The 55320-nt window shown below is 72.8% G+C and carries 57 protein-coding genes (1 of these 57 only partly in view); 29 read left to right on the top strand and 28 right to left on the bottom strand.

What is annotated here, in order from left to right; genetic code table 11:
- Positions 1-952, bottom strand: the 5' portion of a protein-coding gene (locus D0D15_RS13515; protein ID WP_115944472.1) for an AMP-binding protein. It extends 575 nt beyond the left edge of the window; the window shows 952 of its 1527 coding nt (coding positions 1-952); it begins with the start codon at positions 950-952; the stop codon falls past the left edge of the window.
- 9 nt (positions 953-961) lie between these two features.
- Positions 962-1825: an amidohydrolase family protein gene (locus D0D15_RS13510; protein ID WP_094007982.1), complete on the bottom strand. Its 864-nt coding sequence runs from the start codon at positions 1823-1825 to the stop codon at positions 962-964.
- A gap of 186 nt (positions 1826-2011) precedes the next feature.
- Between D0D15_RS13510 and D0D15_RS13505 the strand changes: the two genes are divergently transcribed.
- From D0D15_RS13505 to D0D15_RS13475, 7 genes are all read left to right on the top strand, one after another.
- Positions 2012-4546 (top strand): MFS transporter, encoded by a 2535-nt coding sequence (locus D0D15_RS13505; protein WP_094007981.1) that lies wholly within the window; start codon positions 2012-2014, stop codon positions 4544-4546.
- Positions 4543-5289, top strand: coding sequence for an MSCRAMM family protein (locus D0D15_RS13500; protein ID WP_094007980.1), 747 nt, complete (start codon positions 4543-4545; stop codon positions 5287-5289). The genes D0D15_RS13505 and D0D15_RS13500 overlap by 4 nt, the downstream gene beginning before the upstream one ends.
- A gap of 202 nt (positions 5290-5491) precedes the next feature.
- Positions 5492-6691, top strand: coding sequence for a sensor histidine kinase (locus D0D15_RS13495; protein WP_094007979.1), 1200 nt, complete (start codon positions 5492-5494; stop codon positions 6689-6691).
- Positions 6688-7119 (top strand): roadblock/LC7 domain-containing protein, encoded by a 432-nt coding sequence (locus D0D15_RS13490; protein WP_094007978.1) that lies wholly within the window; start codon positions 6688-6690, stop codon positions 7117-7119. The genes D0D15_RS13495 and D0D15_RS13490 overlap by 4 nt, the downstream gene beginning before the upstream one ends.
- Positions 7120-7145: 26 nt before the next feature.
- On the top strand, positions 7146-7526 hold the full coding sequence (locus D0D15_RS13485; RefSeq protein ID WP_020422162.1) for a DUF742 domain-containing protein: 381 nt from the start codon (positions 7146-7148) through the stop codon (positions 7524-7526).
- The gene (locus D0D15_RS13480) at positions 7501-8115 is read left to right on the top strand and encodes a GTP-binding protein (RefSeq protein ID WP_094007977.1); all 615 of its coding nucleotides are present in this window, start codon (positions 7501-7503) and stop codon (positions 8113-8115) included. The genes D0D15_RS13485 and D0D15_RS13480 overlap by 26 nt, the downstream gene beginning before the upstream one ends.
- A complete protein-coding gene (locus D0D15_RS13475; protein ID WP_094007976.1) occupies positions 8108-9337 on the top strand; it encodes a styrene monooxygenase/indole monooxygenase family protein in 1230 nt (409 codons plus the stop codon). Before D0D15_RS13480 ends, D0D15_RS13475 begins: the two co-directional genes overlap by 8 nt.
- A gap of 38 nt (positions 9338-9375) precedes the next feature.
- Here D0D15_RS13475 and D0D15_RS13470 read toward each other — a convergent pair whose 3' ends face one another.
- The 5 genes from D0D15_RS13470 to D0D15_RS13450 all read right to left on the bottom strand — a co-directional run bounded on the left by D0D15_RS13470 (position 9376) and on the right by D0D15_RS13450 (position 12277).
- Positions 9376-9864, bottom strand: coding sequence for an AMIN-like domain-containing (lipo)protein (locus D0D15_RS13470; protein WP_094007975.1), 489 nt, complete (start codon positions 9862-9864; stop codon positions 9376-9378).
- A 95-nt stretch (positions 9865-9959) separates the two neighbouring features.
- Positions 9960-10238: a PRC-barrel domain-containing protein gene (locus D0D15_RS13465; RefSeq protein WP_094007974.1), complete on the bottom strand. Its 279-nt coding sequence runs from the start codon at positions 10236-10238 to the stop codon at positions 9960-9962.
- Entirely contained in the window at positions 10228-10620 is a 393-nt protein-coding gene (locus D0D15_RS13460) for a PRC-barrel domain-containing protein (protein WP_094007973.1), read from the bottom strand. The genes D0D15_RS13465 and D0D15_RS13460 overlap by 11 nt, the downstream gene beginning before the upstream one ends.
- Positions 10617-11849: an NRAMP family divalent metal transporter gene (locus D0D15_RS13455; RefSeq protein WP_094007972.1), complete on the bottom strand. Its 1233-nt coding sequence runs from the start codon at positions 11847-11849 to the stop codon at positions 10617-10619. The genes D0D15_RS13460 and D0D15_RS13455 overlap by 4 nt, the downstream gene beginning before the upstream one ends.
- Positions 11846-12277: a hypothetical protein gene (locus D0D15_RS13450; RefSeq protein ID WP_094007971.1), complete on the bottom strand. Its 432-nt coding sequence runs from the start codon at positions 12275-12277 to the stop codon at positions 11846-11848. Before D0D15_RS13450 ends, D0D15_RS13455 begins: the two co-directional genes overlap by 4 nt.
- Positions 12278-12398: 121 nt before the next feature.
- Here D0D15_RS13450 and D0D15_RS13445 point away from each other — a divergent pair, with 121 nt between their 5' ends.
- Both D0D15_RS13445 and D0D15_RS13440 read left to right on the top strand, forming a co-directional pair.
- The gene (locus D0D15_RS13445) at positions 12399-13559 is read left to right on the top strand and encodes a S1C family serine protease (RefSeq protein ID WP_233157457.1); all 1161 of its coding nucleotides are present in this window, start codon (positions 12399-12401) and stop codon (positions 13557-13559) included.
- Between the two features lie 29 nt (positions 13560-13588).
- The gene (locus D0D15_RS13440) at positions 13589-14416 is read left to right on the top strand and encodes an SDR family oxidoreductase (protein WP_115944471.1); all 828 of its coding nucleotides are present in this window, start codon (positions 13589-13591) and stop codon (positions 14414-14416) included.
- A gap of 205 nt (positions 14417-14621) precedes the next feature.
- On the opposite strand, the gene D0D15_RS13435 is transcribed toward D0D15_RS13440, so the two are convergent.
- Positions 14622-14912 (bottom strand): 4a-hydroxytetrahydrobiopterin dehydratase, encoded by a 291-nt coding sequence (locus tag D0D15_RS13435; protein WP_094007968.1) that lies wholly within the window; start codon positions 14910-14912, stop codon positions 14622-14624.
- Positions 14913-15039: 127 nt separating this feature from the next.
- Between D0D15_RS13435 and D0D15_RS13430 the strand changes: the two genes are divergently transcribed.
- From D0D15_RS13430 to D0D15_RS13415, 4 genes are all read left to right on the top strand, one after another.
- A complete protein-coding gene (locus D0D15_RS13430) occupies positions 15040-16155 on the top strand; it encodes a WD40/YVTN/BNR-like repeat-containing protein (RefSeq protein ID WP_094007967.1) in 1116 nt (371 codons plus the stop codon).
- Positions 16152-16448: a MoaD/ThiS family protein gene (locus D0D15_RS13425; RefSeq protein WP_094007966.1), complete on the top strand. Its 297-nt coding sequence runs from the start codon at positions 16152-16154 to the stop codon at positions 16446-16448. Before D0D15_RS13430 ends, D0D15_RS13425 begins: the two co-directional genes overlap by 4 nt.
- Positions 16449-16558: 110 nt before the next feature.
- Positions 16559-17740, top strand: a complete 1182-nt coding sequence (locus D0D15_RS13420) for a sensor histidine kinase (RefSeq protein ID WP_208646172.1) — start codon at positions 16559-16561, stop codon at positions 17738-17740.
- A complete protein-coding gene (locus D0D15_RS13415; protein WP_094007965.1) occupies positions 17737-18384 on the top strand; it encodes a response regulator transcription factor in 648 nt (215 codons plus the stop codon). Before D0D15_RS13420 ends, D0D15_RS13415 begins: the two co-directional genes overlap by 4 nt.
- Before the next feature lie 157 nt (positions 18385-18541).
- Here the strand turns inward: D0D15_RS13415 and D0D15_RS13410 are convergent, their stop codons facing one another.
- The gene (locus D0D15_RS13410) at positions 18542-18976 is read right to left on the bottom strand and encodes a hypothetical protein (protein WP_094007964.1); all 435 of its coding nucleotides are present in this window, start codon (positions 18974-18976) and stop codon (positions 18542-18544) included.
- Positions 18977-19323: 347 nt separating this feature from the next.
- On the opposite strand from D0D15_RS13410, the gene D0D15_RS13405 reads away from it, so the two are divergent.
- Positions 19324-20547: an alpha/beta fold hydrolase gene (locus tag D0D15_RS13405; protein ID WP_233157455.1), complete on the top strand. Its 1224-nt coding sequence runs from the start codon at positions 19324-19326 to the stop codon at positions 20545-20547.
- Between the two features lie 117 nt (positions 20548-20664).
- Here the strand turns inward: D0D15_RS13405 and D0D15_RS13400 are convergent, their stop codons facing one another.
- The 6 genes from D0D15_RS13400 to D0D15_RS13375 all read right to left on the bottom strand — a co-directional run bounded on the left by D0D15_RS13400 (position 20665) and on the right by D0D15_RS13375 (position 31611).
- Positions 20665-26148, bottom strand: a complete 5484-nt coding sequence (locus D0D15_RS13400; RefSeq protein ID WP_115944475.1) for an ATP-binding protein — start codon at positions 26146-26148, stop codon at positions 20665-20667.
- A gap of 533 nt (positions 26149-26681) precedes the next feature.
- Positions 26682-27854, bottom strand: coding sequence for an FAD-dependent monooxygenase (locus D0D15_RS13395; protein ID WP_094007962.1), 1173 nt, complete (start codon positions 27852-27854; stop codon positions 26682-26684).
- A gap of 11 nt (positions 27855-27865) precedes the next feature.
- Positions 27866-28453, bottom strand: coding sequence for a maleylpyruvate isomerase family mycothiol-dependent enzyme (locus tag D0D15_RS13390; RefSeq protein ID WP_233157454.1), 588 nt, complete (start codon positions 28451-28453; stop codon positions 27866-27868).
- Entirely contained in the window at positions 28440-29273 is an 834-nt protein-coding gene (locus tag D0D15_RS13385) for a fumarylacetoacetate hydrolase family protein (RefSeq protein ID WP_094007961.1), read from the bottom strand. The genes D0D15_RS13390 and D0D15_RS13385 overlap by 14 nt, the downstream gene beginning before the upstream one ends.
- Positions 29270-30343: a cupin domain-containing protein gene (locus D0D15_RS13380; protein ID WP_094007960.1), complete on the bottom strand. Its 1074-nt coding sequence runs from the start codon at positions 30341-30343 to the stop codon at positions 29270-29272. Before D0D15_RS13380 ends, D0D15_RS13385 begins: the two co-directional genes overlap by 4 nt.
- A complete protein-coding gene (locus tag D0D15_RS13375; RefSeq protein WP_094007959.1) occupies positions 30340-31611 on the bottom strand; it encodes an MFS transporter in 1272 nt (423 codons plus the stop codon). Before D0D15_RS13375 ends, D0D15_RS13380 begins: the two co-directional genes overlap by 4 nt.
- Positions 31612-31659: 48 nt before the next feature.
- Between D0D15_RS13375 and D0D15_RS13370 the strand changes: the two genes are divergently transcribed.
- Positions 31660-32397, top strand: a complete 738-nt coding sequence (locus D0D15_RS13370) for an IclR family transcriptional regulator (RefSeq protein WP_094007958.1) — start codon at positions 31660-31662, stop codon at positions 32395-32397.
- A 45-nt stretch (positions 32398-32442) separates the two neighbouring features.
- On the opposite strand, the gene D0D15_RS13365 is transcribed toward D0D15_RS13370, so the two are convergent.
- The 5 genes from D0D15_RS13365 to D0D15_RS13345 all read right to left on the bottom strand — a co-directional run bounded on the left by D0D15_RS13365 (position 32443) and on the right by D0D15_RS13345 (position 36226).
- On the bottom strand, positions 32443-32958 hold the full coding sequence (locus tag D0D15_RS13365; RefSeq protein WP_094007957.1) for a lytic polysaccharide monooxygenase auxiliary activity family 9 protein: 516 nt from the start codon (positions 32956-32958) through the stop codon (positions 32443-32445).
- A 78-nt stretch (positions 32959-33036) separates the two neighbouring features.
- Positions 33037-33249: a hypothetical protein gene (locus D0D15_RS13360; RefSeq protein WP_198958348.1), complete on the bottom strand. Its 213-nt coding sequence runs from the start codon at positions 33247-33249 to the stop codon at positions 33037-33039.
- A 186-nt stretch (positions 33250-33435) separates the two neighbouring features.
- Positions 33436-33894: a MaoC family dehydratase gene (locus D0D15_RS13355; protein WP_094007956.1), complete on the bottom strand. Its 459-nt coding sequence runs from the start codon at positions 33892-33894 to the stop codon at positions 33436-33438.
- 14 nt (positions 33895-33908) lie between these two features.
- Positions 33909-35219, bottom strand: a complete 1311-nt coding sequence (locus D0D15_RS13350) for an MFS transporter (protein ID WP_094007955.1) — start codon at positions 35217-35219, stop codon at positions 33909-33911.
- Positions 35220-35326: 107 nt separating this feature from the next.
- The gene (locus D0D15_RS13345; RefSeq protein ID WP_115944470.1) at positions 35327-36226 is read right to left on the bottom strand and encodes a LysR family transcriptional regulator; all 900 of its coding nucleotides are present in this window, start codon (positions 36224-36226) and stop codon (positions 35327-35329) included.
- A 108-nt stretch (positions 36227-36334) separates the two neighbouring features.
- Here D0D15_RS13345 and D0D15_RS13340 point away from each other — a divergent pair, with 108 nt between their 5' ends.
- Genes D0D15_RS13340 through D0D15_RS13325 form a run of 4 tightly spaced genes read left to right on the top strand, consistent with a single transcriptional unit; the run spans position 36335 to position 40696 of the window.
- Positions 36335-37270, top strand: a complete 936-nt coding sequence (locus tag D0D15_RS13340) for a CoA transferase subunit A (RefSeq protein WP_115944469.1) — start codon at positions 36335-36337, stop codon at positions 37268-37270.
- Positions 37267-38022 carry a CoA-transferase subunit beta gene (locus D0D15_RS13335; RefSeq protein ID WP_094007952.1) on the top strand — a complete coding sequence of 252 codons (756 nt, stop codon included), beginning with the start codon at positions 37267-37269 and terminating at the stop codon, positions 38020-38022. The genes D0D15_RS13340 and D0D15_RS13335 overlap by 4 nt, the downstream gene beginning before the upstream one ends.
- Positions 38019-39521, top strand: a complete 1503-nt coding sequence (locus D0D15_RS13330) for a 3-hydroxyacyl-CoA dehydrogenase (protein WP_094007951.1) — start codon at positions 38019-38021, stop codon at positions 39519-39521. Before D0D15_RS13335 ends, D0D15_RS13330 begins: the two co-directional genes overlap by 4 nt.
- Before the next feature lie 14 nt (positions 39522-39535).
- A complete protein-coding gene (locus tag D0D15_RS13325) occupies positions 39536-40696 on the top strand; it encodes an acyl-CoA dehydrogenase family protein (RefSeq protein ID WP_115944468.1) in 1161 nt (386 codons plus the stop codon).
- Here D0D15_RS13325 and D0D15_RS13320 read toward each other — a convergent pair.
- The 3 genes from D0D15_RS13320 to D0D15_RS13310 form a co-directional block, all read right to left on the bottom strand.
- Positions 40680-41294 carry an FMN reductase gene (locus D0D15_RS13320; RefSeq protein WP_094007949.1) on the bottom strand — a complete coding sequence of 205 codons (615 nt, stop codon included), beginning with the start codon at positions 41292-41294 and terminating at the stop codon, positions 40680-40682. The two genes, D0D15_RS13325 and D0D15_RS13320, sit on opposite strands and share 17 nt — an antisense overlap.
- A 101-nt stretch (positions 41295-41395) precedes the next feature.
- A complete protein-coding gene (locus D0D15_RS13315) occupies positions 41396-41638 on the bottom strand; it encodes a DUF2630 family protein (protein ID WP_094007948.1) in 243 nt (80 codons plus the stop codon).
- 44 nt (positions 41639-41682) lie between these two features.
- The gene (locus tag D0D15_RS13310; protein ID WP_115944467.1) at positions 41683-42777 is read right to left on the bottom strand and encodes a glycosyltransferase; all 1095 of its coding nucleotides are present in this window, start codon (positions 42775-42777) and stop codon (positions 41683-41685) included.
- Between the two features lie 218 nt (positions 42778-42995).
- Between D0D15_RS13310 and D0D15_RS13305 the strand changes: the two genes are divergently transcribed.
- The 3 genes from D0D15_RS13305 to D0D15_RS13295 are packed head-to-tail and all read left to right on the top strand — an operon-like array spanning position 42996 to position 44322.
- Positions 42996-43892 (top strand): acyl-CoA desaturase, encoded by an 897-nt coding sequence (locus D0D15_RS13305; RefSeq protein ID WP_162830566.1) that lies wholly within the window; start codon positions 42996-42998, stop codon positions 43890-43892.
- Entirely contained in the window at positions 43889-44092 is a 204-nt protein-coding gene (locus D0D15_RS13300; protein ID WP_094007945.1) for a hypothetical protein, read from the top strand. The genes D0D15_RS13305 and D0D15_RS13300 overlap by 4 nt, the downstream gene beginning before the upstream one ends.
- A gap of 29 nt (positions 44093-44121) precedes the next feature.
- A complete protein-coding gene (locus D0D15_RS13295; RefSeq protein ID WP_094007944.1) occupies positions 44122-44322 on the top strand; it encodes a cold-shock protein in 201 nt (66 codons plus the stop codon).
- Positions 44323-44472: 150 nt separating this feature from the next.
- Here D0D15_RS13295 and D0D15_RS13290 read toward each other — a convergent pair whose 3' ends face one another.
- Positions 44473-45729: an ROK family protein gene (locus tag D0D15_RS13290; RefSeq protein WP_094007943.1), complete on the bottom strand. Its 1257-nt coding sequence runs from the start codon at positions 45727-45729 to the stop codon at positions 44473-44475.
- 50 nt (positions 45730-45779) lie between these two features.
- Positions 45780-46856 (bottom strand): Gfo/Idh/MocA family protein, encoded by a 1077-nt coding sequence (locus D0D15_RS13285; protein ID WP_094007942.1) that lies wholly within the window; start codon positions 46854-46856, stop codon positions 45780-45782.
- Between the two features lie 348 nt (positions 46857-47204).
- Here D0D15_RS13285 and D0D15_RS13280 point away from each other — a divergent pair, with 348 nt between their 5' ends.
- Genes D0D15_RS13280 through D0D15_RS13270 form a run of 3 tightly spaced genes read left to right on the top strand, consistent with a single transcriptional unit; the run spans position 47205 to position 49362 of the window.
- Positions 47205-47651, top strand: coding sequence for a hypothetical protein (locus D0D15_RS13280; protein ID WP_094007941.1), 447 nt, complete (start codon positions 47205-47207; stop codon positions 47649-47651).
- A gap of 57 nt (positions 47652-47708) precedes the next feature.
- On the top strand, positions 47709-48212 hold the full coding sequence (locus D0D15_RS13275) for a hypothetical protein (RefSeq protein ID WP_094007940.1): 504 nt from the start codon (positions 47709-47711) through the stop codon (positions 48210-48212).
- Between the two features lie 25 nt (positions 48213-48237).
- The gene (locus D0D15_RS13270; protein WP_094007939.1) at positions 48238-49362 is read left to right on the top strand and encodes an MAB_1171c family putative transporter; all 1125 of its coding nucleotides are present in this window, start codon (positions 48238-48240) and stop codon (positions 49360-49362) included.
- Here the strand turns inward: D0D15_RS13270 and D0D15_RS13265 are convergent.
- Complete coding sequence (locus tag D0D15_RS13265; protein WP_094007938.1) at positions 49353-49781, bottom strand: nucleoside deaminase; 429 nt, start codon at positions 49779-49781, stop codon at positions 49353-49355. The genes D0D15_RS13270 and D0D15_RS13265 overlap by 10 nt on opposite strands.
- On the bottom strand, positions 49781-50614 hold the full coding sequence (locus tag D0D15_RS13260) for an LLM class flavin-dependent oxidoreductase (RefSeq protein WP_094007937.1): 834 nt from the start codon (positions 50612-50614) through the stop codon (positions 49781-49783). The genes D0D15_RS13265 and D0D15_RS13260 overlap by 1 nt, the downstream gene beginning before the upstream one ends.
- A gap of 93 nt (positions 50615-50707) precedes the next feature.
- Here D0D15_RS13260 and D0D15_RS13255 point away from each other — a divergent pair, with 93 nt between their 5' ends.
- Complete coding sequence (locus tag D0D15_RS13255) at positions 50708-51166, top strand: Lrp/AsnC family transcriptional regulator (protein ID WP_094007936.1); 459 nt, start codon at positions 50708-50710, stop codon at positions 51164-51166.
- 46 nt (positions 51167-51212) lie between these two features.
- Here D0D15_RS13255 and D0D15_RS13250 read toward each other — a convergent pair whose 3' ends face one another.
- Positions 51213-52034, bottom strand: coding sequence for an oxygenase MpaB family protein (locus D0D15_RS13250; RefSeq protein WP_094007935.1), 822 nt, complete (start codon positions 52032-52034; stop codon positions 51213-51215).
- Positions 52035-52109: 75 nt separating this feature from the next.
- On the opposite strand from D0D15_RS13250, the gene D0D15_RS13245 reads away from it, so the two are divergent.
- The 3 genes from D0D15_RS13245 (at position 52110) to D0D15_RS13235 (ending at position 55306) form a co-directional block, all read left to right on the top strand.
- On the top strand, positions 52110-52730 hold the full coding sequence (locus D0D15_RS13245; RefSeq protein WP_094007934.1) for a TetR/AcrR family transcriptional regulator: 621 nt from the start codon (positions 52110-52112) through the stop codon (positions 52728-52730).
- A gap of 61 nt (positions 52731-52791) precedes the next feature.
- Positions 52792-54561 (top strand): acyclic terpene utilization AtuA family protein, encoded by a 1770-nt coding sequence (locus D0D15_RS13240; protein ID WP_094007933.1) that lies wholly within the window; start codon positions 52792-52794, stop codon positions 54559-54561.
- A complete protein-coding gene (locus D0D15_RS13235) occupies positions 54548-55306 on the top strand; it encodes a hypothetical protein (protein ID WP_244214952.1) in 759 nt (252 codons plus the stop codon). Before D0D15_RS13240 ends, D0D15_RS13235 begins: the two co-directional genes overlap by 14 nt.
- The last annotated feature ends 14 nt before the right edge of the window (positions 55307-55320 follow it).

Genomic DNA, 55320 nt, shown 5'->3' with positions numbered 1-55320 from the left:
TGGCCTCGGTCATGCCGTAGCCCTGCCGGATCAGGCAGCCCAGCCGCCGCTGCGCGCGCTCGGTCACCGCCACGTCCGGCGGCGCCGCCCCGCACAGCGCGAACCGCAGGCTGGACAGGTCGTGGTCCTCGACGTGCGGCGCGGTCGCCAGCGCCAGCACCATCGGCGGCGCGAAGTAGGCGCGCGTGACCCGGTGCCGCGCCAGCGTCCGCAGGTACTCGTCCAGCTCGAACCGCGGCAGCGTCACCACCTTCGCCCCGCCGAGCAGGCCCGAGTTGAGGATGATCGTGAAGCCGTAGATGTGGAAGAACGGCAGCACCGCGGCCTGCACGTCGTCCGGCCCGATCCGCCACCCGGCGCGCGTCTGCGCCAGGTTCGCGACCAGGTTGCGGTGCGTCAGCCGCACCCCCTTGGGGATCCCGGTGGTGCCGCTGGAGAACGGCAGCACCGCGACCGTCGTGGCCGGGTCCAGGCCGAGCCGCGGCGCGGGCCCGTCGGTGAACAGCGACGTGAACGACCGGGCACGCGGGCGCTCGCCCAGCACGAACACCTCGCCGGCCACCTCGAGTGCCTTGTCCGCCACCGGTTCCGCCGCGATCACCACCCGCGCCCCGGACAGCCGCAGCTGCTTGGCGATCTCCCCGGGGGTCAGCGCCGGGTTGACCGGGGTGACCGCCGCCCCGGCCGCGATCGCCGCGTGCAGGGCGACCACGAACGACGGCTGGTTGTGGCTCATCAGCGCGACGACGTCACCGGGCCCGACGCCGTGCGCGGCGAGGCCCGCCGCCCCGGCCGTCACCGCCGCACGCAATCCGGCGTACGTCAGGGTTTCGCCGGTGCGGCCGTCGACGAGCGCGGTCGCGTCGCCGAAGGCGGCCGCGCCGCCGATCACGTACTCGGTGAGCGTGACGTCCGGGATCTCGACGTCCGGGAGCGGGCTGCGGTGGATCATCTCCGGCTCCTAACCCAGGCCGAGCACGCGGACGGCGTTGTCCTTGAGGATCTTCGGGCGCACGTGGTCCTTGATGTCCAGGCGCGCGAAGTCGGCCATCCACCGGTCCGGCGTGATGAGCGGGTAGTCCGAGCCGAACAGCACCTTGTCCTGCAGCAGGCTGTTGGCGTAGCGGACCAGCTGCGGCGGGAAGTACTTGGGCGACCAGCCGGACAGGTCGATGTGGACGTTCGGTTTGTGCGTGGCCACCGCGAGCGCCTCGTCCTGCCACGGGAACGACGGGTGGGCCATGATGATCGTCAGGTCCGGGAAGTCGATCGCCACGTCGTCGAGCAGCATCGGGTCGGACAGGCCCAGGCGCACTCCCCCGCCGCCGCGCATGTTCGCGCCGATGCCGGTCTGCCCGGTGTGGAACAGCGCGGGCAGGCCGTGCTCCTGCGCGATCTCCAGCAGCGGGTAGGCGCTGCGGTCGTTGGGCGCGAAGTTCTGCAGGCTCGGGTGGAACTTCAGGCCGCGCACCCGGTGATCGGCGATCAGCCGCTCCAGCTGCCGCGCACCGGCCCGGCCCTTGGCGGGATCGATGCTGGCGAACGGGATGAGCACGTCCGGGTGCCTGGCCGCCGCCTCGGCGATCTCCTCGTTGGACAGCGCGGGGTGCCCGGTGAACGCCTCGATGTCGACGGTGAACAGCACCGCGCCGATGCGGCGTTCGCGGTAGTAGGCGGCGATCTCGTCGATGGTCGGCCGCCGGGCGCCGGCGCCGAAGTAGGCCGAGGACGCCTCGACGAAGTCGTCGGGCAGGGACAGGTGCCCGTGGTCGTCGGTCTCGACGTGGACGTGCACGTCGATCGCCTCGAGCTGACTGAGATCCATGGTTATCAGGTCTACTGATACTCGTGCGGCGCTGTCAACGCCGCTTCTGCTCGCCGGAAGTGTCCGCTTGGATGCACATTCTCCGGAAATGCGCCAGATTCCTGCGAGCCGGATCACGCGCGAGCCGCATCACCCGCACGGCGAAACCAGTTAGCATAGGTCAACTAATTTTCGCTGGTGGGAGTGATGGAAGTGCAGCCTGCGCTCGGTCCCCGCTACAAGTGGATCGCGCTGTCCAACACCACGCTGGGCATGCTGATGGCCACGATCAACTCCTCGATCGTGCTCATCGCGCTGCCGGACATCTTCCGCGGCATCGGCATCAACCCGCTGGAGCCGTCGAACACCAGCTACCTGCTGTGGATGATGATGGGCTTCCTCGTCGTCACCGCGGTGCTGGTGGTCGGGTTCGGGCGGCTGGGCGACATGTACGGCCGCGTCCGGATGTACAACCTGGGGTTCGCCGTCTTCGCCGTGTCGTCCGTCTTCCTGGCGATCACCTGGACGACCGGGGACGCGGCGGCGATCTGGATGATCGCCTGGCGCATCGTCCAGGGCATCGGCGGCGCGTTCCTGATGGCGAACTCCAGCGCGATCCTCACCGACGCCTTCCCCCAGCGCCAGCGCGGCCTGGCGCTGGGCATCAACGGCGTCGCCGCGATCGCGGGTTCCTTCCTCGGCCTGGTGATCGGCGGCCTGCTCGGCCCGGTCGAGTGGCGGCTGGTCTTCCTCGTGTCCGTCCCGTTCGGCGTGTTCGGCACGATCTGGGCCTACCTCAAGCTCAAGGACACCAGCGAGCGCCACCGCGCGAAGATGGACTGGTGGGGCAACCTGACCTTCGCGGCCGGCCTCATCGCCGTGCTGGTCGGTATCACCTACGGTATCCAGCCCTACGGCGGCCACACGATGGGCTGGACGAGCCCGTTCGTGTTGTCCTGCCTCATCGGCGGCGCCGCCGTGCTCGTCGTCTTCTGCGTGATCGAGACCAAGGTCGCGAACCCGCTGTTCAACCTCGGGCTGTTCACGATCCGCGCGTTCACCTTCGGCAACCTGGCGAACCTGCTCGCCTCGCTCGGCCGCGGCGGCCTGCAGTTCGTGCTGATCATCTGGCTGCAGGGCATCTGGCTGCCGCAGCACGGTTACAGCTTCGAGCAGACCCCGCTGTGGGCCGGCATCTACATGCTGCCGCTGACCATCGGATTCCTGGTCTCCGCACCGGTTTCCGGCGTCATCTCCGACCGGATCGGCGGCCGGTTCCTGTCCACCGGCGGCATGCTGATCACCGCGGTCAGCTTCGTCCTGCTGGAAGTCCTGCCCGTCGATTTCGGCTACTGGGCCTTCGCCGCCATCCTGCTCCTCAACGGACTCGGCATGGGCCTGTTCACCTCGCCCAACCGGGCCGAGGTGATGAACAGCCTGCCGAACAACGCCCGCGGCGCCGGCGCGGGCATGACCGCGACCTTCCAGAACTCGGCGATGGTGCTGTCCATCGGCTTCTTCTTCAGCCTGATGATCGCCGGACTGGCCGACCACCTGCCGACCGCGATGGCGCAGGGCCTGACCGCTCACGGCGTGCCGGCCGCGGACGCGAACCAGATCGCGTCGCTGCCGCCGGTCGGGGTGCTGTTCGCCGCGTTCCTCGGCTACAACCCGATCGAACAGCTCCTCGGCGGCGTGCTGCACACCCTGCCGCCGGACCAGGCCGCCTACCTGACCGGGCGCAGCTTCTTCCCGCAGCTGATCTCCGGCCCGTTCGCCGACGGTCTCACCGCCGCGTTCTGGTTCGCGATCATCGCCTCGGTGATCGCCGCGCTCGCGTCCTGGTTCACCGGGCCCTCGCGCCGGGCCGCGCCCGGGCAGCCGCACGAGACCGCGGGCTCCGAACTGGCCGCCGCCGCGGGCGAGATCGTCGACGTGAGCGAGCACGACGCCGTGACCGCGGGCCCGGGACGGATCGCCGGTCGGCTCCGCACGGCCGGGGGCACCGCGCTCGCCGGCGGGGTGGTGACCGTGACCGGCGCCGACGGCAGGCAGGCCGCCCGCACCCGGGCCGGCGCGGACGGCGGCTACGCGGTGCCCGGCCTGCGCCCGGGCACCTACACGCTCATCGTCACCGCACCCGGTTTCCAGCCGGAGGCCGCCGCGGTCACGCTCAACGGCTCGGGCGCGGTGCGGGACTTCGTGGTGTCCGGCGGCGGGACCGTGACCGGCATCGTGCGCCGCTCCCCCGGCGGCTCCGGCGCCGGGGACACCGCGGTGGTCGCCACGGACGGCGACGGCCAGGTGCTCGCGCGGACCCGCACCCGCGCCGACGGCACCTTCCAGCTCGCCGGCCTGCCCGCCGGGGAGATCACGGTGACCGCCCACCTGGACGGCCACCGCCCGGCCGCCGCCACCGTCGCGGTGTCCGGCACCGAACCCGCCGTGGCGGACCTGCTGGTCCAGGCCGCCGGCACGCTGCGCGGCACGGTCACCGGGCCGGACGAGCGCCCGGTGCCCGGCGCCCGCGTCACCGTCAGCACCGCCGCCGGGGAACTCGCCGCGACCGCGGTGACCGACGAGCACGGCGACTACCTGGTGGCCGGCCTGGCGCCCGGCGACTACACCGTGGTGACCAGCCTGTTCGAACCCGTGGTGCGGCAGGTCGACCTGGGCGGCGGCGAAACCGCGACCGTCGACGCCGACCTGCGCGCCGGCCGTCCCGAGCAGGCGCGCTCATGACCGAGGTGACCGGGCGGGTGCGCGACGTGGCGGGGATCCCGGTGCCGGGTGCCGTGGTCACGCTCGTCGACTCCAGCGGGCAGCAGATCGCGCGCGGCACCACCGGCGGCGACGGCGGCTACCGGCTGCCCGCGCCCGGCCGGGGCGTTCACGTCCTGATCGCGTCGGCGCCGGCGTACCGGCCGGAGGCGGCCACCGTGACCGTCGGCGGCACCGCGGCCGGTCCGGACCTCGTGCTGGAGAGCGCGACCGGACTCGGCGGCGTGGTGCGCTCGGCCACCACCGGCGTGCCGGTCGCGGACGCGACGGTGACGCTGGCCGACGCGCGCGGCGAGGTCGTCGGCTCCTACCTGTCCGGGCAGGGTGGCGAATACTCCTTCGGCGCGCTGCCCGCCGGGGCGTACACGCTCGCCGTGAACGCCCCGGGGTACCGGCCGGTGGCGGTCGCGGTGCCCATGACCGACGCGTCCGTGCGGCAGGACGTCGAACTGGCCGAGGCGGCGGTGATCCGCGGCTCGGTCACCGTGGGCGACCTGCCGCGCCCGTGGCCGCGGATCACGGTGAGCCTGCTCGACGAAGCGGGCAACGTCACGCGGAGCACGTACGCGGGCGAGGACGGGCGCTACGCCTTCCACGACCTCGAACCCGGGACCTACACCGTCGTCGCTACCAGTTACGCGCCGGTCCGGCAGGCGACGCACGTGGGCGGCGGGCCCGCGCGGCTGGACGTCCGGCTCACCTGAGCGTTTCCGTGCCGCGCAAGGCAAAACACCATCCGTTGATCACCCGGGCACGGTGCGTCAAGATCGCGGAGAGTGGTGGACACGGCCGGGGTCGCAATGGTTGCATAGCGTGCACCGGCGCGGGTTCGGCCACACGCGGGGAAAGGTGTCCCCGCGACGGTTGGGGCCCCGGCACGTGACGAACCCAGGCAGTTAGGACGACATGGCGACGCGGGCTCGAGAACTGCTCAACCGCTCACGCGCGCTGCTGGACCGCTCGAAGGAAGCGGCCTCGCAGCTCTTCGGTCCGCCACCCGCGCAACCGCCGCCGCCGGTGATCGTGCGGTCCCCGGCCCGGGCGGAGGGCGAACGGGTCAACGAGGAAGCACTGGCCGCGCTCTGCGCGAACGTCGCGCTGCGCGACCTCAACCTGGTCGACTCCCTGCTCTCGCAGCTGGAGGAGATGGAGGCCAAGGAGGAGGACACCGACCGGCTCGGCGAGCTGTACCGGCTCGACCACCTGGCCACCCGGCTGCGCCGCAACGCCGAGAACCTGCGCGTGCTGGCCGGCCGTGACGCCAGCGACACCGCGGCCGAGACCACCTCGCTGGTCGACGTGGTGCGCGGCGCGATGTCGTCGATCGACCAGTACGCCCGGGTCACCCTCGGCCGGATCGTGTCGCTGGGCGTGGTCGGGTTCGCGAGCGAGGACCTCAGCCGGCTGCTCGCCGAGCTGCTGGACAACGCGACGAAGTCCTCGCCGCCCAACACCCCGGTGCGGGTCAGCGCGCACCTGACCGAGCAGGGCAGCGTGCTGCTGCGCATCGAGGACGAGGGCATCGGCCTGCCGCCGGACCGGCTGCGGGAGCTCAACGACCGCCTCTCCGGCGAGCCGGTGCTGGACGACTCCGCGGTGCGGCACATGGGCCTGGCGGTGGTGCGGCGGCTGTCCGCCCGCCACGACCTGCGCACCCGGCTCGACCGCCGCGTCCCGCACGGCACCACGGCCACGGTGCTGCTGCCCGCCGGACTCGTCGCCGACCTGCCCGAGGCCAGCTGGTCGGGCACCCAGACGGTGGTGTTCCCGCAGGCCGCGCGTGGCGCCGCGGTGGCGGAAGCGCCGGCCCGCCCGCGCTCCGGGCTGCCGAAGCGGGAACCGGCGCCGCCGAAGCCCGCGCCCGCGCGCCGTCCCCAGCCCGGCTCGATGGTCGGCGGCACCACCGCCAGCGGCCTGCCCCGCCGGGTCTCGCACAGCCTCAAGAACCCCCAGGGCCAGGCACCCGCGGCGGCCGAACCCGCCCCCGCCGAGGACCAGGCGGCCGGGCACGAGAAACTGCTCGCCGACCTCGGCGCCTTCACCGACGGCGAGCGCGAGGCGCGGGAGAAGCAGGGCACCGACGGATCCGGGGAGCAGCAGCAGTGACCGCCGACACCGGCCAGGACTTCACCTGGCTGATCAACGACTTCGTCCGCAAGGTCCACGGCGTGTCGCACGCGCTGATCATGTCCTCGGACGGCTTCTCGCTCACCGCCTCCGACGACATGTCGACCGAGGAGCGCGAGCAGCTCGCCGCGATCTCCAGCGGCCTGCTCAGCCTGGCGCGCAACAGCGCGGCGCTGTTCGACAAGGGCACCTGCGAGCAGATCATCATCCGGCTCACCCACGGGTACTTCCTGTTCATGGGCATCGACGCCCACGCCGGACTGGCCGTGCTGACCACCTCCGACTGCGACATGAAGGTTGTCGCGTACGAGATGACGCAGTTCGTCTCCAGCGCCGGCCACGCGCTGACCCCCGAGACGCGCGCGGACCTGCGCCGCGTGCTCACCGGCCGCCGGCCCCAGGCCTGAGCGCTCCCGACAGGATGTGATTCGCGATGTCCCAGGACACCGGGCCGGACGAGCGGGCGGTCAAGCCGCGCAGCAAGCGGATCCGCCCGTACACGCTGACCGGCGGCCGCACCCGGGCCCGCCACCAGCTGCTGGTCGAGACGCTGATCTCGGTGCCGCAGTACGACCCGGCGCTGGCGGAGAAGCTCATGCCGGAGTCGCGGGCCCTCTACGAGCGAGCCCGCTCCCAGGTCTCGATCGCCGAGCTGTCCTCGCTGCTGACCATCCCGCTGGGGGTGGTGCGGGTGCTGGTCAGCGACCTGGCCGCGCAGGGGGCGGTGTTCATCCACCCGACCGCCCACGCCTACTCCCACGACCGGAACATGCTCGAGAGGATCCTCAATGGACTCAAGCAGCTCCCCGTCTGATCCGGGCGCGCTGACGATCTCGGCGAAGATCGTCGTCGCGGGCGGGTTCGGCGTGGGCAAGACGACGCTGGTCGGGTCCGTGTCCGAGGTGCCCCCGCTGAACACCGAGGCGTGGATGACCGAGGCGAGCGAGGGCGTGGACGACCTGCCGCCGGACGGCGGCAAGACCACCACCACGGTCGCGATGGACTTCGGCCGGATCTCGCTGTACGACGACCTGATGCTGTACCTGTTCGGCACGCCGGGACAGGCCCGGTTCTGGTTCCTGTGGGACGACCTCTCGCGTGGCGCGCTCGGCGCCATCGTGCTGGTCGACACCCGGCGGCTGGACCAGTCGTTCGCCGCGATCAACTACTTCGAGAACGACTCGGACCTGCCGTTCATCGTCGCCATCAACCGGTTCGACGGGCAGCTCGCGCACGACGTGGGCGAGGTCCGGGAAGCGCTGGCGCTGAGCCCGGACGTCCCGCTGGTCACCTGCGACGCGCGGGACAAGGCGTCGGTGCTGGAAACCCTGCAGGAACTGGTGTCCTACACGCTGTCACTGGCCGAAGTCTCGGAGGGGGGCCGGATCCGCGCCCATGCGTAAGATCCTGATCGTCGGTTCTGGGCAGTCGGGCCTGCAGCTCGCGCTGAGCCTGCAGGAGCACGGCTACGACGTCACCGTGATGTCGGCGCGCACGCCGGACGAGATCCGCGGCGGCTGGGTCACCTCGACCCAGTGCATGTTCGCCGACGCGCTCGCGATCGAGCGCAAGCACGGGCTGAACCTGTGGGACGACGTCGCGCCCCGCGTTGCGGGACAAGGGTTTTCCATGGCCGGCCCGGACGGGCAGCGGGCGCTGAACTGGATCGCGTCGTGGGACGGCGGCCCGGCGCAGTCGATCGACCAGCGGGTCAAGATGTCGGCGTGGCTGGAGCTGTTCGAGGAGCGCGGCGGCAACGTCGTCATCCACGGCGTCACCACGGCCGACCTCAACGGCCTGGCCCACCTCTACGATCTGGTGATCGTCGCGGCCGGCAAGGGCGAGCTGGTGCAGCTGTTCGACCGCGACCCGTCGCGATCGCCCTACACCAAGCCGCAGCGGAGGCTGTCGGTGTCCTATGTGCACGGTCAGCGGTCGCGGCCGGAACGCCCGGGCACCACCGACGTGTGGATGAACATCATCCCCGGCGTCGGCGAGCTGATCAACATCCCGGGCTACACGCTGTCCGGGCCGTGCGACATCTTCTACGTGTCCGGTGTCCCGGGCGGGCCGTTCGACGCGTTCGCCGACCGGCCGCCTGCCCAGGAGCAGCTGCGGCGGCACCTGGAGCTGTTCCGGCAGTACATCCCGTGGGAGTACGAGCGGGCCAAGGACGCGGAGCTGACCGACGGCAAGGCCGTGCTGGTCGGCGGGTACGCGCCGGTGGTGCGGCACCCGGTGGGCGAGCTGCCCTCCGGCGCGTTCGTGCTCGGCATGGCCGACGTGGTGGTGGCCAACGACCCGATCACCGGTCAGGGCGCGAACAACGCGGCCAAGTGCGCCGAGTCGTACCTGGGCAGCATCCTGGAGAACGAGGACCGGCCGTTCGACCGGGACTGGATGCAGCGGGCGTTCGACCGGTACTGGGAGCACGCCCAGTGGGTCACCACGTTCACCAACGCGATGCTGCAGCCGCCACCGCCGCACGTGCAGCAGATCCTCGGCGCGGCGCAGACGAACCCGGCGGTGGCGAAGCGGTTCGTGAACGGCTTCAACAACCCGGCCGACTTCCAGCACTGGCTGCTGGACCCGGCCAAGACCGAGGAGTACCTGGCTTCGGTGTGAGCCCGGGCGGCGCGCGGTGCGGCCGCCCGGCCCGGTTCTCAGTGACCGACGTCGATGACGACGCGGGTCGGTGCGGTCAGCGTGAACACCCGCACCCAGGACTGGTTCCGGGTGCCCAGGCCGATCGACACGTACCCCTCGTAGTCCCCGGTCACGGCCACGGCCATGACGTTGCGGAGGTTGCGGGTGCGGAACTTGTCCGGCCCGGGGTAGGTGCGGTTGCCGTTGTCGTCGTGCGCGCGGGCCGGGGTGGTGGTGACGGCGAGGAAGTGCTCGCCGGTGAGCCACACGATCTCCCCGGAACCGTCGGCACGCAGCTCGTCGGTCCACCGGTGGGTGACCTGGGGCGGCGGGCCGGTCATGTCCAGCACGATCCGGTCGAAACCGGTGTTGAGGCCGGTGCGGATGCTCGTCATGGTGGCGACACCCGGTTGGGCGCCGGCCGGCGCCGCGGCGACGACGGCGCCCGAAATCGCGAACAGAGTGGCGGCGCAGGCTGCGAGCAGGCGCCGTGGGGTGAGGGTCATCGGTGACCTCCTGCCGGGAGAGAGAGGGAATCCCAGCGCTGGTCCTCTCCAGACGCGCCGGCGGGCCGGAGGTTGCGTCGCTTTCGTCCCGTTCGTCAGCGGGTCCAGCGGACCTGCGACCACGGGATCTCCCGCGTTCCCCGGTGCAGGACCTTCGCCAGCCCCGCCAGCAGCACCGGGCCGCGCTGGCTGGTCCGCTCGTACCCGAGCAACCGGCCCCGCCGCCGGGGGGTCACCAGCACCGCCACCGTCCGCTCCCGGCCGAGCGGGTCGAGCCGGGTGATCAGGTCGGTCACCTTCCCCAGCGGACGGCCCCGGACGTCGTAGACCCGCCGCCCCAGCAGCTGACTCGCCCGCACCACCTCATCCGCCATGACCGGCCCCCGGGATCCGCGCGATCAGCTTGTCCCGCAACCACTTCTCCAGCGGCGGCACCTCCAGCACCTCGGCCCGCAGCGACAGGGTCACGTCGCTGCTGACCTGTTTGACGTGGTCGTAGGTGATCCGCAGCGGCTCGGCCCGCCCGCCCCCGAGCCGGGCGGCCAGCGTGCACAGCACCTTCCCGAGGAGGCCGCCGATCCGCTCCCCCAGCACGTGCTGCCCGACCAGCAGCGCGGTGATCCGGTAGGTGCCGTCGGGGTTGCGGGCCAGCTCGACGTCGTCGACCTTGCCGACGGGGTGGCCGTCGACGTCGACGATCTGGCGGTCCAGCAGGTGGAACTCGACGCGCAGCGGGTCCGGCCGTCCGAGGATCACGACTGCCCCATCCCGGTGATGATCATGAGCGGGATCGCGGCGGCCGCGGCGATCACGATGATGATCAGGAAGGTCACGCCGAGGAAGTTCTGCACCCGCCCGTTGGCGTGGTCGCCGAGGTAGTCCCGGTCGTTGGCGACGACCAGGATCGGCAGGTAGGTCAGCGGCAGCACCACCGCGCTGAACAGCAGCGACAGCTCGGTGATCTGCACCGGGTCGATCGTGGTCAGCAGCGCGGCGGTGCCCAGCAGGACGCTGATCAGCATCACGGTGTGGAAGCGGGCCGCCTCACGCGGTTTCACCAGCTTGCCCCACTGCCAGCCGAAGTACTGCGCGATCGAGTACCCGGTGGACAGCCCGGTCTCCAGCGCTGCGCCGAAGGTGGCCGCGAAGAACCCGATCATCACCACGACCAGGCCCAGCTTGCCCAGCGCCAGCGCGACCGGCAGCGCGGTCTGGCTGAGCTGGTCGACCTGGACGCCGGCGGGGAAGAACACCGTCGCGGCGCAACCCATGATCGCCAGGCCGAGCAGCCCGCCGAGCGGGAAGCCGACGAAGGTGTTGCTGCGCTCGGTGGACAGGTCCTTCGTCGTCCACTTCTCCTCCACGCCACCGGAGGAGAAGAAGAACACCTCGTAGGGGGTGAGCGCCGAGGCGAACAGCGACACCGCGAGATAGCCCCAGGTGCCCCAGTTCTCCCCCTGCGGCGGGCCGGCGTGGGTGAGCTGCTGGGCGAAGGTGCCCCACGGCGGGTCGAGCGCGATCAACGCGACCACGAACACCACCAGCGCCAGCCCGAGCACACCGAAGACCTGTTCCATCACCGAGAACTTCACGCGCCACAGCACGATCCACACGGCGAACGCGGCCAGCGGCACCCACAGCACGTGCGGCAGGCCGCTGGCGAGCTGGATGGTGAGCGCGATGCCGCCGATCTCCGCGGTCAGGGTCAGCAGCGTGACCAGGTAGGACCCGGCGAGGTTGGTCATCGCGGCGCGCGGGCCGAGGCGCTCGCGGACCAGGTCGAACACCGCGCGGCCGCTGACCGCGGCGACCCGGCCGGCCATCTCGGCGAACACGCAGATGCCGAGGACGCCGACGACCACGATCCACGCCTGCCGCATGCCGAAGCGGGCGCCGGACTGGGCGTTGGCGACCAGGTCGCCGATGTCGACGAACCCGCCGATGGCGGTGAGGACGCCCAGGGTGACGGCGATGACCTTCTTCATCCGTGGCTCTCCACGAACGCGGTCAGCTCGTCGCTGACGCGCACCAGCTCGGCGTCGGCGTCGGCGATCCGTCCGGTGTCGCCCGCCTCCAGCGCTTCCTGGGCCTCGGTGGCGCGGGCGGCGGCGTCCTGCAGGCGCGGGTGCAGCTCGTCGTAGAGCCGCTGGGTCTCGGGGCTGGTGGGCGGCTGGCTGTCGAGCTCGTCGAGCGCCTTGGTGGCGGTGGCGAGCGTGTCGTCCACGGCGGCGGTGGCGAACGTGGGGAACAGGCGGCCTTCGGTGTGGGCCACGATGATCTGGTGCAGGGTGCCGACGGCGGAGAGGCCCTCCTGCGCGCGGACCACCGCGCTGTCCGCGTAGCTCGCTGCTGAGCCGGAACAGGCGGTGAGCGTGACCGCGAGCGCGAGGCCCGCGAAGACCGTCCTCCGCATCGGGCCCGGTGTACCCCAAGGTCAACTGGGCAAACGGGAGGGCCTCTCAGGTGTTTCACGGTCCGGCCGCAGGCGAATCTCAGGGATGAGGGGTTCACTGGACGGCGGAGGAGGGGCAGTCATGACCTACTACCCACCGCACTACGACCCCTGGGCGCCGCCGCCACCACCGCCGCGCCGGAAGCGGGGGCTGGGCACGCTGCTGAGCGTGCTGGGCCTGGTGGTGCTGCTCGCGCTGGGTTTCGTGGCGTGGGACCTGGGCCGCGGGTCCCTGTCGCCGGGCAGCACCTCGTCGCCGCTGGAGCGCGGCCTGCGCGGGGAGCAGACCAGCAGCTCCACCCTGGACGTGGCCGGGGTCGCGGAGAAGGTCGAGCCCGGGCTGGTCGACGTCTACGCCACGCTGGGCTACTCCGGGCAGCAGGCGGCAGGCACCGGGATGGTGCTCACCGGGGACGGCCAGGTCCTGACGAACAACCACGTGGTCGCGGGCGCCACCAGCATCAAGGTGACCGACGTGGACACCGGACGCACCTACCGCGCCGAGGTCATGGGGTACAGCCGGTCACGGGACGTGGCGCTGCTGCGCCTGCGGAACGCCTCCGGGCTGGGCACCGTCACCACGGGCGACTCCTCGGCGGTGTCCGTGGGTGATCCGGTGGTCGGGCTCGGCAACGCGGGCGGCGACGGCGGCGAACCGAGCGTCTCACCCGGGAAGGTGACCGCGCTGAACCAGTCGATCACCGCGACGGACGAGTCGACGGGCAGCAGCGAGCAGCTGACCGGCCTCATCCAGGTGGACGCGAACATCCAGTCGGGCGATTCCGGCGGCGCGCTGGCCGACGCCGACGGCAAGGTGATCGGGATGAACACGGCGGCCTCGACCGGTTACCAGTTCGGGCAGAGCGGGCGCACCGCCGGGGTGAGCGGGTTCGCCATCCCGATCGACGACGCGCTGACGCTGGCCCGGCAGATCGCGGCCGGGCAGGGTTCCGACACCATCCACATCGGACCGTCGGCGTTCCTCGGGGTGTCGGTGAGCGACGCGGGCGGCTCGGGCGCGCTGGTGCGGCAGGTGGTCTCCGGCGGCCCGGCGGACAACGTGGGCCTGCGGGCCGGGGACGTCATCACCGGCCTGGACGGCCGCGCGGTGGGCTCGGCGACCGAGCTGACCGCGGTGATGGACACGCTGCACCCGGGCGACCACGTCACGGTCACCTGGCTGGACCAGGCCGGGCAGCAGCACGGCGCGACCGCCGCGCTGGTCGAGGGGCCGGTGGGTTAAGCACCGGGGCGGCGGGTAGCTGGTCGGGTATGACGCACACAGCTCCCCTTCCCGCAGAGCAGGCCGGACGGCCGCGGACCGCGATCGTGACCGGGTCCGACTCCGGCATCGGGCGCGCGATCGCCGTCGCGCTCGGTGGTGGCGGCGTGGACGTCGGCATCACCTGGCACCGTGACGAGGACGGCGCCAACGCGACCGCCGAGCAGGTGCGCGAAGCCGGGGCCCACGCCGAGGTGCGGCGGCTCGACCTGGCCGACCTGCCCACCGCGGCCGCCGCGATCGACGAGCTGGCCGACGCGCTCGGCGGTGTCGACGTGCTGGTCAACTGCGCCGGCACGGGCACCGGTCAGCGGGTCATGGACATGGACTTCGACACCTGGCGGCACGTGCTCAGCGTCGACCTGGACGGCGCGTTCCTGTGCGCGCAGCGCGCGGCGCGGCGGATGATCGACGCCGGCACCGGCGGGCGGATCGTCAACATCACCAGCGTGCACGAGCACGCCCCGAAGGTCGGCGCGGCGCCCTACTGCGCGGCGAAGGCCGGGATGGGCATGCTGACCAAGGTGCTGGCGCTGGAGCTGGCCGAGCACGGGATCACGGTGAACTCGGTGGCGCCGGGCGAGATCTCCACGCCGATGACCGGCCAGACCGACGTGAACCCGCACGACCAGGAGCGCCCCGGGGTGCCGCTGGGGCGGACCGGGCACGCGGAGGAGGTCGCCGCCGTGGTGGCGTTCCTGACCACCCCCGCGGCCGGCTACGTGACCGGCTCGTCGTACGTGGTGGACGGCGGGATGCTGCTGATGGGCCCGCAGGGCGCCTCCGGCCTCGGCGACAACAGCTGGCGCAAGATCTGACGCCCGCGAGTCCCACACTCAAGCCCGCGAGTCCCACACTCAGGCCCGCGAGTCCCACACTCAAGCCCGCGAGTTCCGCATTCGGTGGCCCCGCCCGGGCCGCCGCGCTCAGGGCCCCGGCCACGAACGTGGATCTCGCGCGCGGGAATGCGGGACTCGCGCGCGCGAACGTGGGACTCGCGCGCGGGAGCGTGGGACTCGCGCGTCAGGTCAGTTCGGTCAGCAGCGCTTCGATGCGGCGTGCCAGCCACAGGTCCGGCTCGGTCACCCGTCCGGGGAAACCCGTGGTGACCGTGAAAGTCAGCTCGCCGCGGCGGCGCTCGAACTGGGCGTGGTCGGCCAGCTCCGCGGCGTCCCGCTGCACGCGGCCGATCAGCGTGCCGTGCGCCTGCTCCGGCAGCCGCACGGTGCGCGACAGGCGGCCGGCGTTGCCGCGCCAGTTCGCGAGCCCGCCCAGGGCACGGGCGATTTCGGTGTCCGACAGCGCCTGCGGCATGGCCTGCTCCTTCCGATGCGCTTCCCGGGCGGGTACCCGGGGCCCCGCCCGCAAACCGCAAGATTGGAGAAGACGCGGCGCCCCGCCGCTCCCTACGGTCTAACCACACACACGGGAAGGAGCGGCGATGAGCGGGGTTCGCGTGCTGGTCGGCACACGCAAGGGTGCGTTCGTCCTGACATCCGACGAACGGCGCGCCGACTGGGAGGTCAGCGGACCGCACTTCCCGGGCTGGGAGATCTACCACGTCAAGGGCTCCCCCGCCGACCCGGACCGGATCTTCGCCGCGCAGTCCACCAGCTGGTTCGGCCAGCTGATCCAGCGCTCCGACGACGGCGGGAAGACGTGGCGGCCGGTGGGCAACGAGTTCGCCTACGAGGGCGTCCCGGGCACCCACCAGTGGTACGACGGCACCCCGCACCCGTGGGAGTTCGCGCGCGTGTGGCACCTCGAACCGTCGCTGACCGACCCGGACCTGATCTACGCCGGGGTCGAGGACGCGGCGCTGTTCCGCTCGAACGACGCGGGCGCGACCTGGCAGGAGCTGCCGGGCCTGCGCGGGCACGGCTCCGGCCCGAACTGGCAGCCGGGCGCGGGCGGGCTGTGCCTGCACACGATCATCCAGGACCCGCGTGACGCCAACCGCCTGGTCATCGCCATCTCCGCGGCCGGGGCGTTCCGCACCGAGGACGGCGGCAAGACCTGGCAGGCGATCAACCACGGCCTGCAGTCGGGTCAGATCCCCGATCCGGACGCCGAGGTCGGGCACTGCGTGCACCACATCGCGCGCCACCCGCAGCGGCCCGACGTGCTGTTCATGCAGAAGCACTGGGACGTGATGCGCAGCGACGACGGCGGCGACAACTGGTACGAGATCAGCGGGGACCTGCCCACGGACTTCGGGTTCGTCATCGACGTGCACGCCCACGAGCCGGACACGGTGTACGTGGTGCCGATCAAGAGCGACGAGCACCACTTCCCGCCGGACGGGCGGCTGCGCGTGTACCGCAGCCGCGGCGGCGGCAACGAGTGGGAGCCGCTGACCGCGGGGCTGCCGCAGGAGAACTGCTACGTGAACGTGCTGCGCGACGCGATGGCCGTGGATTCGCTGGAGTCGTGCGGGATCTACTTCGGCACGACCGGCGGCCAGGTCTACGCGTCGGCCGACTCCGGGGACACCTGGGCGCCGATCGTGCGTGACCTGCCCGCGGTCCTCTCGGTGGAGGTCCAGACGCTGCCATGATCCGCGTTCACCTGCCCGCGCACCTGCGCACGATCGCCCACATCGACGGCGAGGTCGAGCTCGACCTGGACGGCACCGTCACCCAGCGCGCGGTGCTGGACGCGCTCGAGGAGCGGTACCCGATGCTGCGCGGCACGATCCGCGAGCACGGCACCGGCAAGCGGCGGGCGTTCGTCCGGTTCTTCGCCTGCGAGCAGGACCTGTCGCACGAGGAGCCGGACGCCCCGCTGCCCGCACCGGTGGTCGCGGGAACCGAACCGTTCCTGGTGATGGGCGCGATGGCCGGGGGTTGATCTTTCCCCGGCCCGGCCCCTTGGCGAACCGGTGGAAAGCCCTGCCCCGGCTGGAGCATCTCGTTCCTGCGGAGGAGCCGCCCGGCGTCGCGGCCGGATAGTGTCGTCGTGTGGTGCTGGCGTGGGTGGGGCGGGCGGTGGGTGACCGGTTCGGGCCCGCGCGCCTGGTGCCGCTGGTGGTCGGCCCGGGGTATCTGCTGCTGGTGCAGGGGCCCGAGCCGACGGCCGCGGACTGGGCGGTCGTGTTCGCCGCGGCGGGGGTGTTCCTCGCGGGCGGGGTGTGGCCGCTGGCGGTCACCGTCGCGGAGGCGCTGCTCATCCTGGCCGCGCACCAGTGGGCGGACGCGACCCCGGTCGCGGTCAAGGTCCTGGCCGGCGTGGCGCTGTTCGAGCTGGCCATCCGCCGCCCGATGCGCACCGCCCTGCTCGGCGCGGGCGCGGTCACCGCCGTGTACTTCGTGCTCGGCACCTACGACCACGTGCTCACCGGCGTGCTCGCCGTCGGCTACCGCGTGCTCACCGTCGTCGGCGGGCCGCTGCTGCTCGGCGCCTACCTGCGGGCCGGGGTGCGCGCGGTGGCGCGGGACATCGCGCGGGCCACCGAGGCCGAAGCGCGCCGCGAACTGGCCGCGCGCGGCGCCCGGCTGACCGAGCGCACCGAGATCGCTCGCGAACTGCACGACCTGGTCGCCCACCACGTCGCGTCGATGGCGCTGCGGGTGGGGGTGGCGCGGGCCGTGGTGCCGGACCTGGACCCGCGGGTCGGCGAGGTGCTCGACGACGTGCACGCCTCGGCCACCCGGACGCTGTCCGACCTGCGGGAGCTGGTGTCCGCGCTGCGCGATCCGGCGAGCGTGCGCGACCACGGGGTGCTCATCGAGACGGCGTCGCTGCCGGCCGCGGTCGAGTCGGTGATCGAGCGCAGCAGGCGGGCCGGGCTGGCGATCGACTGCCGCGTCGACCCGGGCATCGCGGCGCTGGACTCGCTGCGCGGCCTGGCGGTGCTGCGGCTGGTGCAGGAGAGCCTGACGAACGTGGCCAAGCACGCCGGGCCGGGCGCGCGGGCGTGCGTGCGGGTGGACTCGGGCGGCGGGCAGGTGCTGGTCGAGGTCACCGACACCGGCGGCGCGCGGGACGGCGGTGGTGAGCCCGGCTTCGGCCTGGTCGGCCTGCGGGAGCGCGTCGACCTGGTCGGCGGTTCCCTGGAGGCCGGCCCGCACGGCGACGGCTGGCGGGTGCGGGCGTCGATCCCGGCGGAGACGTCCGCCCAGGCATCCCCGGAGGGCCCGTGATCCGCACCCTGCTCGTCGACGACCAGCAGCTCGTCCGCGCCGGTCTGCGCATGCTGTGCGAGTCCACTCCCGACATCGAGGTCGTCGGGGAGGCGCCGCACGGCGGTGAGGCGGTGCGGCTGGCCGGCCGGGTGAAGCCCGACGTGGTGCTGATGGACCTGCGGATGCCGGGCGTGGACGGGATCGCCGCGACGAAGACGATCCTCGGCGAGCGGCCGGCGACGCGGATCGTGGTGCTGACGACCTTCGACGACGACGAGCACCTGTACCCGGCGCTGGCGGCGGGCGCGTGCGGGTTCCTCGCGAAGGACGCCACGCCCGCCGAGCTGCTCGACGGGATCCGCCGGGCGGCGGCGGGCGGCAGCCCGTTCAGCGACGACGTCCTGCGGCGGCTGGTCGGGCAGGCGGTGCGGTCCCGGGCGCCGCGCCCCGAGCTGCCGCTGACCCCGCGCGAACGGGAGGTCCTGGGGCTGGTCGGGATGGGACTGTCCAATGCGGACATCGCGGCGCGGATGCACGTCGGGGTCACGACGGTCAAGACGCACGTGGCGAACCTGATGGACAAGACCGGCAGCCCGAGCCGCGTGCACCTGGCGATCCTGGCGGTGCGCCACGACCTGACACCGGACACCGGGAAACGATGACCCCAGCCGACGGGGCACGCCGGAGCCCGGCCACAAAAAACGCCCCAGCCGGAAGACGCCACTGGCCGGGGTGCCCAACAGCCGCAACCCCGGCACCGGGAAACGGTGACCCCCGGCCGGAGCTGGGGGTCACCGTCAGGGAGAGAGGCGGCCGGCGTCAGTCGTCGTAGCCCTCGTCCTCGTCCTCTTCATCGTCCCAGTCGTGGCCGTGGTGGTCGTGCCCCGCGACCGCGTGGGTCTCACTCGCGTGCGCACCATTCGGGCCCGCCCAGAAGCAGCCATCGGCGTACCAGGCGTGGTGGCCGTTGGTGCCGGCGACGGTGTACTCGCCGCCCGCGCCGTCCGGGCCGGCCGACAGACTGGAGTCGTGGTAGGCGGCGTAGCCGTGGTGGCCGTGGCCCCAGCCGTCGTGGTCGTAGCCGTCATCGTGGCCCGCGACCGCGCCGGTGTTGCTGATCGCGGCGCCGTGCGCCCCGGCGGACGCGCTGGACTCACCGTAGGCCCCGTAGCTGTCAGCCGACGCGATGCCCGCGGCACCGAACGACAGCGGGATGGCCAGCAGGCTGGCGATCGCGAAGCGACGAACGTTCATTGTTCTGAATTCCCTTCGTATCAACGGATTCCGGACCGGAACCTGACCGGCTCCGCGGACCGGGTGCCCGGGACCGCCGGGGCAAATCCGGCAGGTAGATGTGACGCAGGACACGTTGCGATCACGGCGTGTCGGCGCGACAGCCGAACTCCCGCTGGTCGGCCCCGCGAAACCGATCCGTCACGGCGGGCGCGGTGAAATTCGTTGTGGCGCAGGGCATCCATCGTTGGTGCGTCACTCACGGGTGTGGACTGGACCAGGTTCCGGAGGTTGACAACACCTCCCCGGCCGCCGATGCTCATCGCAGTAACTGTTACTTCGGGTAATGGCTTCAGGGAGGAGGCGGCGTGGTCCGGCGAGTGGTGTCCCGGGACGGCACCCGGATCGCGGTCGCGGAGGCCGGCGATCCGGCGGCGCCGACCGTGGTGTGCGTGCACGGCTACCCCGACGACCGTTCCGTGTGGGACGGCGTGGTGGCCCGGCTCGAACCGCGGTTCCACGTGGTCACCTACGACGTCCGGGGCGCGGGCGAGTCGGATCGCCCGTCGCGGCGCGCGGCCTACGCGCTCGACCGGCTGGCCGAGGACCTGGCCGCCGTGCTCGACGAGGTCAGCCCGGACCGCCCGGCGCACCTCGTCGCGCACGACTGGGGGTCGATCCAAAGCTGGCACGCGGTGACCGGGGACCGGCTGCGCGGGCGGATCGCGTCGTTCACCTCGATCTCCGGGCCCTCGCTGGACCACGTCGGGCACTGGGTCCGCGCCCGGTTGCGGCGGCCGTCGGGGTGGGGGCCCGCGCTGCGGCAGCTGGTGCACTCGGCCTACATCGTGTTCTTCCAGATCCCGCTGGTTCCCGAGCTGAGCTGGCGGTCCGGGGTGGGCCGCTGGGTGCTGCGGCGGCTTTCGGGCAGTGCGGCGGGCCGTCCGGCGGTGGCGGACGCCGTGCACGGGCTGGAGCTGTACCGGGCCAACGTCGGCGTCCGGTTGTCGCGCCCGCGGCCGCGGCCCGCCGAGGTGCCGGTGCAGGTGCTCGCGCCGCTGGGTGATCCGTACGTGACGCCCGCGCTGCAGACCGACGTGGCGCGGTGGGCGCCGCGGCTGTGGGTGCGGCGGTTGCCCGGCGGGCACTGGATCCCGCGGGAGCGGCCGGACGTGATCGCGCGGTGCGCGGCCGAGCTGGTCGAGTTCGCCGAGGGCGCGCCGGAGAGCCGGTCGCTGCGGCGGGCGCGGTCCGCCGGATTCGAGGGGTATTCGGTGCTGGTCACCGGGGCGAGCCGCTTCGCCGGGGCCGTCTCGGCGGCGTTCGCGGCCGCCGGGGCGGAGGTGCGCCGCGACGGGACCGAGGTGCCCGACGTGGCCGTCGACAGCCAGGGGTCCGCCGCCGAGTACGCCCGGCGGATGGCCGACCGGGGCGAGGGCGGCTGCCTGGTGCTGCACGACCCCGCCGAGGCCGCCCGCCTGCGGAAGAAGTTCCCGGGGCTGGGAGTGGTCCTGGCCGGGGACGGCTCCCCGGACCGGGCCGCCCAGCGGGTCCTCCGCGCGGTGGCGCGGAACCGCCACGCGGGAGTCTGACGGGCGCCCGGGCCGGAACCCGGGCGCCCCTCGCGCCGGCCCCAACGGCCAGTAGTCCGGGGCACATCAGGGCCTGGCGAGCGGGCCGCTGCCCCGCGAGGCAGCGGCCCGTCGCCGTCAGCTCCGCGCCAGTCCGCGCTCCACGGCGGCGATGATCTGCGGCCGCAGCTCCTCCGGGCGGATGATGGCGTCCACCGAGCCCACCCGCTGCGCCCGCTGGATCGAGTGCACCCCGTCGAACTCGGCGGCCACCTCGCCCAGCTTCTCGGCCCGCACCGACGCCCGGACGTCCGCCAGCTGGGTCACCAGCGCGGCCCGCGAGGCGCTGTCCGCCGCCGCGATCCGCGCCTCCAGCTCCGTCACCCGCGGGTCGTTCGCCGTGCGGGCGTTGACCTCCTGCGCGAACACCACCGCCGCCGCGGGGGCGCCGCCCAGCACCGAGGCGTACGAACCGTCCACGGCCAGCACCGTCATGTTCGGGTTCAGCGTCTTCGAGAACACCACGAACGCCCCGCCGTGGTAGCGCGAGATGACGCAGAACACGATCGGCCCGCGGAAGTTCACGATCGCCCGCCCGATCTCCGCGCCGTACTCCAGCTGGAGCTTGCGCATCGACTCCGGGGAACCGTCGAACCCGGACAGGTTCGCCAGCACCACCAGCGGCCGGTTCCCGCTCGCCGCGTTGATCGCGCGCGCCGCCTTCTTCGACGAGCGCGGGAACAACGTGCCGGCGGTGTAGGTGTCCGGTCCGTCGGTGGGCGGGAACCCGCGCCGCGGCACCGACCGCGACTCGATGCCCAGCAGGCACACCGGATAGCCGCCGAGGTGCACGTCCTGCACCACCGCGGTCTCCGCGTCCGCCATGCCGGCCCAGCGTTCCAGGATCGCGTGGTCCTGGTCGGCCAGGGCGCGCATCACGGTGCGGATGTCGAACGGCTTCTTGCGGTCCGGGTTGGTCTCCCGCGAGAAGATCTGGCCCACCGTGGTGAAGTCGGACCCGACGATCGCGTGCGGGTAGTCGGAGATGTCCCGGTCCACCGGGTCGGTGGTGACCGCCCGGCGCGGGCCGGTCTCGCCCGGCAGCACGTACGTGTGGTCGTAGTGGGACATCAGCACGCCGTGTGCGGCGCCGAGGTTCGGCGCCCAGTACTGCGCCTGCCCGTTCGGGCCCATCACCCGGTCGTAGCCACCGATGCCGAAGTTGTCCTCGGCCGACACGCCCCCGGAGAAGTCCAGCGACTGCTTGCCGGTGAGCACCATCGCCGAGTCCGGCGTCATCACCAGGACGCCCTTGGTGTGCATGAGCATCGTGGCCTCGGCGTTCCAGTACGGCTGGGCGCCCACGTTGATGCCGGCCACCACGATGTTGATCTCGCCACCGTCCTGGGTGAACTGGACGATCCGGCGCAGGGCCGCGGCGATCCAGTCCATGTTCTCGGTGCCGGAGTCCATCGCGATCCGCGCCCCGGCCGACAGCGCGTACCACTCGACCGGAACGCCCAGCCGGTCCGCCAGGTCCAGCGCCGCGATGACCCGCGCGCACTCCGGTTCGGACAGCGCGCCGAGCGCCTTCGTCGGGTCGCCGAGCAGCACCACGCGGGTCACGCCCTCCGGGTACCGCTCGGTCGGCGTGGTCGCCACCCCGGCCACGATCCCGGCCTTGTTGAGCCCCTTCTCGCGCTCGACCGGCACCAGCGCGCCGGAGTCGTCGAGGTCGTACTCGGTGAACGAGCCGCCCTCGCCGGCCAGCATGCCGGTCAGCTCGTACGGGTAGACCGTGCCGCGGCGCCGCGCCCGCAGCACCTTCTGGCCGTAGTCGTCCAGCGGCTGGATCAGCTCGGTCGGCGGATCGGTGATGGTCAGCCGCACCCCGGTGGCGACGTCGTAGGTCACCCGCACCGCGATCGGCCGCAGCTCACCGGTCTCCTTGTCCCGCTGGCGGCCGAGGAACAGCACCTCCTCGACACCGGCGCCCGCGGTCGACGGCACCACCCGCTGCGCGACCGTGTTCAGGTCGTCGGCCGTGAGGTCGCTCGGCGGCCACACGTAGAGGAAGATCCGGTTGGTGTCGAGCCGCTTCTTGGCCGGGCGCTGGGCCTGCACCTTGCGGATCGCGTCCAGGCACGCGCCGAGCGCGCCCTCGACGGCGGGCAGGGCGAGGATGCGGCCCTCGTCGTCGCGCAGCGGGGTCAGGTCGCGGACCTGCGCCATCGCGACGAGCCGCTCGTCGGACGGGTTCTTCGGCGCGACGCAGCGCAGCAGGTAGACGTCCTCGTCGGCCGACGGCAGCCGGGTGAGGTCGAAGTTCTGCAGGCGCCGCAGCTGCAGCCGCTGCCCGATCAGCGGGTGCAGGCCGCGGATCAGCCGCTCCTCGGTCAGGCCCGCCGACGACGGCCGGAACGTGAAGTGGTGGTGCATCGCCGAGCCGCTGCGCCCGGCGACCGTGGTGGTGATGCGGCGCAGGTCGGCCGGCAGCGCGACCCGGGACAGCACCTCGCGCAGCTCGGCGGCCATGAGGTCGGCCTCGGCCGGCTGGCCGGTCCAGGTCAGGTAGACGTCGGCGACCAGCGCGCCCGGCTCGGCCTTCGCCGCGACCTCGGCGACCGTGCGCACCGCGTCGGCCAGGCCGGTGAAGTCGGCGACGGTGGCGATGAGCCGCTGCCGCTGGCCGTCCAGGTCGTACCCGGCGGTGACGAACGCGTGCCCGCCCGCGGTGCCGGTCTCCACGCCCTCCAGGCCGTGCTCGCGGTAGTAGCGGCGGCTCAGCACCTCCAGCAGCGGGCCCGGGTCCAGGCCGGGCCGCCCGATGCGCTGGCCGAGCAGCCGCACCAGCGGTTCGGGGCTGGCGACCATCTCGGCGATGCGCTGCTCGCGGTCGGGCGCCTCCGGGTTGGCGTCCAGGTAGCCGAGGTGCCGGCGCACCTTCGTGTAGACCTCGGCGCGGGTGCGGCGCAGCAGCGGCTGGGCGAACCAGCGGAACACCACGCTGCGGGCGAGGTCGCCGACCACCGGGAACCGCAGCTGCGTGGCGCGGATCAGGTGCTCCAGCGCCTGGCCGACGGTCTGCCGCGAGCCGTTGTCCGGCGGGGCCTCGGTGAGCCACTGCTGCAGCAGCGCGGTGATCACCGCGACGTCGGAGGCGGCGCGCTGCTGGGCGAGGAAGATGCGGAAGACCGCTTCCTCCAGCTCGGGCGTGCGGTCCAGCCCCTCGACCCCGTAGTGGCTCAGCACGCGGGTCAGCCGGCCCTGGAAGGTCTCCGACAGCCCGGCGCGCTCGGCGTCCAGGCTCTGCAGGTAGGTGTGGAAGTGCTCGCGCGGGCTGTGCACCCGCGTCTCGGCCTTGGTCTCCTCGCCGTCGGGCTTGTTGCGGGACAGCTCGGACAGGTCGGCGAAGATCTCCAGCAGCTCGGCCTCGGCGGCCAGGCCCCGGTACCGCAGCTCGGACCGCGCGGCGAGGTACCCGGCCAGGGTGCGGCCGCCGTCGCGCGGGTCGACGTCGAACCCGAGCAGCATGCTGCGCAGGTCGTTCATCCCGCGCTCGGCGCGCTGCACCGCGGTCAGACCGTCCGGCTCGGACGGCAGGTCCAGGTCCACCCCGGCGGTTTCCGGCGCGGCGTCGGCGTCCTCGGCCAGCGGTTCCAGGCGCAGCAGGGCGGCGCCGGTCTCGACCTGGCTGCCGACGGAGACCATCGACTCCTTGAGCAGCGCCTTGAACGGCGCGCGCAGGACGGTCTCCATCTTCATGGACTCCAGCACCAGCACCGGGGCGCCGGCCTCGACCTCGTCGCCGACGGCGAGCGGTGTGGCGACCACCAGGGCCGGGGCGGGCGAGCGGACCACGCCGCCCTCGTCGCGGCTGATCCGGTGCGTCACGCCGTCGACCTCGACCAGGTGGATCGGCCCGTGCGTGCCGGTCACCAGCCGGAAGCGGCGGCCGTTGACGTGGATCTGGCCGGTGTGCTCGTCGTACCGCTCCAGCTCGGCGTCGACGGTCTCCACGTCGTCGCCGGTGACGAACCCGATGCGGTAGCGGCCGGGACCGGTCTCGGCGACGGTCAGCCGGTAGGTCGCGCCACGCAGCTTGAGGTCGATCGGGCGGCCCACCTCGTGCTGCACCTGCGGGCGCCCGCCGTGCGCGGTGGACAGCAGGCGCTGCAGCTCCACCTGCTTCTCGTCCTGGTAGGCCTCGATCGCGGCGGCGGCCAGCGCGATGCCGGAGTGGGCGTGCGAGACCAGGCGGCCCTGGGCGCGGACCCGGTCGATCCAGCCGGTGTCGGCGCTGGCGTCGATCACCTCGGGCTGGTCGAGCAGGTCGAGGACGAAGCTCTTGTTGGTGGTGCCGCCCTCGATGAGCACGGTGGTCTCGCGCATCGCGCGGCGCAGCCGGGACAGCGCCTCATCGCGGTCGCGGCCGTAGGCGATGATCTTGGCGATCATCGAGTCGAAGTCGGCGGGGATGGTGTCGCCCTCGCTGACGCCGGTGTCGACCCGGATGCCGGGGCCGGCCGGGAGGTCGAGCAGCGCGATGCGGCCCGGGGCGGGCGCGAAGTCGCGGCGCAGGTTCTCGGCGTTGAGCCGGGCCTCGATGGCGTGGCCCAGCTCGGCGGGCGGGGTGCCCTCGAGCTTGCCGCCGGAGGCGACGTGCAGCTGGGCCTTGACCAGGTCCATGCCGGTGGTGGCCTCGGTGATCGGGTGCTCGACCTGCAGGCGGGTGTTGACCTCGAGGAAGGCGAACAGCTTCTCCACCGGGTGGTACAGGAACTCGACGGTGGCGGCGCCGCGGTAGCCGACCGCGACGGCCAGCCGCTCGGCGGAGGCCTTCAGCTCGGCCACCTGGTCCGGCGCGAGCAGCGGCGAGGAGGACTCCTCGATGATCTTCTGGTTGCGGCGCTGCACGGAGCAGTCGCGCACGCCCAGCGCCCACGCGGTGCCCTGGCCGTCGGCGATGACCTGGACCTCGACGTGCCGGGCGCCGGTGACCAGGCGCTCCAGGAACACCACGCCGCTGCCGAAGGCGCGCGCGGCCTCCTGGCTGGTGCGCTCGTAGGCATCGCGCAGCTCGTCGGCGTTGTTGATCACCCGGATGCCGCGGCCGCCGCCGCCCGCGGTGGCCTTGAGCATCAGCGGGTAGCCGATCCGCTCGGCCGAGCGCAGGGCGGCGTCCAGGTCCTCGACCGGGCCGCGGCTCCACGGCGCGACCGGTACGCCGACCTCTTCGGCGATCAGCTTGGCGCCGATCTTGTCCCCCAGTTTGCGCATGGCGTCCGGGTTCGGGCCGATGAAGGTGACGCCGATCTTCTCGCAGAGTTCGGCGAAGGCCGGGTCCTCGGCGACGAAGCCCCAGCCGACCCACGCGGCGTCGGCCTTCGTCTCGATCAGGGCGCGTTCGAGGACGGCGAGGTCGAGGTAGGGGCGGTTGGCCGCGGGCCCCAGGTTGTAGGCGATGTCGGCTTCCCGCACGAACGTGGCGTTGCGGTCCGCGTCGGTGTAGAGGGCCACCGTCTCGATGCGTGGCCCGCCCTCCGCGTTGAGCTCACCGACGGCGTGGATGAGCCGCATCGCGGCTTCTCCCCGGTTGACGATCGCGACACGACTGAACACCGAATCGAGCCTCACAGGTTGTGGTGGTTGGACGGCGCGGCCTCCCCTGGCCGCTGGTCCAGCATCGCGCGTACCCATCGGTAGTGTGATCGTCGCACCCGCACCGTGCCGTGGGCGGATTTTTGTCGGAACCCTCCAAAGCAGCGCGCTGACCCGGGACAATGCCGGCGGCTCGCGCGCACGCGGGACCGCGCGGATCGTGAGAGCCTGATCACTCGCCCTTGTAGAGGACGGCCAACAGCCGGTGGGGCCGTCAGCGACGGACCGGGAAGCGCATCGCCGACGGGACACCCCGCACCCGGCGGGGCGCCCCCGGCACCGCGTCACGGGCCGGTGGATCCAGGCCGCCGACGGGGCACCCCGCCCGGCGAGGTGCCCCGGCACCGGCTCACGGCCGGTAGAGCCAGTCCGTCCAGCGGTAGCCGTCCAGACGGCGTTCACTCACGTACTCGTTGCGCAACAGCCGCACAAAGCCATCACACGCAAGCCACCAACGGGACACCCCGCACCCGGCGGGGCGTCCCGGCACCGGCTCACGGCTGGTAGAGCCAGTCGGTCCAGCGGTAGTCGTCCAGGCGGCGTTCGCTCAGGTACTGGTTGCGCAGCAGCCGGGCGAGGCCGTCGCAGTGCCACAGCTCGCCCCACACCCGGGCGCTCGACTGCACCCGCGCCGTCCGCGCCGTGCGGGCCTGTTCGTAGGCCGCGAGCGCGGACGGCCAGTCCAGCGCCGCCGCGGCCTGCTGCTTCGCGACCTCCCCGGCGAGGCTGTGCGCGTCCTCCAGGGCCTGGCACGCCCCCTGCGCGAGGTACTGCAACATCGGGTGCGCCGCGTCGCCGGTCAGGGCCAGCCGCCCGTCGACCCAGCGGTCCACCGGCAGCCGGTCGTACATCGGCCACCGCCGGTCCCGCCACAGCCACGCCAGGCCACGCCGCACCGCGTCGCACGTGCCCTCGAACGCCGCGTCCAGCTCCTCCGGGCCGCCCCACTCCGCCTCGCCGCGCGCGTACGCGGGCGAGGCGAACACCGCGACCGTGTTGAGCAGTTCCCCGCCCCGCAGCGGGTACTGCACCAGGTGACACCGTGGTCCGAAGTGGACGACCACGTCGGTGAGCACGTCGGAGTCCAGCCCGGTCACCTCGGCCACCGGGCGGGTGCCGCGGTAGGCGACGTAACCCGAGCACACCGGCTGGTCGCCGGACAGCCGCGGCCGCAGCGACGACCACAACCCGTCGGCCGCCAGCGCCGCGCCCGCCGCGAACTCCCGCTCCCCCGCCCGCACGCGCACGCCCTCGGACAGCACCTCGACGTCGTCCACCTTGTGGTCGGCCAGCAGCTCGACCCCGGCGCGGGCGCACGCGTCGTGCAGGATCGTCAGCAGGTCGCTGCGGTGGATCACCACGTACGGCGCGCCGTAGCGCTCGACGAACCCCGGACCGAGGTCCATCGAGGTCAGCTCGGCGCCGTCGAGCGCGTCCTTGAGCACGAGCCGCCGCGGCAGCACCCCGCGCGCGACGACCTCGTCGAGCAGGCCCCACTCGCGCAGGATCCGGGTGGCGTTGGGCGCCAGCTGCAGCCCGGCGCCCACCTCGGCGAACGCGGGCGCGCGCTCCAGCACGCGGACGCGCTGCCCGGCCGCGGCGAGGGCGAGGGCGTTGGCCAGCCCGCCGATCCCGCCCCCGACCACCACGACATCGGTGTCGGTCATGTCCTCTCCTCCTACAACCACGGGCCGAGTTCGGGGGCCTGGCCGGTGCGTCCGGTGAGCCAGCGCGCGAGCGCGGGCCCGTGCCCCTGCGTGATCCGGCGCTTGAGCGCGTCGCCGATCAGGGCCTCGACCAGGTCGGCGGGCAGATCGCCGAACCCCACGCCGCGGTCGAGATCGGCCGCGTGCACGGCGACCTCGCGGGTGCGCATCCAGACGATCTCGGTGGCCGGCACGGTCCGGCCCTGCGCCGTGACCACCTGGCTGGCCCACGCCGCGTCCGGGAGTCCGTCCAGGTCCGCGGCCAGCGCGTCCGCCGATTCCCGCACCAGGCGGCGCAGTTCGGTCACGGGCAGCCGCGCGCCCGCCTCGATCTCGGCGTTGCGCTGCTCGGTGCTCGCGTACATGCGTGATTCGACCCCGGTGCGGGCCCAGCTGACCAGGCGCCGCAGCGCTTCGGCGTTGTAGTGCAGGTGCGCGACGAGGTGGCGGCGGGTCCAGCCGGGCAGCAGCGTCGGCGCGTCGAACTCCGCGTCGGACAGCTCGCCGATCACCCCGAGGACCAGCCGGGTGCCCTCGTCCATCCAGTCACGCGTGCTCATCACGCGCCACGTTCTCCAGCCGGCCCAGGCCGCTGATCTCGGTGACCAGCCGGGCGCCGCCGGACAGGTAGCGCGGCGGCTTGCGGGCGTGGCCCACTCCGCCGGGCGTGCCGGTGGCGATCACGTCGCCGGGCCGCAGCGTCAGGATCGTGGACGCGTACCGGACCAGGTCGACCGGGCCGAACACCAGGTCGCCGGTGTTCGCCTTCTGCACCTGCTCGCCGTCGACCGAGCAGCTCAGGTCCAGGGCGGGTGTGGTGCCGCCGGGCAGCTCGTCCGGGGTCACCAGGTACGGGCCGAACGGGGTGGTTCCCTCGAACGTCTTGCCCTGCAACCACATCGGCGACCGGTACTGCCAGTCGCGGGTGGTGACGTCGTTGAGGACGCTGAACCCGGCGATCGCGGCGGCCGCCTCGGTCTCGCTCGCGCGGCGCACGGTCGCGCCGATGACCAGCGCCAGCTCGGCCTCCCAGTCCACGGCGTCCGATTCGGGCGGCAGCGCGATCGGGTCGGCCGGGCCGACGAGCGCCTCCGGGTACTTGGCGAACAGCGTCGGGTACCGCGGCAGCTCGCGGCCCATCTCCAGGATGTGGTTGCGGTAGTTCAGGCCGACGCACAGGATCTTGCCCGGCCGCGGCACGACCGGGGCGAGGCCGGCACCCGCCAGCGGCCGCTCCGGCGTGACCGCTCCGGCCTGGGCGCGCCAGTCCTCCTGGGCGAGGAAGGCGCCGACATCCGGCGCGCCGAGTTCGGCGTACCGCTCGCCCTCGACGCGGATCGCGCGGGTGCCCTCGGCGGTGCGCAGGGTCGCGAGTTTCACTGCTGTCCTCCCACCCGCACGCGGTCGGCGTGCAGTCGCTCGAAGATCGGGGTGTCGCTGAACCGGAACAGGTCCAGCTGCGTGTCGGCGGCCAGGGTCACCTCGGCCCAGGACGGCACGACGAACAGGTCACCGTGGTCGACGGTCCACTCCTGATCGGCGACGCGGACCGTGCCGGAGCCGTCGAACACCTGCCACACGGCGGAGCCGACCTCCTGCCGCGGCGCGGTTTCCGCGCCGGGACGCAGCCGGTGGAACTCGGCGCGGATGGTCGGCATGACGTCGCCGCCGGTGGTCGGGTTGGTGAAGCGGATCGCGGCGTGACCCGGCTCGACCACGCCCGGGTAGCCCTCGTCCTCCAGGGCGAGCTGGTCGGTCAGCGCGGCGTCGGTGTGCTCCCACCGGTAGGCGGCGATCGGCGAGTGCACCGCGGGCGCGGTCTGCGACACCGGGCGCAGGCCGGGGTGGGCCCACAGCCGCTCGGCGCGGGAGCGCTCCGGGGTGTCGGTGCTGGACACCCGCTCCGGGCCGAACTCGAAGAACGCCGAGCCGGTGTAGTGCACGAACGGGATGTCCAGGCCGTCGATCCAGGCCATCGGCTCGCTGGAGGTGTTGTGGTGGCCGTGGAAGTGCCAGCCGGGGGTGAGCAGGAAGTCGCCGCGGCGCATGGCGACCGGGTCGCCGTCGACGACCGTCCACACGCCTTCGCCCTCGACGACGAACCGGAACGCGTTCTGCGTGTGCCGGTGCTCGGGCGCGTTCTCGCCCGGGCCGAGGTACTGGATCGCCGCCCACAGGGTCGGCGTCGCGTACGGCGCGCCGCCGAGCCCCGGGTTGGCGAGCGCGATGGCGCGCCGCTCGCCGCCGCGGCCGACCGGCACCAGCTCGCCGGCCTTTTCCGCGAGCGGCAGCAGGGTCTTCCAGCGCCAGGCGTGCGGGCGCATCGCCGGGGACGGGCTCATCGGCATCAGGTCGCCGATCTCGGTCCACAGTGGAACGAGGAGTTCCTCGGCGAACCCCCGGTACAGCTCGTCGAGTTCGGGGGACGGCTCGGGCTGGTTGCTGGTCATCGGGTGACCACTCCTTCCTTACGGATGACGGGACGGGGGCAGGCCCAGACGAAGCCGCTGGCGACGGCCGCGCCGATGGCGAACACGAGGAAGTTGGCGGTGACGCCGAACCCGGCGGCCAGCAGCCAGCCGCCGGCCTGCGGGGCGAGCACGGCGCCGATGCGGCCGATGCCCAGCGCCGAGCCGAGCGCGGAGCCGCGCAGCGGGGCCGGGTAGTGGTCGGCGACCGCGGCGATGATCAGGCACTGCGTGCCGTGGGTGCCGACGCCGGCCAGGACCAGCGCGAGGTAGGCGCCCGCCTGCGACGGGCGCAGCACCAGCACGAGCAGGCCGGCGGCGGCGACGGCCGCGGCGAGCACGGCGGCCCGGCGCGGGCCGAGGCGGGCGCCGGCCCACGCGGTGACCAGCGAGCCGCCGACGGCGCCGAGGTTGAGCGCGAGCAGGAACGTCAGCGCGGAGCCGAGGTCGAACCCGCTCTGCCGCATCAGCTGCGGCAGCCAGGTGCCCAGCCCGTACCAGGCGAACAGCGTCGCCAGCGTGGCGAGGGCGAACAGCACGGTGGCGCGGGTGCAGGGCGGCTTCAGCAGGGCGCGGAAACCCCGGTGCGGCACGGTTTCCGTCTCCGGTACGAGGGAGTACTTGCGTTCCAGTGCCTCGGCTTGCGCGATGCGGCCCTTGGCGCGCAGCCAGGCCGGGGATTCGGGCAGCAGCCACGCGCACAGCGGCAGCACGAGGACGAGCGCGAGCAGGGCGATCGCGAACATCGCCGGCCAGCCGTAGCGGGGCAGGACCGCGATGCCGATCAGCGCGGCGAGGCTGCCGCCGATCGGGACACCGGACATCATCAGCGTGGCGACCAGCGAGCGGCTGCGGGCGGGGACGAACTCGCTGCCCAGGGCGTTGGCCGAGGGCACGAGGCCGCCCAGGCCGAGCCCGGCGAGCAGGCGGAAGGCGCCGAAGACGACCGGGTCCGGGGCGATCGCGCAGAGCGCGGTGAACACCGAGAACCAGGCGGTGCAGGCCAGGATGGTCCGGCGGCGGCCGAGCGCGTCGGCCAGGCGGCCGGCGAGCAGGGCGCCGAGCAGCATGCCGAGGAAGGCGAGGCTGCCGAGCAGGCCGGCGGTGCTGCTGGTCAGGTTCCAGCCGGGTTCGGTGAGCAGCTGCGGCAGGACCGTGCCGTAGACGATGAGGTCGTATCCGTCGAACACGACGACCACCCAGCACAGGGCGGTCACCAGGGGCGCGACGTTGCGCGGTGGGGCGGGCATGCGAGGAACGTAAGCGAGGTTCTGTCAGCAGGGATCTACAATTCTGCTGTGAAGAACAAACCGCCGTACGCGATCGACTCGGTCGACCACGCGCTGCACCTCGCGACGATGCTGCAGGAGGGGCCGCTGGGGGTGTCGGAGGCGGCGGCGCGGCTGGGGGTGTCGCGGTCGACGGCGCACCGGCTGCTGGCGATGCTGGTGTACCGGGATTTCGCCGAGCAGGGGCCGGACCGCCGCTACCGGGCGGGGCCGGTGCTGCGGCCGGCCGATCCGGTCGGCGCGCCGGTGGCGTTGCTGCGCGAGGTGGCGATGCCCCACCTGCGGGCGCTGGTGGCGCGGGTGCGGGAGACGGTGAACCTGCAGGTGCTGGCCGGGACGGAGGCGCGGTTCCTGGCTTCGGTGGAGTGCGACCAGATCCTGCGCGTGGGCGACCGGGCCGGGCGGGTGCTGCCCGCGCACCTCGCGTCGGGCGGCAAGGCGCTGCTGGCCGCGCTGCCGGCGGCCGAGCTGACGCGCCGGTACGCCGGGACGGACGTGAACCTGACCCGGCTGCGGCGCGAGCTGGGCCTGATCCGGCGGCGCGGCTTCGCGATCAACGACCAGCTCACCGAGACCGGGCTGACGGCCGTCGGGGTGGCGATCCCGTGGCCCGGCGCCGACGAGCCCGCGGCGGCGGTCTCGGTGGCGCTCCCGTCGGCCCGCTTCGACCACGACGTGCTGCCCACCTGGGTGGGCGCCCTGTCCGCCACCGCGACGGCGATCGCCCGCGACCTGGGAGACGGCTGATCGGGGTGGCGGCCCCGCGCGGACGGGCGCGGGACCACCCGCGGGTCAGCCGATCTGCAGGTCGACGCAGGCGTAGAAGGCGTTGGCGGTGTCGGCGACGTTCCAGACCGCGAGCAGCTTCTGCCGTCCGGTGAAGCCGGTGAGGTCGACCGGGTGGGAGACGGTCGCCGGCGGCTGGGCACCGTGGTCGTCGACGAAGCCGACGCGCCGGTCGCCGATGTAGTACTCCCACGTGCTGGTGCGGTGCTGGGCGGTCAGCCTCCAGGTGAAGGTCACGGTGCCGCCGACCGGGGTGGCGCGCCAGCCCTTGCCGTCGTCGTCCAGCTCGGCGAAACGGGTGTTGCCCCCGCTGCAGCTGCGCAGGCCCTTGGGACCCTCCACGCTCTGCGGTTCGTACTTGATGTCGCCGCAGGGCACGATCCCCTGGGCGCACTGGGCCTGCCTGCTGGGCGGCGAGTTGACGTAGCCGTGGGCGCTGGCGGTGCCCGGGAGGGCCACGAGGGCGAGGGGAGCGAGAGCCGCCCCGGCGGCGATGGTCGCGATGCGTCGTCTCATGGTCATGTCGGCTCCTTGGGGCGAACCTGGACTTCTTTGGTCTAGACCATGTGGTATGGACCATAACGTGAAGTTCGTTCGCGGTCAACGGGCCGGCGGGACGAGCACCGCGTGCAGCAGCCGCGGCGAGGCCGCGAACCCGTGCCGCCGGTAGGCCGCCACCGCCCGGGACGACGAATGCACCGTCACCCGCTCCAGTCCCAGCCCGGCGGCCAGCCCGAGGAGCGCTTGGATGAGCTGCCCGCGGTCCGGCACGGACCACGTCAGGAACAACCAGACCACGGCCAGCAGGATCACGCCGGCGAGGAGGAGTTTCAGCCGGGCGCGTAGCCCGCGCGCCTATCCATGGGCACTGCCCGTGGGCGATCCGGTAGCCGGCACCGGGCACGGTGGCGATGCTCCACGGTTCGCCGAGCTACTTGCGGGTGATCGGGACGTACCGCCCGTCCCGGCACACCTCCCACACGGCCTCCGCGATCCGCCCTACGGGTAGTAGCGCGTCAGGGATTCCGCCACGCAGGCCGGTTTCTCCGAACCCTCGATCTCGAACGTGAACTTCCGCGTCACCTGCACCCCGCCGCGGCCGACCTCCTCCACCGCGGCGATCTCGGCGTGCAGGCGCACCCGGCTGCCCACCGGGACGGGCGCCGGGAAGCGGACCTTGTTCACGCCGTAGTTCAGCGCCATCCCGACGCCGGTGACCTGCAGCAGCTCGGCGACCATCGGGATGCCCCAGCTCAGCGTCATGTACCCGTGGGCGATCGTGCGGCCGAACGGGCCCCGCGCGGCGCGCTCGGGGTCGGTGTGGATCCACTGGTGGTCCCCGGACACCTCGGCGTAGGCGTCGATCAGCTCCTGCGTCACCTCCCGCCACGCCGAGTACCCCAGGTCGCGCCCCTGCAAGGCCAGGATCTCCGGGATCCCGTTCGCCACCACCGGCATCGCAGCCACTCCCCTCAGGCCGCGACGGCCTGCGCGCCCGACGCCTCGCCGGCGCGCTCGTCGTAGTTGGGCTTGCGCAGCAACGCGAGCATGCAGCCCAGCGTCAGCAGCACCTGGAACACCGCGTACACGATCACGGCGACGATCGATCCGGTCTGGCTCAGCAGGAACTGGCCCACGATCGGCGTGGTGCCGCCGAGCAGCGTGCCGCACAGCTGGTAGCACAGGGAAATTCCGGTGTAGCGCACGTTCGCCGGGAAGCGGCTGGCGAGCATCCCGGCCAGCGCCGCGTAGTACAGGCAGTGCGGGACGGTCGCGATCACCGTGCCGACCATCGCCAGCGCGTAGTTCTCCGTGCTGATGAACAGGAACATCAGCGGCATCAGCAGGATCTCCGGCACCAGCATCACGATCACCGCGCGGGACCAGCTGCGCATCTTCGTCGCGATCAGCGCGCCCCACGGCTGCACCAGGATCTGGGTGATGTTGGCGACCAGGATGATCGTCAGGAAGGAGCTCTTGTCGAAGCTGAGGTCCGAGGTGGCCCAGGACAGCGCGAACGTCGACTTGAAGTACGTGGCGGACAGCCCGATGGTGCACGCCCCGATGCCGAGGACGATCAGCAGCGGCTGGGTCCGCAGCACCTCGGTGAACGGCAGCTTGGCGACCGCCTTCTTCTCGATGAGGTTCGCCATCGCGGGCGATTCGGCCACCCGCAGCCGGATGAACAGGCCGACGATCACCAGCAGCGCGGAGAACAGGAACGGCACCCGCCAGCCCCACGAGGTGAACGCGTCGTCCGGCAGCTGGCTGATCGCCAGGAAGCTGACCGTGCTCAGGGTGTTGCCGACGGGCGAGCCCTGCTGGGCGAACGCGCCGTAGAGGATCGACTTGCCCTTGGGCGCGTGCTCGGAGGCGATGAGGACGGAACCGCCCCACTCCCCGCCGAGGCCGATGCCCTGCACCATGCGGATCACGATGAGCAGAATCGGCGCGGCGACGCCGATCTGGGCGTAGGAGGGCAGGACGCCGATCAGCGTGGTCGAGATGCCCATCATGAGCAGCGTGATGACCAGCGTCTTCTTGCGGCCGAGCCGGTCACCGTAGTGGCCGAAGACGATCCCGCCCAGCGGCCGGGCGAGGAAACCCACCCAGAACGTGGCGAACGCGACGAGCGTGCCCAGCGCGCCGTCCAGCTCGGGGAAGAAGACCTTGTCGAAGACCAGCGCCGACGCGGTGCCGTAGATGTAGAAGTCGAACCATTCGATGGTCGAGCCGATGAACGACCCGATGCCCGCTCGCCTGGCCGCCGTGGCCGTGCTCATGCGTGTTTTTCTCTCTCCCTTGAGATCCCGTGTTGCTGGACACCGTGCCAAACAGGACCTAGAAGAGTCCAATACCGAATGAGCACCTCGGCAAGACGGTGATCGTCTCAATCGCGGACGGGCGTCGGCAGGGCTTGTTCCGCGATGGCCAGCACCGTCCGCAACGCCGCCGAGGGGTTGTCCGGCCGCCAGGCCAGCGCGGCCTGCAACCGCACCGGCTCCCCGGCCAGCCGCCGGTACGCCAGCCCCGTCTGCTGGATGTGCTGGCAGGACGACAGTGTCAGGGTCACCCCGACCCCGGCGGCCACCAGAGCCAGGATCGTGTACGAGTCCGGCGCCTCCTGCACCACCCGCGGGTTGAACCCGGCGGACACGCACACCCGCACCGTCGCGTCCCGCACGCTCGACCCCGCGTTGGCCGGGAAACTCACGAACGGCTCCTCCGCCAGCGCCTCCACCGGCACCTCGTCCAGGCGGGCCAGCGGATGATCCGACGGCAGCGCGCAGATCATCTCCTCCTCGTCGATCACCCGCGCCGCCACGCCGGGCTGGGTGATCGGCAACCGCACGAACCCCAGGTCCAGCGAACCGTCCGCGACCCGCGCCAGCGCGACGTTGGCGTAGGTCTGCCCGCGCATCACCAGCTCCAGCCCGGGGTGCGCGGCCCGCACCGCCCGGGTCAGCAGCGGCAGGCTCTCGTGGCTCGACGCCCCCGCGAACCCCACCGTCACGCGCCCGTACTCGCCCCGCCCGGCCGCCGGCGCCGCCTTCGTCGCGATGTCCAGGTCCTCCATCACCCGCCGCACCGGGCCCAGGAACGACTCGCCCGCGCTGGTCAGCCGCACCGACCGGGTGTTGCGTTCGAACAGCTGGACCCCGAGCTCCTTCTCCAGCTGCCGGATCTGCTGGGACAGCGGCGGCTGCGCCATCTGCAACCGCTTGGCGGCGCGCCCGAAGTGCAGCTCCTCCGCCACCGCCAGGAACGACGTCAGATAACGCAACTCCATTATTACCGTCTCCGTCTTGATCTGACCCGAATTCGGTATTGGACTCTAATCAATGTTCCTGGCACGGTGAAGACCGCCCCAACCCACGAACCTTCGAGGAGCGCGACGATGCCCCGCCCGGGTCCGGACAAGACGATGAGCCTGCGCGACGCGGTCGCGGCCTTCGTGCACGACGGGGACACCGTCTCGCTGGAAGGGTTCACGCACCTCATCCCCACCGCGGCCGGGCACGAGATCATCCGGCAGGGCCGCCGCGACCTCACGGTGGTCCGGATGACCGCGGACATCGTCGTCGACCAGATGCTCGCCGGCGGCTGCGTGCGCAAGCTGGTGTCGTCGTTCGTCGGCAACTCCTCGGCCGGGTCGCTGGGCAGGCTGCGCCGCCGCGTCGAGCACGCCGACCCCGAACCGCTGGAGTTCGAGGAGTACAGCCACTACGGCATGATCTGCCGCTACCTCGCCGGGGCGCAGCGCCTGCCGTTCTACCCGCTGCGCTCCTACGCCGGCTCCGACCTGCCGCGGGTCAACCCGGACATCCGCAAGGTCGCCTCGCCCTACGGCGACGAGCAGATCTACGTCGTCCCGCCGGTCAACCCGGACGTCACGATCATCCACGCCCAGCGCGCCGACCGGGCCGGCAACACCCAGATCTGGGGCCTGACCGGCATCCAGGCCGAGGCGGTGTACGCCGCGGAGAAGGCGATCGTGGTGGTCGAGGAGATCGTCGCCGACGAGGTGATCCGCAGCGACCCCAACCGCACGGTCGTGCCCGCGCACGCCGTGGACGCGGTGGTCGAGGTCCCGCGCGGCGCGCACCCGTCGTTCGCGCAGGGCTACTACGACCGCGACAACGCCTTCTACCGCGCGTGGTCGGGCATCAGCAGGGACAAGGAAAAGCTGGCCGCGTGGATGGCGGAGTGGGTGCACGGCACCGCCGACCACGCCGAGTACGTCGCCAAGCTGGGCGCGGAGTCCTGGGCGGGCCTGGCCGTCGGCGAAGCCTGGAGCGAACCGGTGAACTACGGACGGAGGCTGCAGAAGTGACCACGTCGAGCGAAGTCCTGTCCGTCGTCGCCTCCCGCGAGCTGGCGGGCAAGCGCACGGTGTTCGCCGGGATCGGCCTGCCCACGCTGGCCGCGTCGCTGGCGCACCTGACCGTGGCACCCGATCTGGAGATCGTCTACGAATCCGGCGTGTGCGGGGCGCACCCCTCGCACCTGCCCGAGACGATCGCCGACGCGGTGCTGATCACCGGCGCCGAGGCCGTGCTGTCGATGCCCGCGTTGTTCGGGTACGTGCTGCAGGGCGGGCACATCGACGTCGGGTTCCTCGGCGCCGCGCAGATCGACCGCTGGGGCAACCTGAACTCGTCGGTGATCGGCGACTGGCACTCGCCGAAGGTGCGGCTGCCCGGCCCCGGGGGCGCGATGGAGGTCATGGCGAACTCCCGCGAGGTGTTCGTGGTGATGCGCCGCCACGACCCGCGGTCCTTTGTGGACGAGCTGGACTTCTGCACCTCCCCCGGCCCGGACCGCGCGCTCGCCGACGGCGTGCGGCCGTCCGGGCTCGGCGTCACGAAGGTGATCACCGAGCTGGGCATCCTCGCGCGCGGCGGCCCCGGCGAGGAGCTGGAACTGGTCGCGCTGCACCCCGGCGCCACCGTCGAGCAGGCGCGTGAAGCCACCGGCTGGCCGCTGAAGGTCGCCGGCGACGTGACGGTGATCGCACCGCCGAGCGAGGCCGAACTACGGTTGCTGCGCGAGGATGTCGACCCGGAGCGGGTGTATCTGCGATGAAGGAGAGAACCGTGCGCATCAGGATCGTCGGGACCGGGGTGATGGGCCGCGGGATCGCCCAGTGGGCGGCGACCGCCGGGCACACCGTGGAGCTGGCCGACGCCCGGCCGGAATCGGTCGGCGAGGCCGTGGAGTTCGTCCGCGGCATGCTCGACCGGGCGGTGCGGAAGGGCCGCAGCACCGCCGAGGAGGCCGCCGCGATCGGCGCACGGCTGGTGCCACTGGACTCCCCCGCCCAGCCGGGCGAGCCGGACCTGGTGATCGAGGCGATCCGGGAGGACCTGGACACCAAGGCCGCGTTGTTCACCGACCTGGAGAAGGCGCTGCCTGCCACGACGGTGTTCGCCACCAACACCTCGTCGCTGCCGGTCACGCAGATCGCCGCCCGGCTGTCCGATCCGTCCCGCCTGGTCGGCCTGCACTTCTTCAACCCGGCGCCGCTGATGAAGATCGTCGAGGTGATCCCCGGCGCCCGCACCCGGCCCGATGTCGTGGACAGCGTCTCCGCGCTCGTCCGCGAGACCGGGCACAGCGCGGTGGTCGTGTCGGACACGCCGGGCTTCCTGATCAACCACGCCGGGCGCGGCCTGGTCACCGAGGCGCTCGCGCTGCTGGAGCGCCAGGTCGCCGGACCGGCCGAGCTGGACCGCATCGCGCGGGACGTGCTGGGCTTGAAGATGGGCCCGTTCGAGCTGATGGACCTCACCGGGCTGGACGTCACCGCGACGGTGATCGAGTCGATCTGGGCCGGGTTCCGCTTCTCCGACCGGCTGCGCGCGTCGTTCCTCACGCCGAACCGCGTCGCGGCGGGCCTGCACGGCCGCAAGACGAAGCAGGGCTGGTTCGACTACACCGAGGGGGCGGAAAAGCCCGCGGAGAAGCCGATCACCGGCGATGCCGACCGTCCGGTGTGGACGGACGACGACGAGCTGCGCGCCGCCCTGACCGAGGCCGGGGCGAAGGTCACCGGCACGCTCACCGGCGACGCGGTCGCGCTCGTCACGACGTGGGGCACCACGGTCGCGACCGCGATCGCCGCGCAGGGCCTGCCGCCGGAGCGGACGTTCGGCGTCGACCCGCTGTCGATCCGGACCGGCCGCCGGGTGCTGGCGATCACCCCGGCCGCCGACCCGGCCGCGGCCCGCGACGCGCGCGCGGTGCTGGCTCGTGGCGAGAAGGCGGTCTCGGTGGTGCGGGACGTCGAGGGCGGGGTCGCGCAGCGGCTGGTGTCCTCGATCGTGTCGGTCGCCGCCTCGATCGCCGAACAGGGCATCGCCGCGCCGGACGACATCGACCTGGGCGTGCGGCTCGGGCTCGGCTACCCGCGCGGGCCGCTGGCCTGGGGCGACGTGGTGGGCCCGGCCCGGCTGCTCACGCTGCAGCGCGCGCTGCAGCAGGCCACCGGCGACCCGCGTTACCGGCCGACGCGGTGGCTGACCGAGCGCGCCCAGCTCGGCCTGCCGCTGACCGCCGCCGGCATCGCGCCCGAAGACGTCTGAGAAGGAGAAGAGCCATGCTGGCACGGGATTTCGGGCTCACCGAGACCCAGCGCGACTTTCGCCGGATGGCGGCGGAGTTCGTCGACGCCGAGATCGCGCCCAACGCGCGCGAGTGGGACCGCGCCGAGCACGTCGACCAGTCCGTGGTGCGGCGGCTCGGGGAACTGGGGTTCCTCGGGCTGACGCTGGACGAGCGCTACGGCGGGGTGGACGCCGACATGCTGTCCTACGTGCTGGTCACCGAGGAGCTGGGCCGCGGCGATTCGGCGGTGCGCGGGATCGTGTCGGTGTCGCTCGGCCTGGTGTCGAAGACGATCGCCGCGCACGGCACCGAGGAGCAGAAGCAGGAGTGGCTGCCGCGGCTGATCAGCGGTGAGGCGCTCGGCTGCTTCGGCCTCACCGAACCGGGCACCGGCTCCGACGCCGGGTCACTGAGCACCCGCGCCGAGCGCGACGGCGGCGACTGGGTGATCAACGGCAGCAAGATGTTCATCACCAACGGCACCTGGGCCAAGGTCGCGCTCACGTTCGCCCGCACCAGCGAGACCGGCATCACCGCGTTCCTGGTGCCCACCGGCTCCCCCGGGTTCACCGCCAGGGAGATCAAGGGCAAGCTCGGCCTGCGTGGCCAGGCGACCGCCGAGCTGACCTACGACAACGTGCGCGTGCCCGATTCGGCGCGGCTCGGGGAGGTCGGCAAGGGCCTGGGCATCGCGCTCGGCACGCTGTCCCGCGGCCGGATCTCGGTGGCCGCGGGCGCGGTCGGCGTGGCGCTCGACGACGTGGACGCGGCCACCCGCTACGCCACCGAGCGGGACCAGTTCGGCAAGCCGATCGCCTCGTTCCAGCTGGTGCAGGAGCTGCTCGCGGACGCCGCGGTGGACGTGCAGGCCTCCCGCCTGCTCACCCACCAGGTCGCGCGCATGGCCGACGCCGGGATGAAGCCGAAGGAGTACGCCACGGACGCTTCGGCCGCGAAGTACCACGCGAGCGAGACCGCGGTGCGCGTGACGAACAACTGCCTGCAGGTGTTCGGCGGCTACGGGTTCATCGACGAGTACCCGGTCGGCAAGTACGTGCGCGACGCCCGCGTGCTCACCCTCTACGAGGGCACCAGCCAGGTGCAGAAGCTGATCATCGGCCGGGACCTGACCGGCGTCAACGCGATGACGTGATGCCCAGCCGGGCCAGTTGCTGGTCGAAGGGGACGAACTCGTCCTCACCGGTGGGCGCGGCGGCGGGCCGCCCGCCCATCGCCGTGGCCAGCTCACCGGCGGCGCGCTCGATGCGGGCGGTGAGGTCGCCGTCCGGGCCGTCGGAGCTGCCCCAGTCCTCGGCGGCGGCGAAGACGGCGGTCGGCATCACGTCGGCGCGCAGGTAGGCGAACAGCGGCCGCAGGGCGAACTCCAGCGCGAGCGAGTGCCGGGCGGTGCCGGCGGTCGCGGCGATCAGGACCGGCTTGCCCCGCAGCGAACCGGCCTCGATGACGTCGAAGAACGACTTGAACAGGCCGCTGTAGGAGGCGTTGAAGATCGGCGTGACGACGATCAGGCCGTCGGCGCGGGTCACCGTCTCGATCGCGCCGGCCAGCTTGGGGCTGGGGAAGCCGGTGACCAGGTTGTTCGCGATGTCGCCGGCGAGGTCGCGCAGCTCCACGACCTCGACACCGGCGCCGGTCTCGCGGGCCGCGGCCTGGGCCAGGCGGTCGCCCAGCAGCCGCGTCGAGGAGGGGCTGCTCAGACCGGCCGAGACGACCACGAGTGTGCGGGACATGGACCTCACCCCGCACGCGAGTCCCGCGTTCGCGCACGCGAGTCCTGCGTTCATGCGCGCGAGTCCCACGCTCACGCACGCGAGTCCTGCGTTGGCGTGACCTACTGCCGGTAGGACTCGACCTCGCCGACCGGGCGGGCCTGCGCCTTGTCGGGGTCCTCACCGAACTCGCGCGCGGCCCGGCGCTGCCGGAGCAGGTCCCAGCACTGGTCCAGCTGCTCCTCGACCCGGCGCATCCGGGCCCGGTCCTCCTCGCTCAGGCCCCCGCCGACCGACCGCGACCGCAGCTCGTGCTCCTCGGCGATCAGCTTGTCGATGTTGGCGATGATGTCCTGGTCGGCCATGGTTCCCTCCTCGTTCCGGTCACCGCTTCAGACCGTACCCGCGATCACCCGTAGCTGCGCCCCTTCCAGGTCGCGCCGAGCCCGCGCCAGTGGCGCACCGCCGAGCCGACGGTCATCAGCAGGTACAGCGTGGCGATGACGGGCAGCAGGGGCGCGGCGAGCCACGGCTGCCGGTAGTAGCGCAGCATCGGGACGAAGGTCGCCGTCATGAGCACCCACGCGGCGAGGGCCAGCACGCGGACAGCGCCGGTGGCCGCGAAGGTCAGCACCGGGGGCGCGAGGAAGACCACGGCCAGGCCCAGCACGGTGCCGGCGAGGAGCAGCGGGGAGTGCCGCAGCTGGGCGTAGGCGCTGCGCGCGATCATGTCCCACAGGGAGCGCAGCGTGGGGTAGGGACGGACGCTGCGCACGTCCCCGGCCAGTCCGAGCCAGATGCGGCCTCCGGCGCGCTTGATGGCGCGGCCGAGGGCGACGTCGTCGATCAGCGCGTCCCGGATCGCGGCCGGGCAGCGGGCCCGCTCGAGCGCGGTGCGCCGCACGAGGCAGCAGCCTCCGGCGGCCGCGGCGGTGCGGCCGGGGCCGTTGACCCACCGGAACGGGTAGAGCATCGCGAAGAAGTACACGAAAGCGGGAACGATCAGCCGTTCCCAGCGGGTGCGGGTGCGCAGGCGGGCCATCTGGGACACCAGATCGCGGCCGTCGGCGGAGGCGACCAGCGCGGCGACCGAGTACGGGCCGTGGGCGATGTCGGCGTCGGTGAACAGCAGGAAGTCGGGCTCGCCGGCCTGGGCGACGCCGTGCGCGAGCGCCCACGGCTTGCCGGTCCAGCCGGGCGGGCGTTCACCCGGTGCGGTGACGGTGAGCCGCTCGCCGCCGAGGGCGCGGGCGACGTCCGCGGTGCCGTCGCCGCTGCCGTCGTCGACGAGGATCATCCGGAGTGGTCCCGGGTAGCGCTGGGCGAGCAGTGCCGGAAGTGTTTCCGGCAGGATCGCGGTCTCGTCGCGCGCGGGTACCACGACCGCCACCGACGGCCACGCGGCGGGCTCCCGGCGGGGCGGTAACCGCTGGTCAGTGCGCCAGAAGCCGGTCGCGGCCAGCCACAGCCAGGCCAGCAGCGCGACCGCCGCGACGATGATCATGAACGGCAGTTTCCCACGCGGTGACCGTGACGGACCGGATCCGATGGGGTAGAGTCGGTCTTGTCGGGAGATTCTCGCAGGCTGGCACAGGGCCGGTTTCGTTCCCTTCGGTTGGCCCATCGTGGTTGATCCTCCACGAGAGAAGTTCCTTCTTGACCTCTTCGGCTCCCGTTGTCCCGGACCGGAAGACCAAGCCCCTGCTGTCGGAACAAGCGTCGATGACCGAGATGGTGGTCATCCGGGCGTTCCTGATCATCCCCTTCGCCGCGCTGATCGCCGCCGTTCCCCTGCTCTGGGGCTGGGGACTGAGCTGGCTCGACCTCGCCGTCGCCGCCGCGTTCTACACGGTGTCCACTTTGGGCATCACCATCGGCTACCACCGCTACTTCACCCACGGCGCGTTCCGCGCGAACCGTCCACTTCGGATCGCGCTGGCGATCGCGGGGAGCATGGCGGCGCAGGGACCGGTGATCGGGTGGGTGGCCGACCACCGTCGTCACCACGCGTTCTCCGACCGCGCGGGCGATCCGCACTCGCCGTGGCTGTTCGGCACCTCGCCGGCCGCGCTGGCCAAGGGTTTCTGGCACGCCCACATGGGCTGGCTGTTCGGCCGCGACCGGACCAATGTGGACCGGTTCGCCCCGGATCTCGCCGCCGACCCGGACATCCGCGCGGTGGACCGGCTGTTCCCGCTGTGGGTCTCGTTGTCGGTGCTGCTGCCGGCGCTGATCGGCGGGCTGGCGACGATGTCCTGGTGGGGCGCGCTCACCGGGTTCCTGTGGGCCGGGCTGGCGCGGGTGGCGTTCCAGCACCACGTGACCTGGTCGGTGAACTCGATCTGCCACATGATCGGTGACCGCCCGTTCGCCAGCCGGGACCGCTCGGCCAACTTCTGGCCGCTGGCGATCCTGTCCATGGGCGAGTCGTGGCACAACTCCCACCACGCCGATCCGACCTGCGCCCGCCACGGCGTGCGACGCGGGCAGATCGACGTGTCCGCCCGGGTGATCTGGGCGTTCGAACGTCTCGGCTGGGCCTGGCAGGTGCGCTGGCCCACCGAGCAGCGGCTGGCGCGGCTGGCCGTGAAATCCGCACCACCGAAGGGATCGTCATGACCTGGGCTCGCCACGCTTCCCCGCCGCGACCCGAAAGCGGCCCGATCGCCGAGGCACGCGCCCGGATGGCCCAGGACGAGGCGATCGCCAACCACCGTGCGGCGCGCACGGTCGCCGACCACGCGCTGGACGTCCACGACTGCCGCGAGCTGCTCGCCATGCTCGGGCTGACCACGAAGGGCGCGGCTTCCGCGCTCTGATTGTTAGAGAAAATATCAAGGAGAAACGCATGACACAGGGCACCGTCAAATGGTTCAACGCCGAAAAGGGCTTCGGCTTCATCGCGCAGGAGAGCGGACCGGACGTCTTCGTCCACTACTCGGAGATCGACGGCAACGGCTTCCGCAGCCTTGAAGAGAACCAGCAGGTGACCTTCGAGATCACGCAGGGCGCCAAGGGCCCCCAGGCGAGCCGCGTCAGCATCGTCTGACACGCACGACTGCTCAACGGGCCGGTTCCCCATCCGGGGGACCGGCCCGTTGCCGTTGCAGCACACCGCTCGCCGGGCAAGTGCCGATCGCCACGGCCCCCGGCATTCTCGTCCGGCTCGGACCGGCCGGACGCAAAATCGCCGTCGCGATCACGCCGCCGTCAGGTCCGGCAACCCCGCCGGGGTGCCCGCGTCGATCCACCTCGCCAGGCGGTCGCGCGTGAACAGCTCGTCCAGCACCATGAACGCGGCGCCCACCACGCCCGCCTGGTCGCCCAGCGACGAGCGCGCGATGCGCAGGTCCCGCGTCGCCAGGGGCAGGGACCTGCCGTAGATCACCTCGCGGATCGTGGCGAGCAGGTGGTCGCCCGCGCCGGCCACGCCGCCGCCGATCAGCAGCAGCGACGGGTTGAAGAAGCTCACCAGCATCGCCAGCTGGTCGCCGATCAGCCGCCCGGCGCGCTGGATCAGTTCGAGCGCCGCCCGGTCGCCGTTCTGCGCCGCCCACGCCACGTCCTCCGCGGTGACCACACCGTTCCCGGCGAGCCGCTCGGCCAGGATCGGGCTGGTGCCGTCCTTCGCCACCGTCTCGCCGTCCCGGGCCAGTGCCGCGCCGCCGGCAAGCGCTTCCAGGCAGCCGATGTTGCCGCACCGGCACACGACCGTCGTGTCGGTGCGGGCCGCCGTGTGCCCGATGTCGCCGGCGCACCCCTGGCTGCCGCGGTGCAGGTGACCGCCGGAGATGAGCCCGGCGCCGATCCCGGTGCCGATCTTGACGTAGAGGTAGTCCCGCACCCCGGCCGCCGCGCCCGCCCGGAACTCGCCGAGCGTCATCGCGTTGACCTCGTTGTCCACCCACACCGGCGCGCTGTGCCGCCGGGCGAAGTGGTCGCGCACCGGGTAGCCGTCCCAGCCCGGCATGATCGGCGGGGCGCTGGGCCGCCCGGTGGCGAACTCGACCGGGCCCGGCAGCCCGATGCCCACCCCCCACACCTCGGCGCCCGGCCGGGCGGCCAGCAGGTCGTCGAAGAGCGCGCCGACCTGGGCGAGCACGGGTTCCGGCCCGCGGGCGACGTCGGAGGCCTCGGTGCGCTGGGCGAGCAGGGTCCCGGCGAGGTCCGTGAGCCCGGCGCTGATGCTGGTGGCGCCCAGCTCGGCGGTGAGGATCACCCCGGCGCCGGAGCGGAACCGCAGCTCCCGCGGCGCGCGTCCGCCGCTGGAGGGCCCCAGCTCGCCGTCCTCCAGCAGCCCGGCGCGCATCAGGTGACCGACGCGCTGGCTGATGACGGTCCGCCCCAGCCCCGACCGCCTGCCCAGCTCCGGCCGGGTCCGCGCGGCGCCGGAGCGCACCAGATCGAGCACCAGGACCAGATCGTCGAGCTGGTCGGACGGGATGGTTGCGGTCACGCGCGTTCCCTTCGCTCGCACTAACCCGGAAATTCGTACCAGGCCCGGGGTCAGCCGGGCGTGACCTCCACCCAGTCGCGGCGCGTGGCGGAGCTCAGGACCGCCTCGGTGATCGCCGTGGCGCGGGCGCCGTCGGCCAGCGTCGGCAGGCCCTCGGGCTTCTCGCCGCGGATCGTGGCGTAGGTGTCGGCGATGAAGCCGGTGAAGGAGTCCAGGTAGCCCTGCGGGTGGCCGGCCGGGACGAGGTTGCGGGACGTCGCGTCGGGGCCGAGGGCGGGGTCGCCGCGGTGCAGAACCCGCGTCTCGTCGCGCCGGCCCATCCACAGGATCTCCGGCTCCTGCTGGTCGAACGCGTACTCGACCTCGGGGGTGTCGATCCGCAGCTGCAGCTGGTTGCGCCGCCCCGGCGAGATCTGGCTGATCACCGCCGACCCGAACACGCCCTGCTCGGTCTCGAACTGCAGCAGCGCCGCGTCCTCGGTGTCCACCTCGGCGCCCGCCCGCACCGGCACGACCCGCGGCAGCACCGCGTGCACCCGCGCGATCCGCTGTCCGGTGACGAACTCCGCCAGATCGCACCAGTGCACCCCGATGTCGCCGAACGCGCGCGACGGCCCGCCCAGCTCGGACCGCACCCGCCAGTTCGTGTCGCTGTCGCGGGAGAGCCAGTCCTGCAGGTAGACGCCGTGGATCAGCCGGATCCGCTCGCCGCGCACCCGCTCCCGCACCTCGCGCACCACCGGGTAGAAGCGGTAGGCGAACGGCACGGCGACCACGCGGTCGGTGTCGCGCCACCGCCGGACGAGGCCGGCGACCTCGGCGCCGCTCATGCCGACGGGCTTTTCCAGGACGACGTGCTTGCCCGCGTCCAGCGCGATGCGGGTCAGCGGCGCGTGCAGGGCGTTCGGGGTGCAGATGTGCACGACGTCGATGCCGGGGGCGGCGGCCAGCTCCTCCGCGCTGTCCACGGCCGACCGGGCGCCCAGCTCGGCCGCCGCCGCGCGGGAGCGGGCGGGCGTGGACGCGGCCACCGCGGCCAGGTCCTGGCCCAGCGTGCGCACCGCACGGGCGTGTACGGCTCCGATGAACCCGGCGCCGATGATCCCGGCCCGCAACGGCTCGCTCACTTCTCCCCCTGTCAGCAGGTCTTCTGCACTACTGAAATCATCTAATGCATACCGTGAACATAAGTCAAGTCGCAAAAAAGGGGCGTCGTCCTCGACCAGCCTGGGGGTCACTGGGAGAACGACGCCTCCACCATCATAGCCGCTTCGGGGCGGGGTGTGCAGGCTGAACGGATCTCGACACGAAAAAGGCCGGCGAGCCCCCAGGCCCCGCCGGCCGCGCATCCGCTGTAGCGGATGACCTGGGCCAGAATAGGTGCAGGACACCTCGGTTTGTCAACGGCCTGCGGCTGATTGACAATGACTGCCGTCCGCCGAAGCGGACGACCACCTTCGAGCACGAGGAACCGCATGGACCAGGGCGGGCAGGAGGGCGGCTCGCTCGCCGCCAAGATCACGCACCTGATCACCACCCTCTACCCCGAGGGCAGGCCCGGATACGCGAAGCTGGCGGCGCAGATCCGCGAGCGCACGGGGGCGACCCTGTCGAGCACGTACCTGTGGGAACTGGCCAGCGGCCGCAAGCGCAACCTGACGCAGGAGACGCTGGGCACGCTCGCCGCGTTCTTCGGCGTGCCGCCCGACTACTTCCTCGACGACGCGGTGACCTCCCGCGTGGACGCCCAGCTCGAGCTGGCGCAGGCGCTGCGCAACCACAAGGTCCGGTCGATCGCGCTGCGCGCGGACGGGCTGTCCGACGATACCCTGGACGCGCTGCTGGCCATGGTCACCGAGGCCCGCAAGATCGAGCGGCTCGGGCCGCCGGCCGAGCAGCCGGACGACGAGCCGGGCGCGTAGACCGGGGCAGGTGCCGCGCCCGCTCGCAGACCCGCCCGAGCGGAGGTGACGGCAGCGATGGTGACGCGACGCGACCTGCGGCGGTGCCAGGCCCTGGTGGCCGGCCTGCCGCTGCCCCGGCCGTTCTCGGTGCCGGCGCTGGTCGACGCCCTCGCCGCGCGGCGCGGCCGCCCGATCCACGTGCGCACGCTCCCGCCGGGGTCCGGCGGCGCCGCGTGCGGGGCGTGGATCCGGCTGGCGTCGGCGGACGTGATCTACGTCGAGGAGCAGACGAGCCGGGTGCACCGCGACCACATCGTGCTGCACGAGATCGGCCACCTGCTGTGCGACCACACCGGCGACGGCACGGGGCATCCGCTGTCGCGGGTGCTGCCGGACCTGTCGCCGGAGCTGATCGAGCGCCTGCTGACCCGCACCGGGTACACCACGGAGGAGGAGCAGGAGGCCGAGCTGGTCGCCAGCCTCATCCGGACCGCCGCGCAGGCCCGCGCGACCTGGACGACGACCGGGGCGCTCGGCGAGTTCGAAACCGCGCTCGGCCTGCGGGGAACGTGGGAGTGAGCGGCCAGCTGCGCCGGGGTGCGCGGTGAGCCCCGCGGCGCTGGGGAGCGCCGGCACGCACCTCCTGGCCGCCGGGACGCTCGTGCTGTGGGTGACGCTGGTGATCCGCGCGCCCGCCGCCCGGCGGGCACCCCCGCGGCGGCGCATGCTGATCGCGATCGCGAGCCTCGCCACCTCGATCACCCTCGTCCTCGAACCGGTCGCCGGCCTGGTCGACCGCGCCTTCGGGCCGGGCGGCGGCTGCGGCATCGTGGTGAGCGTCTGGGGCGTCGTCGGCTCCGCGCTCATCCTCGACTTCGTCCTGGCCGCCACCGCCAGCCGCCGCCCGCTGCTGGTCTACGGCAGTGCCGCCCTGGTCAGCGCCGCGCTGCTGCTGATCAACTCCGGCGCTCCCGAGCCGGCCTGCCTCACCTCCGCCGACGTCCCGTGGTTCGGCCTGTTCTGGTCGCTGCTGTGCCTCGCGCACGTGCTGGGCACCGGTCCCGCGGCGATCCTGTGCGCCCGCTACGGGCGGCGGGCCACCACCCGCCCGCTCCGGGCCGGCCTGTACGTGCTCGCCACCGGGTTCGCCTCCTCGACCGTCTTCTGGGGCCTGGTGGTGCCCGCCTACCTGGTCACCCGGTCGTCGTGGCTGGGGGCGGCGGCCCCGCTCAACGTCGCGATCACGGCGTGGGTCATGGCGCTGGGCACGGCACTGCCGCAGCTGCTGCGGCTGCACCGGGCCGCGGGCGACCGCCGGACGCTGCGCCACCTGGAACCGTTGTGGCGCCGCCTGGTGACGGCGGTGCCGCAGGTCCACCTGCCGGAGAGCGGCCGGTGGGCCAGCGACCTGCGGCTGTACCGCCGGGTGATCGAGATCCGTGACGCGGTCCTGGTCCTGCGCGACTACGTGGACCCGGGCACGATCGAGGCGGCCCGGGCCCACGCGGGCAGCGAAGCCCTCGCCACGGCCTGCTGGCTTCCCCTGGCGGAGGCGGCGAAGGAGCGCGGCGAACCCCCGCGCGCGGCGCCCCCGCCGGGCGCGGACTGCTCGGGCGAGGAGTGGGCCGACGAGGTCGGATTCGCCCTCACGCTCGCCGAGCACCGGGATTCCGCGCTGGTGCGCTCCTTCCAGCCCGCCAGCGGCTCCATTCCGGACGGTCAGCGGTAGTAGCCGTCCACCGGCACGCGCGCCTCGTCGAACAGGAACGGGCCCTCCTGCGGCACCGGCCGCACCACGACCGGCGCGGTCGGCTCCCTCAGGCTCTCCAGCTGCTCCCCCGACAGGGCGAAGACCACCCGCCCGAGACCGGACCGCGCCAGCGCGCCCGTGCACATCCCGCACGGCTGGCAGCTGGTGTACATCGTGGTGCCCGCCGCCGTCTCCGGGTCCAGCTCACGCGCCGCCCAGCGGGCCAGTTTCTGCTCGGGGTGCGCGGAGATGTCCCGGTCGGTGATCGCGGTGTTGCGGTCCTCGGCCAGGATCCGCCCGTCGGGGCCGACCAGCAGCGAGCCGAAGGGCGGGTTGCCCGCGGCCCGGGCTTCGGCGGCCAGCTCGATCGCGCGCCGCAGGTACTTCTCGTCGGACATCAATCCTCCAGTTGGGCGCGGACCGTCGCCAGCGCCTGCCAGGCGGCCTGGGGCCGCAACGTTTCCGCCGGGTCGCCCCCGAACGGGTCGAGCACCACGGTTTCGGCGCCCAGTGCGCGCAGTTCCGCGAGGTCGGCGACGATCTGCTCGATCGTGCCCTCGCCCGCGAGCCGCTCGCCGGTGACCGGTTCCCGGGTCAGGCGCAACGCGATCCGCGGCGCCAGGGCGGGCACCGGCCGTCCGGCGTCGTCGGCGATCGCCTTGAGCCGTCCCAGCGCCTCGCGGAACCAGCCGAGGCCGAACCGCAGCGGGTGCCACGGCTCGCCCAGCCGCACGGCCCGGCGCAGGGCGGCCGCGCTGTTCCCGCCGATCCACAACGGGATCCGCCCCGCCCGGTAGCCCGGATCGGCCCACGCCTCGCGCAGCACGTCCAGGTACTCGTCGGTCAGCGCGCCGCGCCGTTCGAACGGCACCCCCAGCGCCTCGAACTCCTGACGCGCCCAGCCGACCCCGACGCCGAGCACCAGCCGGCCGCCGCTGAGGGCGTTCAGGTTGGCGGCCATGCGCGCGGTCAGCAGCGGGTGGCGGTACGGCAGCACGAGGATCGTCGTGCCGAGCCGGATCCGCTCGGTCACCCCCGCCAGCCAGGACAACGTCGTGAACGGCTCGTAGAACGGCGCCGGGTACTGGCCGGCCACGTCCGGCGTGATCGCCACGTGGTCGGACATCATCAGCAGGTCGAAACCAAGTCCCTCCACGGTCCGGCCCCAGTCGCGGAGCACGCCGGGATCCGTGCCGGGGCCGAAGTTCGGGATGTTCACACCGATTTTCACGACGTCCAGGTTAGGCAGAGATCACCGGGCGGCACAGGGATTCCTTGCGGACTTGTGCCCCGTCCGCCGTGGATCTGCCGGTATTTTCGGGTCATGACCGAGACTCTCGACGCGACCGACTGGGCGATCCTCACCGAACTGCAGGCGGACGGGCGGGTGCCGCTGACCGAGCTGGCCCGCCGCGTCAGCCTGAGCGCGTCCGCGACGACCGAACGGGTCAAGCGGCTGGAGGCGGCGGGGGTGATCACCGGGTACCGGGCGGAGGTCGATCTCGGCAAGGTCGGCTACCCGGTGCTCGCCGTGGTGCGGCTGAAGTACCCGGGCAGCAGGCACGAGCCGCTGCACCGGCTGCTCGGCGAGCGCCACGAGATCCTGGAGTGCCTGCGCACCACCGGCGACGACTGCTACACGCTGAAGGTCGCGGCCGCCTCGATGGACCACCTGGAGGAGGTCGCGGACCAGCTGGCGCAATTCGGCAGCACGACGACGAACGTGGTGTACCGGCGGACGCTCCCGGCACGCGGCCCGTCCGGACCACCGCGCCGCGGCTAGGACGGTGAAGCCACTTGGGGAACCCACGCGGCCTGCGCCGCCGCGGCTAGACCAGCGGCCGGCCCGTGCGCAGGCGGCGTCGCAGGTCCCACAGGTAGGCGTTGAACGGGAACTCACGCACCGGGCGCGGGGAGAGCCGCACCGCGAGGCCGATCGCCTTGAGCAGCCGGTCGAACCGGCGCTCGTCGCGCGGCGTCCAGCCGAGCTTCATCTGCTCCCGGAACACGCCGGGCAGGAAGCCGGTGGTGACGAACCGGTTGACCGGCCCCAGCGCGCGGCTGACGAACCCGGGCAGGAACTTCAGGTCGGCGACCCCCATCAGGTACTCGCGCACCGTGTCGTCGATCGAGATCTCCGCCAGCGCCCCGGTCCAGTACTCCTCGAACGCCTGCCGGTCGGCCGGCCACATGTCCTCCGTGACCTGCAGCGTGGTGCCGAGCACGGATGAGTGCCGGTAGATCTCCTCGGCCCGCTCCGGGGCGAGCGGCCCGACGAACGCCTCGTAGACGTCCTCGAACCCGCGGTACAGGCAGGCCGCGACCCACAGCTGCAGCTTCGGATCGAAGGCGTTGTAGGACACCGGGCTGGACCCGGTGGAGCGGACCTGCGCGTGCGCGACGTTGACGGCCTTCCGGTACGCCGCGCGCTCCTCGTCGGTGCCCAGCGCCACGACGGCCAGGTAGGTCACCGTCGTCCGGCTCCGCTTGACCGGGTGCTTGAACAGGTTCCCGCTGTCCACCCGGCTTTCGTACACGCCGTAGCCCACGGACGGGTGCGCGAGCTGCATGATCACGTTCGCGCTGCCGGCCAGGAGACCGGCCCCGATCACCGCGTCGCCGAGGCGGGTGGGGGCGGCTGTGGCGGCCATCGCCGGTCTCCGATCTGCTCACGTCCGTTCGCAGATATTCCAGCGCGGCCCCACCGCACCTGTCAAGATGGGGGCATGGAGACGTCAGCGCTGCGCACCTACGGCGGCGTCGCCGGCGAGGACCGGCAGGCCGAGCGCCGCGCCCAGCTCATCGAGGCCGGCCTGGAACTGCTCGGCGCGCGCGATGGCGACCGCAACCTGACCGTGCGCGGCGTGTGCCGGCAGGCCGGGCTGGCCGCGCGCTACTTCTACGAGAACTTCGCCGACCGGGACGCGCTGGCCGTCGCGGTGTACGACTCGGTGGTCGAGGGCATCGCGGCGACGACCCTGGAGGCCGTCGAGTCCGCACCCGGCGACGCCCGCGCGAAGACGCACGCCGGGCTGAGCCGCCTGGTCCGCGCGATCGCCGAAGACCCGCGCAAGGGCTTCCTGCTCTTCTCCCCCACCCTCGACAACACCGTCCTGGCACAGCGGCGCGCCGCGTCCGCGCGGTGGTTCGCCGGGCTGCTCGGCCTGCAGGCCCGCGAGTTCTACGGCATGCCCTCCACCCCGCGGCTGGACCTGCTCGCCGAGATGCTGGTCGGCGGGCTCTCCCAGGCGCTGACGTCGTGGCTGGACGGCTCGCTCGAACTGTCCGAAGAGGACCTGGTGGAGCACTGCACGGAGGTCTTCCTCGCCGTGTCGAAGATCGCCTGACGACCGTTACCTAACGATCGCTAATGAGCTATGGTCGGGGGAACCACGGGAGGTGCCGCCGATGACCGCTGTCCGGATCGCGAACTTCTCCGGCTATCTGGGGGATCGCTACACGGCGATCGACGAGGCGATGAGCGGCGATCCGGTGGACGTGCTGATCGGCGACTACCTCGCCGAGGTCACGCTGGCCGCACTGGCCACCGGCTACCGGCGGGACCCCGAACGCGGCTACGTCGAATACTTCGTCGGCCAGATCCGCCCGCACCTGGCCGCGATCGCGCAGCGAGGCGTGAAGGTCGTGACCAACGCGGGCGGCTTCCACCCCGCCGCGCTCGCGGAGAAGCTGCGCAAGGTCGCCGCCGACGAGGGCGTCCCGCTGCGGATCGCGCACGTCGAGGGCGACAACGTGCTGTCCCGGCTGGGCGAGTACGCCGAGGCCGGGCACCGGCTGGAGAACCTGGACACCGGCGCGCCGCTGGCGTCCTGGGGGCACGAGCCGCTGGCCGCGAACGCCTACCTGGGCGGCTGGGGCATCGCGGCCGCGCTCGCCGAGGGCGCCGACATCGTGGTGTGCGGCCGGGTCGCCGACGCGTCACTGGTCACCGGACCGGCCGCGTGGTGGCACGGCTGGGCCACCGACGACTGGAACGCGCTCGCGGGGGCGGTCACCGCGGGCCACGTCATCGAATGCGGTCCGCAGGCCGTGGGCGGCAACTTCGCCGGCTTCACGCGCATCCCGGACATGCTGGTGCCGGGCTTCCCGATCGCCGAGGTCGCCGCGGACGGCAGCAGCGTGATCACCAAGCACACCGGGCACGGCGGCGCGGTCACCGTCGACACCGTGACCGCGCAACTGGTCTACGAGATCCAGGGCCCGCGCTACCTCAACCCGGACGTCACGGTGCACCTGGACACCGTGCGGCTGGCCGCGGCGGGACCGGACCGGGTCGAGGTCACCGGCGCGACCGGGTCCCCTCCCCCGCCGACCACGAAGGTCGCGGTGTTCGCCGCGATCGGTCACACGCTGGTCAACACCGTCTACGTCACCGCGCCGGACGTGGACGCGAAGGTCGCCCTGCTGCGCGCGCAGATCACCCGCGAGGTGCCCGAGGGTGTCGAGCTGGACATCACCAGACTGGGCACCGCGGCCACCGACCCCGAGACGCAGTGGGACGCCACCGTCGCGGTGCGCGTGATGGCCGTGGCCGCGACCCCGGAGCCGCTGGCGAAGCTGAACCTGGCCGGCCGGCTGGGATCGCTGTACCTGCAGAGCATCCCGGGCTTCTACCACGACGGCGGCGCCGGGCTGACCTCGCGCAGCAAACCGCGCATCGACTACTGGCCGGCGCTGCTGCCGATGTCGGAGGTGCCGCACCGGGTCGTCCTCGACGACGGCCGCACGCTGCCGATCGCCCCGCCGCCCACCGCGCCGGTCCAGCCGCAGCCGGTGCACCCCGAACCGGCCGGGCAGCCGCTGCCGGAGCGGGCGCGCAAGGCGCCGCTGGGCACCGTCGCCTACGCCCGCAGCGGTGACAAGGGAGGCAACAGCAACGTCGGGGTCTGGGTGCCGGACGAGCGGGCCTGGTCGTGGCTGCGGCAGGCACTGTCCACAGCGGAGCTTCGCAAGCTGTTGCCCGAGACCGGGGATCTCGGCATCGTCCGGCACGAGTTCCCGCACCTGCGGGCCGTCCACTTCGTCCTGCGCGGCCTGCTGGGCACCGGAGGGTCCGCGAACCTGCGCGCCGATCAGGTCGGCAAGGCCGTCGGCGAGTACCTGCGCGCCAAGCACGTCCTGATCCCCGAGGAGCTGCTCGACCATGTCGCTGACTGAGCGCATCACCGCGGCCGTGGCGAACCCCACGACGAGCGACGAGTTCGACCCGCAGGCCGAGCTGGCCGAGGTGCTGGCCGGGATCGGGATGAGCCCGGCCGACACCGGCGGCGCGATCACGTTCCGCGGTGCGGACCCGGTGGTGCCGAGCACGCTGCGGCTGGGCGGGTCGGCGGCGATCGCGCTGGCCGCGAAGTCCGCCGCGATCGCGAAGCTGTGGCGGCTGCGCGGCGGTGACGGGCAGGACATCGGCGTCGACCTGCGCGTGGCACCGCACCGGCTGTGCCCGTTCTACGACCGGAAGTGGGAGCTGCTCAACGGGTATCCGGCGAGCACCCCGGCGAACCCGTCACAGGCGCTGGGGTTCCGCTTCTACCGCACGGCGGACGACGAGTGGGTGATGCCGCTCAACCCGTACCCGAAGATCAAGCTGGCGGCGCAGAAGCTGCTCGGCGTGCCCGACGACACCGAGGCGGTCGCCGCGGCGATCGCGAAGTGGCGGGGCCGGGACCTGGAGAACGCGGCGGTCACGGCGGGCGCGGTGCTGCCGATGCTGCGCACGCCCGCGGAGCTGATGGCCGAACCGCACTACCGCCAGGTGCTGGCGGACCTGCCGCTGGTGGAGATCACGAAGATCGGCGACAGCGCGCCGGAACCCCTTGGCGCGGCGGAGGATCCGCTGTCCGGGGTGCGGGCGCTGGGGATGGGGCACGTCATCGCCGGCGCGGGGGTGCGCCGGCGATGACGTGCCCCATCCCC

The sequence above is a fragment of the Amycolatopsis thermalba genome (assembly GCF_003385215.1).
Classification (GTDB): Bacteria; Actinomycetota; Actinomycetes; order Mycobacteriales; family Pseudonocardiaceae; genus Amycolatopsis_E; species Amycolatopsis_E thermalba.
Note: the sequence above shows the minus strand (reverse complement) of the source record. Positions and strands in the feature narration are given on the sequence as shown.

Coding starts and splice junctions, on each gene's coding strand:
- D0D15_RS13510 (WP_094007982.1), bottom strand. CDS start 1,825: ATGGATCTCAGTCAGCTCGAGGCGATCGACGTGCACGTCCACGTCGAG.
- D0D15_RS13505 (WP_094007981.1), top strand. CDS start 2,012: ATGGAAGTGCAGCCTGCGCTCGGTCCCCGCTACAAGTGGATCGCGCTG.
- D0D15_RS13500 (WP_094007980.1), top strand. CDS start 4,543: ATGACCGAGGTGACCGGGCGGGTGCGCGACGTGGCGGGGATCCCGGTG.
- D0D15_RS13495 (WP_094007979.1), top strand. CDS start 5,492: ATGGCGACGCGGGCTCGAGAACTGCTCAACCGCTCACGCGCGCTGCTG.
- D0D15_RS13485 (WP_020422162.1), top strand. CDS start 7,146: ATGTCCCAGGACACCGGGCCGGACGAGCGGGCGGTCAAGCCGCGCAGC.
- D0D15_RS13480 (WP_094007977.1), top strand. CDS start 7,501: ATGGACTCAAGCAGCTCCCCGTCTGATCCGGGCGCGCTGACGATCTCG.
- D0D15_RS13475 (WP_094007976.1), top strand. CDS start 8,108: ATGCGTAAGATCCTGATCGTCGGTTCTGGGCAGTCGGGCCTGCAGCTC.
- D0D15_RS13470 (WP_094007975.1), bottom strand. CDS start 9,864: ATGACCCTCACCCCACGGCGCCTGCTCGCAGCCTGCGCCGCCACTCTG.
- D0D15_RS13465 (WP_094007974.1), bottom strand. CDS start 10,238: ATGGCGGATGAGGTGGTGCGGGCGAGTCAGCTGCTGGGGCGGCGGGTC.
- D0D15_RS13455 (WP_094007972.1), bottom strand. CDS start 11,849: ATGAAGAAGGTCATCGCCGTCACCCTGGGCGTCCTCACCGCCATCGGC.
- D0D15_RS13450 (WP_094007971.1), bottom strand. CDS start 12,277: ATGCGGAGGACGGTCTTCGCGGGCCTCGCGCTCGCGGTCACGCTCACC.
- D0D15_RS13445 (WP_233157457.1), top strand. CDS start 12,399: ATGACCTACTACCCACCGCACTACGACCCCTGGGCGCCGCCGCCACCA.
- D0D15_RS13440 (WP_115944471.1), top strand. CDS start 13,589: ATGACGCACACAGCTCCCCTTCCCGCAGAGCAGGCCGGACGGCCGCGG.
- D0D15_RS13435 (WP_094007968.1), bottom strand. CDS start 14,912: ATGCCGCAGGCGCTGTCGGACACCGAAATCGCCCGTGCCCTGGGCGGG.
- D0D15_RS13430 (WP_094007967.1), top strand. CDS start 15,040: ATGAGCGGGGTTCGCGTGCTGGTCGGCACACGCAAGGGTGCGTTCGTC.
- D0D15_RS13425 (WP_094007966.1), top strand. CDS start 16,152: ATGATCCGCGTTCACCTGCCCGCGCACCTGCGCACGATCGCCCACATC.
- D0D15_RS13410 (WP_094007964.1), bottom strand. CDS start 18,976: ATGAACGTTCGTCGCTTCGCGATCGCCAGCCTGCTGGCCATCCCGCTG.
- D0D15_RS13395 (WP_094007962.1), bottom strand. CDS start 27,854: ATGACCGACACCGATGTCGTGGTGGTCGGGGGCGGGATCGGCGGGCTG.
- D0D15_RS13390 (WP_233157454.1), bottom strand. CDS start 28,453: ATGAGCACGCGTGACTGGATGGACGAGGGCACCCGGCTGGTCCTCGGG.
- D0D15_RS13380 (WP_094007960.1), bottom strand. CDS start 30,343: ATGACCAGCAACCAGCCCGAGCCGTCCCCCGAACTCGACGAGCTGTAC.
- D0D15_RS13375 (WP_094007959.1), bottom strand. CDS start 31,611: ATGCCCGCCCCACCGCGCAACGTCGCGCCCCTGGTGACCGCCCTGTGC.
- D0D15_RS13365 (WP_094007957.1), bottom strand. CDS start 32,958: ATGACCATGAGACGACGCATCGCGACCATCGCCGCCGGGGCGGCTCTC.
- D0D15_RS13355 (WP_094007956.1), bottom strand. CDS start 33,894: ATGCCGGTGGTGGCGAACGGGATCCCGGAGATCCTGGCCTTGCAGGGG.
- D0D15_RS13350 (WP_094007955.1), bottom strand. CDS start 35,219: ATGAGCACGGCCACGGCGGCCAGGCGAGCGGGCATCGGGTCGTTCATC.
- D0D15_RS13345 (WP_115944470.1), bottom strand. CDS start 36,226: ATGGAGTTGCGTTATCTGACGTCGTTCCTGGCGGTGGCGGAGGAGCTG.
- D0D15_RS13340 (WP_115944469.1), top strand. CDS start 36,335: ATGCCCCGCCCGGGTCCGGACAAGACGATGAGCCTGCGCGACGCGGTC.
- D0D15_RS13330 (WP_094007951.1), top strand. CDS start 38,019: ATGAAGGAGAGAACCGTGCGCATCAGGATCGTCGGGACCGGGGTGATG.
- D0D15_RS13325 (WP_115944468.1), top strand. CDS start 39,536: ATGCTGGCACGGGATTTCGGGCTCACCGAGACCCAGCGCGACTTTCGC.
- D0D15_RS13320 (WP_094007949.1), bottom strand. CDS start 41,294: ATGTCCCGCACACTCGTGGTCGTCTCGGCCGGTCTGAGCAGCCCCTCC.
- D0D15_RS13315 (WP_094007948.1), bottom strand. CDS start 41,638: ATGGCCGACCAGGACATCATCGCCAACATCGACAAGCTGATCGCCGAG.
- D0D15_RS13310 (WP_115944467.1), bottom strand. CDS start 42,777: ATGATCATCGTCGCGGCGGTCGCGCTGCTGGCCTGGCTGTGGCTGGCC.
- D0D15_RS13305 (WP_162830566.1), top strand. CDS start 42,996: ATGACCGAGATGGTGGTCATCCGGGCGTTCCTGATCATCCCCTTCGCC.
- D0D15_RS13300 (WP_094007945.1), top strand. CDS start 43,889: ATGACCTGGGCTCGCCACGCTTCCCCGCCGCGACCCGAAAGCGGCCCG.
- D0D15_RS13295 (WP_094007944.1), top strand. CDS start 44,122: ATGACACAGGGCACCGTCAAATGGTTCAACGCCGAAAAGGGCTTCGGC.
- D0D15_RS13280 (WP_094007941.1), top strand. CDS start 47,205: ATGGACCAGGGCGGGCAGGAGGGCGGCTCGCTCGCCGCCAAGATCACG.
- D0D15_RS13275 (WP_094007940.1), top strand. CDS start 47,709: ATGGTGACGCGACGCGACCTGCGGCGGTGCCAGGCCCTGGTGGCCGGC.
- D0D15_RS13265 (WP_094007938.1), bottom strand. CDS start 49,781: ATGTCCGACGAGAAGTACCTGCGGCGCGCGATCGAGCTGGCCGCCGAA.
- D0D15_RS13255 (WP_094007936.1), top strand. CDS start 50,708: ATGACCGAGACTCTCGACGCGACCGACTGGGCGATCCTCACCGAACTG.
- D0D15_RS13250 (WP_094007935.1), bottom strand. CDS start 52,034: ATGGCCGCCACAGCCGCCCCCACCCGCCTCGGCGACGCGGTGATCGGG.
- D0D15_RS13245 (WP_094007934.1), top strand. CDS start 52,110: ATGGAGACGTCAGCGCTGCGCACCTACGGCGGCGTCGCCGGCGAGGAC.
- D0D15_RS13240 (WP_094007933.1), top strand. CDS start 52,792: ATGACCGCTGTCCGGATCGCGAACTTCTCCGGCTATCTGGGGGATCGC.
- D0D15_RS13235 (WP_244214952.1), top strand. CDS start 54,548: ATGTCGCTGACTGAGCGCATCACCGCGGCCGTGGCGAACCCCACGACG.